This window comes from Phenylobacterium sp. (assembly GCF_004799515.1).
In the GTDB taxonomy this organism is placed as follows: Bacteria; Pseudomonadota; Alphaproteobacteria; order Caulobacterales; family Caulobacteraceae; genus Phenylobacterium.
Map to the genome: position 1 here is coordinate 54628 of NZ_SSMX01000027.1, position 54370 is coordinate 108997.

A 54370-nucleotide genomic window follows, 5' to 3' on the forward strand; every position below is an offset into this window, starting at 1 on the left:
CTTGGAAGACGCCGGCCTCGACGCCGAGGTCTCGATCTGGAAGGGCCTGAAGCACGGCTGGGTGCCCACCGACATGCCGGTGCACGACGCCGCCGGCGCCGAGCGGCACTGGCAGGCGCTGGTCGCGCTGTTCGACCGGACGTTGAAGGCCTAGCCGCCGCTTCCCCTCACAGGGGTATAGTTAAAAAACCGTCATAAGCCCCGCCTAGCCTCGCTCGATTTCCGTTGGGTTATCGTCATCTAGGGGCTTGAGACACATGAAGCGTATCACGTCGGTATTGTTGCTATTGGCTGGAACGGCGCTGGCCGGAGCGGCCCAGGCCCAGGTTTTCGTTCCTGGGAACCTGGTGGTGAGCGTGGAAGGTAACGGCGTCGAGGGCGCCACGAGCGGCCCCTACACCGACAACCAGGCCGCCCCGCTCACGCTCTTCCAGTTCAGCCACAACGGCACCGCGAGCGCGACCTACCAAAGCGCCCTGGTGCTGCCGCAGACCGCCTCCGGCGCGAACCACGCCATCTCCGGCGAGTATGGCTCGTCCTCCGAGGGCGGCCTGCAGCTCACCGGAAACGGCCGGGACCTGGTGATCGCCGGCTATGGCGTCAACGCGGCCACCTTCAACGCGGATCCGGGCAGCTTCGGCGGCGTGGCCGGCAACAAGGCGCTGGCGCAGTCCGCCGCCGCCGACGTGCCGCGGGTCATCGCCGTGATCGGCGCCAACGGCAGCGTCAACATGACCACGGCCCTGACCAACGTCTTCGACCAGAACAACCCGCGCAGCGTGGCGTCGTACGACGGGACGTCGTTCTACATCTCCGGCCAGGGCACGGGCACCGACCAGACGGGCGGGGTGTTCTTCGCCACCCTGGGCGCCAACTCGGCCACGCCGATCACCGGCGACGACACCATGGCCAAGAGCAGCTCGAAGACCGACGACGCCACCCAGGACACCCGCGCGGTGCGGATCGTCGACGGCCAGCTGGTCGTCGCCACCGACAGCAAGGGCGGCAAGAACAACGCCCGCTCCTATGTCGGCACGGTCGGGACCGGTCTGCCCACCACCGACCTCAACGCCGGCCCCACCATGCTGCCGGGCTTCGGCAACACCGGCGGGACGGGCAAGGAGACCATCAGCTTCGCCACCGGCAACGGGGTCAACGTGCCGACCGCGAGCTCGGCCAACGTCACGGTCAACCTGAGCCCGAACGACTTCTTCTACGCCGACGCCAACACCCTCTACGTGACCGACAGCGGCAATCCGAAGAACGACTCCACCGTCAGCAGCGGCACATCGATCGGCGACGGCGGCCTGCAGAAGTGGGTGCGCAATCCGACGACCGGGGTCTGGTCGCTCGAGTACACCCTGGCGGCGGGCCTGGACCTGGTGCCGAACACGGACACCTCCGGCACCACGGGCCTGCTCAGCCTGACGGGCGAAGTGTACAACGGCCAGGTCGAACTGTTCGCCACCAGCTACACCATCGGCGACACCGACCCGTCCTTCCTCTTCGGGATCACCGACAGCCTGTCCGCCACGAGCGGCGCGGGCGAGAAGTTCACCGAACTCGCCGAGGCCCCGGCCGACTCGACCTTCAAGGGCGTGGCCTTCGCCCCGATCCCGGAGCCCGCGACCTGGGCGCTGATGCTGGCGGGCTTTGGCCTGGCCGGCGCGACGCTGCGCCGTCGCCGCTCCGCCCTGGCCTAGACGCGCCGAGGCGACAAAGAGAAAGGGCCGCTGTCACCAGCGGCCCTTTTTCATGTCTTGCGATCCGCTCGGAAGCGATCAGGCCGCCTGGGCCTGCTCGGCGAGCTTGGCCTTCAGCTGGCGCTTGATCTTCAGCGCGCGGGCCGAGAGGTCCTCGTCGCTGGCCTTCAGCAGGAACGGGTCGAGGCCGCCCTTGAAGTCGAGCGTGCGCAGGGCCGCATTGGTCACGCGCAGCTTGAAGGTCTGGCCCAGCGCCTCGGACTGCAGGCTGGCGGGCGACAGCGCCGGCAGGAAGCGGCGCTTGGTCTTGATGTTCGAGTGGCTCACGTTGTGGCCGACCATCGGGCCGACACCGGTGAGTTCGCAACGACGCGACATGGGAAGAATACCTTCGCGAAAACAGGATCGCCGCGGGCCGGGCCCGCGCGAGAGCGGGCGATATAGAGGAAGGCCGGCCTCCGCGTCAAGGCGAGGCGGCGCGGGGCGCGTCAGAACCTGCGCTTTCCGGGGCGGAAAGCTTGGCCGTCTTGTGCCGCAAGAGCTTTGCTATACAATATGTTGCGGTGAACAAAGGCTGAATCGAGCGAGGTCGCTGATTCGGTCCTGATTCGTTGCGGCCGTGTTCCCGCGGCCGATTTGCCGCTAGACCAGCCCCTCATCGCGTCACCGGTTCAAACGGCGAAGAGGCCAACCGTGTACGGCATCCTGTGCGCCACGATCGAGGAACTGACCGCGTTGAAGGCGCGCCTCGACGTCGAGGCCGAGCCCGAGCGCCACGGGCCGACGCGCGTCTGGCGCGGCCGCTTCGAGGGCCGGCCCCTGGTGCTGGCGCAGGCTGGTATCGGCAAGGTCAACGCCGCGGCCGCCGCCACCCTGCTGCTCAGCCTGTTCGAGGCCAAGACCCTGATCTTCTCCGGCGTGGCCGGCGGGCTCGATCCCGACCTGCCAGTGGGCGCCCTGCTACTCGCGGACCGCCTGGCGATCCACGATTACGGCGTGGTGGCGCAAGGCCGCCTGACCTCCACCGCCTCGGGCCAGATCCCGCTGGGCGCGCCAGAGCTGGAGAGCCTGGCGCCGGTCCCGCCGCCGGTCGCCGAGACCCTGGCGCGGCTGGCCGAGGCGCTGGGCCCTGAGGCCGACGGGCCGGTGCGCCTGGGCGGCGTCATCACCGCCGACTACTTCCTGAACTGCGCCGAGACCCGCGACAGCCTGCACGCCCGCTTCGCCGCCCAGGCCATCGACATGGAGTCGGGCGCGGTGAACCAAGTGGCCGAGGCCTGGGGCGCGCCGCTCTACGTCATCCGCACCCTCTCCGACTTGGCCGGCGAGGAGAGCCACGTCTCCTATCCGCAGATGGCCCAGATGGCGGCGCACAACTCGGCGCTCGCGGTCATGGCGCTCCTGCCCCTGCTGGCGGCGATGGACGGCGATGAGGCGCGCCCCTAGACCTATCGTCCGATGACCGACGCCGCCCAGATCACTGGCAAGATCGCCGACAAGCTGCGCGCCCTCCTGCCCCGGGCGCACGCGCCCTACTCCGGCGTTCAGGTCGCCTGCGCCGTGCAGGGCGCGGACGGGACCACCCACCTGGGCGTCAACGTCGAGAACGCCGCCTATCCGCAAGGCCTCTGCGCCGAGGCCAGCGCCATCGCGGCGGCGGTGACGGGCGGGACCGCCGCGCTCACCCGCGTCTACCTGGCCTCGTCCCTGCCCGGCCCGATCTGGCCTTGCGGCGGCTGCCGCCAGAAGATCTTCGAGTTCGCCGCCGAAGGCTGCGAGGTGGTCAGCCTGGGGGCGGACGGCGCGGTCGAACGCCAAACGATCGAGCAGCTGCTGCCCCTGGGCTTCCGCCTGGACCCCGCGCGCGTCCGCCGCGCCTAGCGACGCTTGCCCGACTCCCGTCGCGCCCCCAAATTCACTCCATGAGCGACCGGCCCGCTGGCAAGGCGCCGTCCCGATTGGTGGCGGTGCTGGGACCTACCAACACCGGCAAGACGCACCTGGCGGTCGAGCGCATGCTGGGCCACGCCTCGGGCATGATCGGGCTGCCGCTGCGCCTGCTGGCCCGGGAGATCTACGACCGCATCGTCAAGCTGCGCGGCCCCCGCGCCGTGGCCCTGATCACCGGCGAGGAGAAGATCGTCCCGCCCCGGCCGCACTATTTCGTCTGCACCGTCGAGGCCATGCCGCTGTCGCGCGAGGTCGAGTTCCTGGCGGTGGACGAGATCCAGCTCTGCGCCGACCCGGAGCGCGGCCACGTCTTCACCCACCGCCTGCTGCACGCCCGCGGGACGGCGGAGACCATGCTGCTGGGCGCCGGGACCATGGCGCCCCTGGTCCGCCGCCTGCTGCCGCACGCCGAGATCGTCACCCGCGAGCGGTTCTCCAGCCTGACCTATGCGGGGCCGAAGAAGCTGACCCGCCTGCCGCGCCGCTCGGCGGTCGTGGCGTTCAGCGCCGACCAGGTCTACGCCATCGCCGAGCTGATCCGCCGCCAGCGCGGCGGGGCGGCCGTGGTGATGGGCTCGCTCAGCCCCCGCACCCGCAACGCCCAGGTCGCCCTCTACCAGTCCGGCGAGGTGGACTTCCTGGTGGCCACCGACGCCATCGGCATGGGCCTGAACATGGACGTCGACCATGTGGCCTTCGCCGGCCTGCGCAAGTTCGACGGCAAGCGCACGCGTTTCCTCTATCCGCAGGAGGTGGGCCAGATCGCCGGCCGCGCCGGCCGCTACCAGCGCGACGGGACCTTCGGCGTCACCGGCGAGGCGGAGGACATGGACGAGGACCTGGTCCAGGCGGTCCAGGAGCACCGCTTCGAGCCGGTCACCGGCGCGGAGTGGCGCAACCCCAAGCTCGACTTCGCCGCCTTGCCTAACCTGATGGCGTCCCTGGCCAAGCTGCCCGAGCGCGAGGGGCTGAAGCTGTCCGCCGAGGCGCTGGACGAGACCATCCTGCGCCGCCTCGCCCAGGACCCGGAGGTGGCCGAGCGGGCGCGCGGTCGCGCCGCCCTGGAGATCCTCTGGGAGTGCTGCCAGACGCCCGACTTCCGCAAGGTGGCGATGGAGGAGCACGCCAGCCTGGCCAAGGCCTTCTTCCTCGACCTGACGTCGCGGACCGGCCGCGTGCCGGAGGACTGGATCGCCCAGCAGTACAAGCACCTCGACCGCGTCGACGGCGAGATCGACACCCTGGCCGCGCGGCTCTCCAGCGTGCGCACCCTGGCCTATGTCGCCAACCGCCCCGACTGGCTGGTCGATCCCGCCGGCTGGCAGGGCCGGATGCGCCAGCTGGAGGACCGGCTCTCCGACACCCTGCACGAGAAGCTGATGGCCCGCTTCGTCGACCGGCGGACCAGCGCGCTGATGCGCGGCCTGCGGGTGCGCCAGGACATGCTGGCCGGCGTCGCCGACGACGGGGCGGTGACCGTCGAGGGCTATGTCGTGGGCAAGCTGACCGGCGTGCGCTTCGAGGCCGCGCAGGGGTCCTCGGTGCTGGAGGAAAAGGCGCTCAGGGCCGCGGCGACCCATGCGGTGGGCCCGGAAATCGCCCGGCGACTTGGCAAGTTGGCCGCCGAGCCGGACGAGGCCTTCGCGCTCACCCCCGACGGGGCGGTGCTGTGGCGTGGCGAGACGGCGGGCGTGCTGATGGGCGGCGAGCCGTTCAAGCCCCGCGTGGGCCTGCTGGGCGAGCTGGGCCACGAGGCCGCCCGCCAGCGCGCCGCGCACCGGCTGGAGGCCTTCGTCGCCGGCGAGGCGGGGCGCAGGCTGGCCGGGCTGAAGAAACTCGAAGCCGCGGTGGCCGACGGCCGGATCAAGGGCCTGGCCCGCGGCCTCGCCTTCCGGCTGATCGAGGGCGGCGGCGTCCTCGACCGCGCCGTGGTGCGCGCCGAGGTCCGCGCGCTCAGCCAGGTGGAGCGCCGCATGCTGCGCGGCCTGGGCGTCCGGCTGGGCGCGTTCTCGATCTACATGCCCGCCCTGCTGCAGCCGGAGGCCCGCGCGCTGACCCAGGCCCTGGCGGCGCGCGAGGTCCCCGGCTGGCGGCCGCGGAGCGACGCGGTGAGCCGCCTGCCCGCCCCGCCGCCCTCGCCCCGCGCGCTCGCCGCCTTCGGCCTGCGCGCCGTCCGCGGCCTGGCCGCGCCGGTGGAGCAGCTGGAGCGGCTGGACGAGCTGTTGCGCGCCGGTCCCCGGCAGAACGGCGGGGCGGACCTCTCCGACCAGGCCCGCGAGGACCTGGGCTGGAGCCCGGACGAGGCCCGCGCCATCCTGAAGGGCCTGGGTTTCGCCGAGGTGAAGCGCGCCGGCGAGCCCTCGACCTGGCGGCGCCGCTTCGAGCGCGAGTTCGCGGTGGAGAAGAAGCCGCCGGCCGCGCCGCATTCGCCCTTCGCCGCCCTGGCCGCCCTGCGCGGCGAGGCCGCACCCGCGCCCCGCCCGCGCCGGCGCAAGCGCCGCGCGCAGGGCCGCCCGTGAGGGGCGGCGCGTGAGCGAGGAAGCCTGCCGCTGCGATGTCTGGCTCTGGCGCGCGCGCTTCTTCAAGACCCGCTCGCTGGCGGCGAAGTTCATCGACGAGGGCCGCGTGCGCCTGACCCGCGCCGACCAGGAAAGCCGCCTCGACAAGCCGGCCCGGCCGGTGAAGGTCGGCGACAGCCTGGTCTTCGCCCTGGGCGGCCGGCTGACCGCGATCAGGGTCGAGGCGCTCGGCGAACGGCGCGGTCCGCCGGCCGAGGCCAGGGGTCTCTATTCGCCTTTGGAGGCCTCTTCGTGAGGCCGAACGGCCACGCGGCATTGACAAGCGCCCGGCGTGCCTTGAAAAACCCGCGCCTTCCTCTCAGGTAAGCTCGACCCCAAGGACATCGGAGTACCGACCGCGCCATGACCTACATCGTGATGGACCCCTGCATCAAATGTAAGTTCATGGACTGCGTGGAGGTGTGCCCGGTCGACTGCTTCTACGAGGGCGAGAATTTCCTGGCGATCAATCCGGACGAATGCATCGACTGCGGGGTCTGCGAACCGGAGTGCCCGGTGGACGCCATCAAGCCCGACACCGAGGACGACGCCGACGGCAAGTGGCTGCGGATCAATTCCGAATATTCGAAAGTGTGGCCCAACATTACGGTAAAGGGCGAAGCCCCCGCCGACGCCGAAGCCTTCGAGCGCGAGACCGGCAAGCTTGAGAAATACTTCTCCGAAAAGCCCGGCCGCGGCTCCTGACGCTAGGGAAGTCCGCACGGCCCAGCCTTAGCTCGCGCCGGGCAAGCCTTTCATTCGGCTTAATTTTATGATACCGTTATTGCTGACGTGGCGACAAGGGCCCCCGGCCTGCCCGTCGTCTTAAAGAAACGCCGATCCGGCGCAGATCCGAAAGGAACGGCTCCGGCGAAAGGCGAAGGGTGTCTTAAGAGGTCGACTTCCGTCCGAAACGAAGGTCCAGCCGCGCCGATCTCGCGGAGCGGGTCGCTTTGTCGTTGGACGGAACATGTCATGGGTCCGCGCTTTGTCCGGCCCCGGAACTTATGAGAGGGTTTTCCATGAGCAAGAACGGTCACGATTTCTCGGTTGGCGATCACGTCGTCTACCCGGCCCATGGCGTGGGCAGCGTACAGGGGATCGAAACTCAAGAAGTCGCCGGTCTGAAGCTCGAGGTCTATGTGATCACTTTCGATCACGAGAAGATGACGCTGCGCGTGCCGACCGCCAAGGCGCGCACCGCGGGCCTACGCCCGCTGGCCGAGACCAATGTGGTCTCCCAGGCGCTGACCACGCTGAAGGGCCGCGCGCGGGTGAAGCGCACCATGTGGTCGCGCCGCGCCCAGGAATACGAAGCCAAGATCAACTCCGGCGACCTGATCTCCATCGCCGAGGTGGTGCGCGACCTGCACCGCGCCGAGAATCAGCCGGAGCAGTCCTACTCTGAGCGCCAGCTCTATGAGAGCGCGCTGGACCGCATGGCCCGCGAAGTCGCCGCCATCGAGCGCATCGACCGCGACGCGGCCATCGGCATCCTCAACAAGTCGCTGGTGAAGGCCGTCGCCGCCTAAGGCGCGCGCCGGACGACCAACCTTACGAGACGCCCAGGTCCGCCTGGGCGTTTTCGTTTGCCCTCCGTTTTCCTTGCCCGTGCAGGGTGACAGGCCCGGCCGGCGCCCGTAACACATCGCCGGCCATGGAAGAGACGTTCCAGCAAGGGATCGCCCTGCACCGCGAGGGCCGCCTCGAGGAGGCCGAGGCGATCTACCGCCAGCTCGTCGATTGGCGGCCGGCCGTGCTGCACAATCTGGGCGTGATCCTGCGCATCACCGGGCGCCTGGACGAGGCCGAGACCGTCCTGCGCCGCGCCATCGCGGCCAATCCCACCGGCCTGCAGAGCCGCTACACCCTGGGCATGACCCTGCTGCAGGCGGGCAAGTACGCCGAGGGCTGGGTCCACTACGAGACCCGCTTCCAGCTCCTGCCCAAGCCGCCGTCGCCGCCACTGCCGGACTGGCGCGGCGAAAGCCTGGCCGGCAAGCGGCTGGTTGTGGTGGGCGAGCAGGGATTGGGCGACCAGATTCTCTTGTCGCGCTTCGTGGGCATGACCGGCGCCGACGAAGTCGCCTTCGCCTGCGCCCGGCCGCTGGTGCGCCTGCTGTCGGCCCTGCCGGTCGAGGCGTTCAATCCCCGCCAGAGCTGGGACGAAGGCGGCGGCGGCGACTGCTGGACCTATCTGGGCCAGATCCCGCGCTGGCTGGAGCTGGGGCCGCGGGACGCGCCCGCGCCCTACCTGCCCTGCCCGCAGCGGCCCGTGTCCGGCGCCGGCCTGATGCTGGAGGGTGCGCCCGGGAACGGCAACAACGCCCGCCGCCTGCCCAGCCTCGCGGTGGCCGCCGCCATCCGCGATCTGGCCCCCTTCGTCGACCTCAATCCCGAGGCGAGCGGGGCGCGCGACTTCGCCGACACCGCCGAGACCGTGGCCGGCCTGGAGCGGGTGGTCAGTGTCGACACCTCCGTGGCGCACCTGGCCGGCGCCATGGGCAAGCCCTGCTGGGTGATGGCGCCCGCCGTGGCCATCGACTGGTGGACGAGTTGGAAGGACGACCGTTCGGCCTGGTACCCCTCGGTGCGGGTGGTCCGCCAGCGCCAGCCGGGCGACTGGGCCGGCGTCGTCGCCGACCTGACCGGGGTGCTCGCCCAGCCTGCCGCCCAGGCCGCCGGCTAGTCCGCCAACCTAGTCCGCGGGGGCGCCCGCCAGCACGGCCTCAGGCTCCGGCAGAGGCCCGCGGTCCAGCTCCGCCCGCAGCCGGTCGCGGTCGAGGTCGCCCTCCCAGCCGGCGATCACCAGGGCGCCCACGCCGTTGCCCACGAAGTTGGTCAGCGCCCGGCAGGCGCTCATGAACCGGTCGACCCCCACCAGCAAGGCCAAGGAGGCGATCGGCAGGTCCGGGATCACCGCCAGGGTGGCGGCGAGCGTGATGAAGCCCGCCCCCGAGACGCCGCTTGCGCCCTTCGACGTCAGCATGGCCACGCCCAGCAGGCTCAGCTCCTGCTGCCAGGTCAGGTGGATGTTGGTCGCTTGCGCCAGGAACAGGGTCGCCAGCGTCATGTAGATGTTGGTGCCGTCCAGGTTGAACGAATAGCCGGTGGGCACCACCAGGCCGACGGTGGTCTTGCCCGCGCCCAGCCGCTGCAGCTTGGCGATGATCAGCGGCAGGGCGGCTTCCGACGACGACGCGCCCAGCACGATCAAGAGCTCGTCGCGGATGTAGGCCAGGAACTTCAGGATCGAGAAGCCGGAGAACCGCGCGATCGCCCCCAGCACGATCAGCACGAACAGAACGCTGGTCAGGTAGAAGGTTCCCACCAGGGCCCCCAGGTTGACCAGCGAGGCCACTCCGAACTTGCCGATGGTGAAGGCCATGGCTCCAAAGGCCGCCACCGGCGCCAGGCGCACGATCACCCCGATGATGCCGAAGAACAGCTGGGCGATGTCCTCCAGCACATCGGCGGTCCGCTCGCCGAACGCGCCCAGGCGCGTGCAGGCGAAGCCGGTCAGGATGGCGATCAGCAGCACCTGCAGGAGGTCGCCGCCGGCGAAGGCCCCGACGAAGGTGTCGGGGATCAGGTTCATCAGGTAGTCGACCAGCCCCTGGGCGTGCGCCGCCTTGGCCGCATAGGCCGCGCCGACCTTCGGATCGAGGCTGGCCGGGTCGATGTTGAAGCCCGCGCCCGGATGGACCAGCTCCCCCACCAGGAGGCCGATGCCCAGCGCGAAGGTCGAGACCACCTCGAAATAGATCAGGGTGCGCGCGCCGAGCCGGCCGAAGGCCTTCAGGTCGCCCATGCGCGCGATGCCGCCGGCCACCGTGCAGAAGATCACCGGCGCCACGGCCATCTTGATCAGCTTGACGAACGCATCGCCCAGCGGCTTCAGCGCGGCGCCGAACGCCGGCCACAGCGCGCCGACCAGGAGACCCAGCGCCACGCCGACCAGCACCTGAACCCAGAGCTGGCGAAGATGTCTCAGGAAACCCATGCGCCCGACTCGTCCACCTGGGCGTCCGCCCCCGGAGGTTCAGGCTTAAGGCGCAAGGCCCCTGCGGGCAATCGCGCGCGGGCGTCGGGACCTCAGGCGGCGGCGAACGCCCTGCGGCGGCGCAGGATCGCGCCCAGGCCTGCGAAGCCCGTGAGCATCAGCGCCCAGGCCGACGGCTCGGGCACGCTCGCACCGATGTCGATCCCGGCGAAGGTTCCCAGGTGCACCTCACCGCCTTGGGTGAAGTCCTTGGCCACCAGCGTGCCTTCGATGGGGCTGTGGTTGGTGACGTCGGAGGTCGGGGCCAGGACGGAGCCGTCCATCTGGGTGTTGAAGTCGAGGGTGCTGGCGCCCTCGAAGTTCCAGATCACATAGGGGTTTTCGGCGGAGTTGTTGTCGTTGAAGTTGAAGGTGAAATTGCCTGCGCCGGTGACGTTGATGATCGTGGTCAGATAGCCGCTGCCCACTGTCGGCAGGTTGAAGATCAGGTTCTTGAAGCTCTCGAGCTCGGTGGCGCTGACGTCGATCACCGCATAGCCCGCGCCGCCGTTGGTCGCCTTGAGGACGGTGTTGTTCGGGTCGGCGGTGTTGAAGCCGCTGCCAGCCGTGGGGCCGAGCGCGGCGAGGGTCTTGGCGAGGGCCTTCACGTCGGCGGTGATGGTCGCCGTCTCGCCCGGCAGGGCGTTGAGGTCCGCGGAGAAGCCGCCGCCCTGCCCGCCATGGACGTCCGAGCCCGTGGGATGGCTGTTGCCGCCCAACGAGCCGCCGGCCAGGATGGTCGCGCCGCCCGCGCCATTCGTCAGGCCGATGCTGCCGCCGACGATCAGCTCGCTGTTGCTGGCGTTCAGGTTCACCGTGCCCGCGTTGCCGCCGATCAGCGCGCCCGAGGGCGTGATCTCATTGGCGACGCCGCCATTCGGGCCGTTGTTGATGTTGATGTTCCCGGTGGCGTTGCCGCCGACGGTGAGCGTCGGATGGCTCGACGCCTTGAAGCCGCGGCCCGCGGTCGAGCGGCCGTTGCCGAACGTGCCGCCATTGCTCAGGTTGCCGCCGATATAGGCCTTGCCCTCGACGTCCTGGCCGCCGCTCATATTGCCCAACACGATCAGGTTGAGCTCGCGCAGGTCCTCCAGCCCGGCGGCGGCGCTGCCCCCAGCGGCGGCCGGCGTCGCCGCGAAGGCGGCGGCCGACAGGGCGGCAACAGAGGCGAACGCCGCGAAGCGCGGCGAGGACGCGATGGTCATGAAGAGATCCCCGGACGAGATAACAAGCTATGCCTTAACCATACCGCAGCGGCAATCGCGCTCCCCTGTAGCGGGAATTGTTGCAGCCTCGGCGGCCGGAACGCGAAACCCTTGGCGCCGCGAAGCGCCCATGGCATCCGTCGCGCCGCGTGGCCCGGTAGCTCAGCCGGATAGAGCAGGGCTTTCCTAAAGCCAAGGTCGGGGGTTCGAGTCCCTCCCGGGCCGCCATGCGAGAGCCTCGAACGGGAGCCGCGAAGCCGATGACGACCAGCGCAACGTCCCCGGAAGAATCCCCGTCTCAACTGATCGACGCCCGGATCGCGGCGCTGGGCGACTGGCGGGGCGAGACCCTGGCCCGGGTTCGCGCGCTGATCCACGAGGCGGTCCCCGAGGTGGTCGAGGAGTGGAAGTGGCGGGGCGTCCCGGTGTGGTCGCACGACGGGATCATCTGCACCGGCGAGACCTACAAGGCCGTCGTCAAGCTGACCTTCGCCAAGGGCGCGGCGCTGGACGATCCATCCGGCCTGTTCAATTCCAGCCTGGAAGGCAATGTCCGGCGCGCCATCGACATCCCCGAGGGCGCGCCCCTCGACGCCGAGGCGCTGAAGGCGCTGGTCCGGGCCGCCGCGGCCCTGAACACCGCCTCGCGCCACCGCAAGAAGGCCTAGGCCCGCCGCGGAACGGCGGCCGGCGCCCGGTAGCCCCTCCAGGCGTAGTAGAGGATGTAGAGGTAGCAGGGCGCCATCAGGCCCGCGAACACCGCCTGGAAGTCCAGGTGCTGTTTCAGGACGGCGAAGGCTTGCGGGATGATCGCGCCGCCGACGATGCCCATCACCAGGAGCGCCGATCCGGTCTCGGTGGCCTTGCCGAGACCGCGGATCGCCAGCGGGAAGATCGCCGGCCACATCATCGCGTTGGCGAAGCCCAAGGCGGCGACGAAGCCCACCGACACATAGCCCTTGGTCAGAAAGGCCCCGCCCACCAGCACCAGGCCCATCACCGCCGAGGCCCGCAGATAGGCCGCCTGCGAGACGATCCTCGGCGTGAACACCAGCCCCGCCAGATAGCCCGCGAGCATGGCCGCCAGCGTGAAGGCGGTGAAGAACTTGGTCTGGTCCAGGGGCAGGCCGAAGGCGCGGCCATAGGCGCCGATGGCGTCGCCGGCCATCACCTCGACGCCCACATAGACGAACAGGCAGATCACGCCCAACCACAGGTGCGGGAAGCTGAAGACGCTGCGCCCCTCGGTCTCGCCGGCCAGGGCGGCGGCGTTGGCGTCCGAGGCCCGCAGGTCCGGCAAGGGCGACCTCAGGATGCCGGCCGCGGCCGCCAGCAGGACGACCGCCATGGCCAGGTACGGCAGATGGATCTTCGCGGCGAAACCGTTCAGCAGCGCCTCGCGCTCGGCGCCGGTCGCGTGTTCCAGCGAGGCCGAAAGATCGCCGATCCCGTGCATCACCAAGGCCCCGATCACCAGGGGCGCGAGGATGCCGGCGGCCTTGTTGCAGATGCCCATCAGGGCGATGCGCCGCGCCGCGCCGTCGATGGGGCCCAGGATCGAGACGTAGGGATTGATCGCCGTCTGCAAGAGGGCCAGGCCGCCGCCGATGACGAAGAGCCCGGTGAGCGCGCCGGGATACCAGCGCCGCGTCGCGAACTCCCCGAACATCGCCGCCCCCACGGCCATCACCGCCAGGCTGAGCGACAGACCCCGCTTCAGGCCGGTCCTGCGCAGGATCCACGACGCCGGCAGGGCCAGGACGAAGTAGGAGACGTAGAAGACCATCAGCACCAGGAACGAGTTCACCTCGTTCAGGTCGAAGGCCAGCCGCACGAAGGTGATCAGCGGCCCGTTCAGCCAGGTGAAGAAGCCGATGATGAAGTAGAGGCCGCCGGCGATGGCGATCGAGCGGACCGGGCTGTCGGCCCGGCCCGCCGGCGCGGCGGCCGCCACCGTCACTTGCCGGTCTTCCCGGCGGCGGGGCCATACTCCAGGGCGTTGAACACGAACTTGAAGGAGCCGTAGGACTGGCCGCGCATCGCCACCTCCGGGCCCAACAGGAAGACCTTGCCGGCGCCGTAGCTGGCGTCGACGATGCCGGTCGTGCCGTCCAGCGCCTTCTGGCCCCAGGCCCAGCCGCTGCGCAAGGGATCGGCGCCCTCGAACCAGCTCACCGACTTGGCCTGCGCCGGGTCGGTGATCTTGAACACCGGGCTGGAGTCGAAGAACAGGTCGACCCGGTCGGCGAAGCCGTAGCCCAGCGGATCCTTGTTATCGACCTTGGCCGTCAGGATCGAACCGGGGATGTAGAACTTGGTCGAGGGCAGCGGCGCGGGCCTGCCGTCCTTGCCCGGCGCCGTCAGCCCGTTCTCGGTCAGGTGCAGATACTCGCCGAGCCGCGTGGAGCTGCCAACGGCCACCGCCGAGCCGCCCTTTTCCACGAAGGCCTGGATCTGCGGCAGGGTCTTCTCGGCCGTCACGTGGCCCAGCATCTTGCGGTACTTCTCCGGCACCTCCTCCGGCTTGGGCAGGCCGCGGCCGAAGCCGCCGCCGCCGCCGCCGTAGCGGCTGTCGCCGCCGGGGATCGCGCCGTCGACGAACATCAGGACGTCGTACTTGGCGTTGAGGTTGCCCGCGTCGAGCTCCGGCGCATAGACCAGCGTGTAGGGGAACTCGAACTGCTCGACGACCCACTGCATCCAGCCCGAGGTGATCAGGCCGCCATAGGTGTCGACGATGCCGATGCGCGGGACCTTCAGGGCGATCTTCTCGCCCCGTGGCGCGGAGCCCATGGCGTAGGCGTCGATGCCGAGCTCGCCGACGCTCTTGCCGACGATGGCCTTGGCCGCGCCGGAGGCCGGCACCCAGACCGCGCCCGGGCCGAAGGTCTGGCCGCCGGCGGTGACCCCGTCCTTCAGCCAGAACACCGGGACCTTGGCCTTCTGCAGGCGGTTGGTCAGGGTGAAGCTGTTGTTGGTCCGGTGGTCCAGGATCCAGCCCGCGCCGCCGGTCCCCACCACCTTGCCGGGCGGCGGCGCCATGACCTCGGTGACCGGCTGGAAGGGCCCGGAGAAGCCCTCCAGGACGCGGTCGTACTTCACCCCCATCTGGTAGCTGAGGTTATAGCCGGTGATGTCATAGGGCTTGATCGGCGGGCCGCCCGGATATTCGAAGTCCTGCGGGTGGTCCTGCGGCTCGAACATGTCGAGGATATGCGGGCGGAACGCCTGGTCGCAGAGCACGACGTAGGATCCGGCCGGGTAGCTCTTGCCGTTCACCGTGAAGGGCGCGGTCGCCTTGTCGATCACGATGCCCGACTTGATCAGGGCGTTCAGGAACTTGATCGTGGTCGGCATGTCCGGCTGGTCCGGCGGCAGGATGTAGCCGCGCGGGTCGCGCTGGTCCGGGGCGTGGAAGACGGTGTCGTACAGCTTGGGATCGACCACCGCGTCCTGGTCGCCGTTGCCAGCCAGGCCGTCGCCGCCGCGGGTGCGCGGCGCCGGGCCCTGCGCCCTGGCGGCCTCCTGCACCGCGGCCACCCGCTTGGGTGTGATCGTCCAGTTGTCCTGCGTGCCGCGCTTGATGGAGTTCTTGCCCATCAGATAGCGGTTGTAGAGCAGGTCTTCCTTGTTCTTGGACGCGTAGTCGATCGTCGCCCGGTTCATGGTCTTGATGTATTCGATGGTCTGGCGGAAGTGCCAGATCTGCGGCGGCACCGGATAGAGTTCGTCCTGGTTGGAGAGCTGGCGGGCCGGCACCAGCGGCAGCTGCATCGGGGTCGGGCTGCCGATGATCTCGGTCAGGATGCCCACCACATTATGGAAGTAGCCGGTGGTCCGAAGGCCGCCGTTGAACCAGGTGGAATAGGGCGCCGCCGAGCGCTCCGCCGAACCCGGCTTGTCCTCGGCGATCAGCCGGCCGTGGATGGAGGCCGAGACCCCGTCCAGTTCGCTGAGCACCAGCGGATCGAAATGATAGTTCGACGGGTTGCGGAACGGCGGCACGAAGACCACCGCGCCCAGCGGCCCGGTCTGGTGCTCGTTATAGACGATCTGCGGGTACCATTCCTTGAACATCGCCCGGTTGATCGCCGTCGTCTCGGGCTGGTTCGACATGTAGTATTCACGGTTGTTGTCGTGGCCGACGTAGCGCTGGTAGATCACCGGCAGGTCGGCCAGGCTGCGCGCCTTCACGTCGGGCTTGCGCATGTACCAGTCGGCGACCAGTTGCTGGCCGTCGGGGTTCGGCAGCACGAACAGCATCACCGTATCGTTCAGGAAGCGCAGGGTCTCCGGGTCGTTCTTGGAGACCATCTCGTAGACGATCTGGATCTGGGTCTGGGCGTTGGAGACCTCGCTGGCGTGCAGGCCGCCGTCGATCCAGACGAAGGCCTTGCCTTCCTTGGCCAGCGCGTGGGCCTGCTCGTCGGTGAGGCCCTTGGCGAGCGCCAGCTTCTCGGCGATCTGGCGGTGGTGTTCGAGGTTCTTGATGTTCTCCGGCGAGGAGACGACAGCCATCCAGATGTCGCGGCCCTCGACGCTCTTGCCCAGGCTGACCAGCTTCATCCGGTCGCTCTGGCTGGCCAGGGTCTTCCAGTAGGCGGTGGTCTGGTCGTAGTTGGCCAGGAAGTAGTCGTCGCCCGGCTCCGAGCCGTTCAGCGCCTCCTTGGGCGTGGTGATGCGGGCGGTGGTGGTCTGGGCCACGCCAGCGCCTTGCCAGACCAGGGCCAACGCCACGCCGGCGAGCAGTGCAGATCTCATGCGAATTCCCCGTCCCTCGAGCGGCGCACAAAGGCCGCCCCCGACTACGCGATGGCCGACACTAGCGCCGCGCCAACGCACGTCGAGCCCTTAGCAGACTCGATCATGGCCGGATGTTTCAAGCTCGAAGGATGGGCCGCGGCGAGACGCGCCGCTCAAATGCAAGACAGGCGCGACGGACCGATGGCCTGTCGCGCCTGTTCCCGCGGCTTGCGGCGCCTAGCTGGACCTAGGCGGCGACGGGGATCGACCGCCGCCGGGTGCGCAGCATCGCGCCCATGCCGCCGAGACCCACGATCATCAGGGCCCAGCTCGCCGGTTCCGGAACCCCGGCCACCAGGGCGCTGCTCCCCGTGCCGATGATCTGGCCGTCCGAGAAGGCGATCGCGGTGAAGCTGTCGCCGACGTTGAAGGTCATGGAGCCGTTGGGGCTGGTCCCCTGCGCCTCGTAGCTGTTGAAAAAGGTGTTGAGATCGCCGGTGTTGTCGGTGGCGAGGTCGTTGATCAGCGTCTCCTCGTCCGTCGTCGGGAAGATGGTGTCGAAGTCGATGCCCGTGGCGTTCGCGGCGAAGGTGTCGTTGCTGAACACCACGACATGCTGCTGGCCCGGCGCGTCGCCCGGCAGGTCCGAGGTGACCCCGAGCATGTAGATCGGGCCCGGCGTGTAGACGAAGCCGGGAATGCCGACCTCCGCCGCGGTCAGGAAGGTTTCCTTCAGCGTCGAGACGCCTTGCGGGGCGGCCAGCTGGCTGGCCCCGCCCTGGATCTCCACCTCGAAGGGCGACCCGTTGTCGAAGATGTGGATGTCGGTGACCGCGTAGTTCGGCAGGTTGATCGTGTAGGTGGCCGAGGTCGCCGGCGCCGCCAGCGCCGGCAAGGCTGTGGCGGCGGCGAAGCCCGCGACAATGGCCGCGCCGGCCAGGCGTTTTGCAAAATTCACGAGTACGCTCCTGATGTCCGAGACTGAAGGCTCAGCGCCAGACTAGGGGGAGCCGCCGGGGCGGGCATGATGCAGATGCACTAGACGCGACGCTTAGGCGCCGCGGGCGGACCCGCGGATATCGCGTTCGAGGGGTCCTAACGCACGACGGCGTAGGTGGTCTCGCCGACGACGCTTTCGGAGCGGTCGTAGATCACCACGCAGGCGCCGCCGGCGCTTTCGGCCAGCCGTTGGGCCAGCGCATGGGCCGCGGCCTCGGCCCGGGCGCCGGAGAGGAAGAGCTGCGGCCCATCGGTCTGCGGCGCATCGAGCCGCCATCCGGGCGTCATCGGGCGGATGCTGATCAGGGCCTGGTCCATGGCGTTTTCCTCTGACGCTCTCACCGCCGCAGCACGACGGTCCCGCCCCAGCCGTATGTGGGGGTTCGTCGGGCTGTCGACACCGGGGTTGCAAGGAATTCGCGCTTCACGGGTGCGTGAGGCGTTACGCCCCGAATACGACAACGCCGGCCGCAGCGGATGCCACGGCCGGCGCCTCGAAGTCCGCGGGCGGAGCCGGGGAGCGCCGCGTGGGCGCTCCCGCGGTCCGCGCCTAGAACGGGTAGTAGCGGAAGCTGGTGAAGACCATGTCTTCCGAGGTCGTCGGCGCGAAACCGTTCGGACCCGCGAAGCCGGTCAGCCAGGTGTGCGAGTACTGCAGGCCGAGGCGGATCTGACCGTAGGGCCCGGTGATCGCCTTGTCCCAGAGGCCGGCGGTGATCTGATCGACCTGACGGACGGTGGCCGAGCAGGCCCCGCCGATGGTCTTGCAGCCCGCGTCGGTGAAGTTGGTCCCGGCCAGGTCGCCGAAGCCGAAGTTGGTCGTGCCGACCGCGGAGATCTGCGAGTTTTCCTTTTCCTCGCCGCCATAGATGTAGAGGTCGAGCTTCGGGGTGGCGTGGAAGGTCGCGCCGCCCAGGAACATGGTCTCGTGGATCGGGGCGATTTCGCCGTTGGCGTTCAGGGTGGCGTCCGACAGCTGGGCGCTGCCGTAGCGGCCGATGCCCTTGCCGGTCAGGAACGAACCCTGCAGGTCCAGGCGCTTCGGCCAAACGGTGAGGGTGATGCTGCCGCCCACGCCGCCGCCGTCAACCGCGGCTTCACGCACGCCCGGCTTCAGGCCGATGGTGTTGGCCGAGGTGACGGTGATCTGGTCGTAGAAGTCGCGGTACAGGCCGAAGACTTCGGCGTGCAGCGGACGCGAACCCATGATCTCCGGCTCGATGGCCAGCTTGGCCACGAAGTCAGGCAGCTTGTTCAGCGACATGGTGTTGACGGTGTTGAAGCCCGAGGAGGCCACCGAGCCGGCCGGAGCGCCGTTGATCGTGGTGTTGCCGGTGACCAGGTCGGTGACGCTGATGCCGGTCGGCAGGGCGTTGCCGGCGGTGCCGGTGAAGGTCGACTGCGGGTTTTCGGCCGAGACCGCGATCCAGGCCTGCTTGTCGGCGAAATCCTTCACCAGGCGGATCTGCGGCTGACGGGCCCAGGCGAAGCCCGGGACGTACTGCGCGTCGATCGCGGTCGGCGTGACTTCGTTGCGCGGGGTGATGCCCTTGCTGTTCAGGGTGATCAGCGACCAGTTCTGGCCGCCCAGCACGTGCAGGCCGAGGCTGTCCCAGTCGACGGTGCCGTAAACGTTGCGGATCCGCGGGTTGTAGGAGTTGCTCTCGTTGGAGTTCGCCGTCTGGGCCGCGCCCAGGAAGTCGAACTCGCCGTAGAAGGCCGCCTTCATGTCCTGGTTGATATTGCCCTCGGCCAGGAAGGAGACCCGGCTCTGACGGCCGGAGACCCGGAATTCCTGGGCGTGCGACAGGGCGGCGTTGCCGAACGGGACCTTGGCGAAGCTGGACGCCATGTCCGAGCCGAGGTTGCTCGAGCGCCAGATCGTCGCGGCTTCCAGGAAGCCGCCGGGGGTGATGGTGATGCCCTTGTAGTAGAACTTGTCGGTCGGGGGCTTCGGCTGGGCGGCCACGGCGGTCTGCACCGCGCCCGGGATCTGCTCGATCTGCATGTCGAGCTTGGCTTGAGCGGCTCTGGCGGTGGCGGTGGCCTGGGCGGCTTGCGCCTGGCTGTCGGCGATGGCCTGGGCCGTCTGGGCCTGCGACTGCTGCTGAGCCTGCGTCTGGGCGGCCATCGTCTGTTGCAGCGCCTCGACCTGGGCCTGCAGGTCCTTCACCTGCTGGGCGAGATCGGGACCCGCGGGCGCATGCGCATGCTTGTGTTTCGCGGTGGTGGTCGTGGTGGCCGCTTGGGCCAGATCGCCGGCCGAAAGCGCGCAAATCATGCCGAGCGCAGCGCTCGTCAACAGCGACGACTTCGATATCATGGATATAACCCCTCTTTCCGGCGTCGCGGGGGCCGCGGCCGGTCTGCGGTCTCGCTAGTCGGGGGCGATGACAGATCGCCTGCAATTTGATGACGGTTTTACGAAGTACAGGGATTCGGAGGAGGCGCCTTGGGGGGTGCGCTCTCCGGGACACACAGAGGGGAATGGTGACGGAAATGGCGCGCGCCGCGGCGGAATCCGGGCCGCGACAGGTGCGCCGCAGACGTCATATTTCCCTGGGGTCAGCCCCGAGACGCCGCGCCGCCGTCAGCCGCTTCCGGCGATCCGCAGAGCTGACTGCGATCGCCGCTTCCAGGCGAAATAGGCGATCGTGAGCAGGATCAGCCAGGGCACGCCGACGATCCAGGAGATGTCCCAGAATTCGGTGTCGAGGCCCATGGTCACCAGGATCGCCGCCAGCAGGACAAGGCCCACGATCTGCGGGACCGGGAAGAAAGGCATGCGCACCGGGAGCTCTTCCGGGCGATGGCGGCGGCGGAAGGCGAAGTGGCTGACCAGGATCATCATCCAGACGAAGATCGCTCCGAACAGCGAGATCCCGAACAGGTAGTTGTAGGCGGCCGGCGTCAGCTTCGAGAGCATCGCCGCGGCCACGATCGCCAAGCCGGAAAAGACGATCGCCGGCGCCGGCGCGCCCAGCCGGTTGAGCACGCCGAACTGCCGGGGCGCATAGTTCCCGCGCGAGAGCGAGAACAGCATCCGCCCGGTCAGGTAGGTGTTGGCGTTCATGCTGGAGAGCGCCGCGGTCAGCACCACGAAGTTCATGATCCCCGCCGCATAGGGCACGCCCGTATGGGCGAAGACCCGCACGAACGGGCTCTGGGCCACCACCTTCGCGCCCACGTCGGTCCAGGGGATGAAGCTGACCAGGATGGTCAGGGCCAGGATGTAGAAAAGGAACAGGCGCACCGCCATCGAGCGCAGGGCTGCCGGGATGGCGCTCTTCGGATCCGGCGTCTCGGCCGCGGTGACGGCGATCAGCTCCACGCCGATGAAGGAGAAGATCCCGATGATCACCCCCATCCAGATTCCCTTCAGCCCATGCGGCGCGAAGCCGCCCGGCAGGCCGGTCAGGTTGTGGACGCCCACCGCCGGCTGGGCCACGCCCAGGATCGCCGCGCCGCCCAGGATGATGAACAGCACGATGGCCGTGACCTTGATGAGCGCGAACCAGTACTCGAAGGTCCCGAAGTTCTTCACCGAGCGGGTGTTCAGGAAGATGATCGCGCCGGCGAACCCCAGCGACCAGATCCACACCGGGACCCCGGGAAACCAGAAGCTCATGTAGGTGCCGGCCGCCACCGCGTCGCCGCCCACCGCCACCACCTGGCAGAACCAGTAGGTCCAGCGGACCAGATAGCCGGCCCAGGGATTGAGATAGGTCTCGGCATAGACCCCGAAGGAGCCCGCCGCCGGGTGCATCACCGCCATCTCCGAGAGCGACAGCACCATCACCACGGCGATGAAGGCGGCGATGGCGTAGCTGATCATCACCGCGGGACCGGCGTAGCCGATGGCGATGCCCGAGCCCATGAAGAGGCCGGTGCCGATCGCCCCGCCCAGCCCCATCATGGTGATCTGGCCGCGTGTCAGGGCCTTGTGCAGGCCCGCCTCGCGCTCGACAATCGCGTCTTCGTCGGTCACTCAAGCCCCCGAAACCCACCGGACTCCCCACCTCATGAACGCAGGTTCGCTCTTCGCCACAAGTGGCCAATTTTGACCGGCGGACCCGACTGGGCGGCGTTCCGCGCCCTCTTCCCGACCTTGGAACGCAAGGCCTATCTGGCCAGCGGCTCCTATGGCCTCCTCGGCCGGCCGGTCGAGGCGGCCATGCGGCTCTACCTGGAGGACCGACTGGAGAAGGGCGTCGACTGGGGCGGCTGGGGCGAGCGGCACGAGGCGGTGCGCGGCGGCGTGGCTGCGCTCCTGAACGCCCATCCCGACGAGATCGCCGTGACCACCTCGGCCTCGGCGGGCATCAACGCCCTGGCAAGCGCCCTCGAGTTCTCCGGGCCGCGCAACAAGGTGGCGGTCTCCAATCTCGAATTCCCCACCGGCGCCCAGATCTGGCACGCCCAGGAACCGCGCGGCGCGGTGGTCGAACACATCCCGGAGGACGGCGACGGCTTCATCCCCCTGGAGCACTTCGAACGCGCCATCGACGAACACACCAGGCTCGTGGCCCTGACCCACGTCGGCTACCGCAATGGCGCGCGGGTCGATGTGGAGGGCGTCGTACGGATCGCCCATGAACGCGGCGCGCTGGTCCTGCTGGACATCTTCCAGTCGGTGGGCGCGCTGGAGATCGACCTTACCGCGCTCGGCGTCGATTTCGCGGTCGGCGGGATGCTGAAGTATCTGCTGGGAACCGCCGGCGTCGGCTTCCTCTACGTGGCGCGCCCGCACATCGCGGCGCTGACGCCCACGGCCAGCGGCTGGTTCGCCCAGGCCGACATCGGCGCCATGGACATCTTCGCCAACCGCCCCTCGCCCACCGCGCGGCGGTTCGAGGCCGGCACGCCGCCGGTGTCCAACTGCTACGCCGCCGAGGCGGGGATCGATCTGATCCGGCAGATCGGCATCGGACCCATCGCCCAGCGGGTGCGGGAGACCACCGGCGAGGCCATGGACCGGCTGGCGGACGCCGGCTGCACGCTCGCCACCCCGCGCGACGACCGCTGGCGCGGACCGCAGGTGGCGATCCGCTCCACCGACGCGGCGGCGCTGGCCGAGCGGCTGGCGGCCCGCGGCGTGGTGGTCTCCTGGCGCGAGGACAAGGTGCGGGCGATGTTCCACGCCTACAATACGGGCGCCGACACCGACGCCCTCATCGAAGGCCTCCTGGCGCATCGCGATCTGCTGGCGTGATGCTCCGTTCCCGGCCAAGCTGGGCCGGGGTTGGCGGCGCGTGGCCGCTCACGATCGGGGATTTGAGGACATGAAGAGACTGGCGCTCCTGGCGGCGGCGGCCGCGAGCCTGGCGTTTGGCGCGAACGGCGCCCGCGCCGAGACCTGGGCCATCGAGCACGTCACCCTGATCGACGGCCTGGGCCACGCCCCGCAGAGCGACATGACTGTGACCGTCGAGGGCGACAAGATCACCGCGGTCGGCCCCAGCGTGCTGATGAAGGCGCCCAAGGGCCACGTCATCGACGGGCGCGGCAAATACCTGATGCCCGGCCTGATGGACGTACATATCCACCTGCACGGCGGCGTGGACAACGCGACCGACACCAACGAGACGCGCACCCAGGCGCTGGCCAGCTACCTCTATTCCGGCGTCACCACGATCTACGACGCGGGCAACCAGCCGGAGAACATCCTGCCGCTGCGCGCCGCCGAGCGGGCCGGCAAGATCGCATCGCCGCGGATCTTCTGCACCGGCAACCTGATCACCTATCCGGGCAGCCACGGCACGGGCATGGCGGTCAACGTCCAGGACTTCGAGAAGGACAAGGACAAGCTCGACAAGCAGATCGCCGAGCAGCAGCCCGACATGATCAAGCTGACCCTGGAAGAGGAAGGCTGGGGCGCGCGGCCGATGATCCCCCTGATGCCCGACCAGTTGCTGCGCGACGTGATCCGTTACTACAACCTGCACGGCATCCGCACGACGATCCACGTCTCGTCGGAACTGCGCGCCGAGGAGGCGATCTTCGCCGGCACCGACAGCCTCGCCCACCCGGTGATCCAGGGCCCGGTCAGCGACAGCTTCGTCAAGCTGATGGCCGCCAAGAAGACGCCCTTCATGAGCACGCTCACCATCGGCGAGAACTACAGCCGCCTGGTGGAGCACCCGGAATTCCTCGACCAGCCGCTCTATGCGGCGAGCTTCAGCCCCGCCGACCGCCAGACGCTCAAGACCAAGGTCCGCGCCGAGTACCAGACCCGCCTGTGGACCAGCTGGATGAAGCTGATGACCCCGGTGGCCATGGAGAACATCCGCAAGGTCTGGGCCGCCGGCGGCGTGGTGGCGGCCGGCACCGACCAGTCCAGCGGCCCGGCCCTGCAGCGCGAGCTGGAGCTCCTGGCCCAGGCGGGCATCAAGCCCTTCGACATCCTGACCATCGCCACCCACAACGGCGCGGTCCTGTTGGGCAAGGCTGACACCCTGGGCTCCGTCGAGCCCGGCAAGTTCGCCGACCTCCTGCTGCTCAACGCCGACCCGACCGCCGATATCGAGAACGTCAAGAAGATCGCCTGGGTGATGAAGGCCGGCGAGATCGTCGACGAGTCCAAACTCCCCATGGCCGGCGGCCAGCAGAAGCGGCGCTTCACGCCGCAATAGCCCTTTCCCCGTTTTCCTCGCGAAGGCGAGGAACGCGGTTCAGGGCGCGGCCGCCGGCAGCACGACCTGCAGCAGTTGCAGGTCCTCCGAGGCTTCGCGGAGCCCCCACGGCTCGCCGGCCGGGATGCAAAACGAGTCCGTGGGTCCCAGCGCATGCGGGCCCTCAAAGTCGAGGGTCGCCGCGCCCGCCAGGACGAACCCGAACAGCAGCTCCCCGCCATGCGCCGGCGCCGCGAACCCCGGTGCGCCGGCCGGGCGCAGCGTCCGTGCGTCCGCCAGGCCGCCGGTCGCGGCCGCCATGCCGGTCTCCCGCGCCTCGAACCCCGCGAACGCCGAGGGCGTCCACGGCGTCTGCGCCGCCACCGCGTGCAGGAAGCGCTGGCCGGAGAAGTCGCGGTCCGGCCGCAGCTCCGGCGTCGGCAGCTCCAGGGCGTGGTCGGCCAGGGTCTCGTGCAGGGCCGGGCAGCCGATCTCCACCACCTCGAAGCCGTCGGAGGCCTTCAGCACCCGGTGGCGGATGCGCGGCGGCTGCAGCACGCAGTCGCCGGCCCGCATCAGGAACGGCGGTCCCTGGTCCTCGTAGACCAACCTGGCCCAGCCGGTCCGGCAGAAGATCATCTGGAAGCGGACCTTGTGGAAATGCACCCAATCGGCCACCGGCCCGCCTTGCGGGATCGCAATATGCGAGGCGATGAACCGCCCGCCCAGGCGCCCCGGGATCAGGTCTCGGTACAGCATCCCCGCGCGGCCCTCGCCCACGCTGGGCCGTCGGCGGCGCGGGTCAGCACGAACCGGTCCTTCAGCGGCGGGAGCTCGACCGGCGGATCGGGGTCGATGAACTCGATCCGCGTGCCGTTCGGCGCGATCAGGCTGCGCGCGGACCCCACAGGCGCGGCCAGCCGCAGCGTCCCGGGATCGCCCGCGCCCGGCGCCAGGCGCAGGCGCAGGCCGTGGCCGGAGAGGCTCGCCACCTGCGGATCGTCCGCCGGGAAGATCGTCTCGATGCGGAAGCCGAGCTCCTCAGTGAAGAAGGCCAAGGCCGGCGTCAGGTCGTCGCAACGCAATTGGACCTCGGCGGGTCCTAGAATCCTGGAGGGAGTCATCTCGGTGGCGGCCATCGGCGGCGATGCTAGCGGCGCCTCCGGCCAGGGCAAGGGCGGCCGCCACCGCAAATCTATCGACATTCATAATGCCACTATATAGCCTGGGCCAAAGCCTGTGGGAGGGCGCGCGATGAAGTGGTGGACCTGGGTCCTGGCGTTCCTGCTGGCGCTGGGCGTGGCCTACCTGAACCGCGCGACGGTGCTGGGCATGATCGCCCATGCGCGCCTGCCGCACATCGCGCCGAACCAGCCGGTGACCTGGGCGCAAGGGCCGACCGAGCCGCCGCCGCCCGGCCAGCGCCGGCCCCCCAACGTCGTCTTCATCCTGGCCGACGACATGGGCTACAACGACATCACGTTCAACGGCGGCGGCGTGGCCCGCGGCGCCGTGCCGACCCCCAACATCGACTCCATCGGCCACGCCGGCGTGGACTTCGTGAACGGCTATGCCGGCAACGCCACCTGCGCCCCTTCGCGCGCGGCGATCATGACCGGGCGCTATCCCACCCGCTTCGGCTTCGAGTTCACGCCGGCGCCGGTGGCCTTCGAGAAGATGGTCGGCACCGAGGCCGAGCCCAACGCCATCGTGCAGCCGAAATTCTTCAAGGACCGGCTGAAGGACATGCCGCCCGGTTCGACCGCCAGCACGCCGACGGCGGTCAACACCCTGTCGGTGCCGTCGACCGAGATCACCATCGCCAAGCTGCTGCAGGGCCAGGGCTACCACACCCTGCATCTCGGCAAATGGCACCTGGGCGGGGTCAAGGGTTCGCGGCCGGAGGACATGGGCTTCGACGAGAGCCTGGGCTTCATCGCCGGCGCCTCGATGTACCTGCCCGAGCACGACCCGGGCGTGGAGAACTCCAAGCAGCCCTGGGACCCGATCGACAAGTTCCTGTGGCCCAACCTGCCCTACCAGGTGCAGTTCAACGGCGGGACCATGTTCGCCCCCAAAGGCTACATGACCGACTACCTGACCGACCAGGCGGTGACGGCGATCCACGCCAACCGGAACCGCCCGTTCTTCATGTACTACGCGCCCAACGCCATCCACACGCCGCTGCAGGCGACCAAGGCCGACTTCGACGCCCTGCCGCAGATCAAGGACCATCGCCTGCGGGTCTATGCGGCGATGATCCGCAACCTCGACCGCAACGTCGGGCGCATCCTGGCCGAGCTGAAGGCCGACGGCCTGGACGACAACACCCTCGTCATCTTCACCAGCGACAACGGCGGCGCGGGCTACATCGGCCTGCCGGAGATCAACAAGCCCTACCGCGGCTGGAAGTCGACCTTCTTCGAGGGCGGGGTGCACGCGCCCTTCTTCATGCGCTGGCCGGGCCAGATCCAGCCGGGCAGCCGCTATCAATACCCGGTCGGCCACATCGACATCTTCGCCACCGCCGCGGCCGCCGCGGGCGCGCCCCTGCCCAAGGACCGGACGATCGACGGCGTCGACCTGCTGCCCTACCTGCAGGGCAAGCAGGCCGGGCGTCCGCACCAGACGCTGTTCTGGCGCTCGGGCCAGTACAAGGTGGTGCTGGACGGCGACTGGAAGCTGCAGTCCAGCGAGGCGCAGCACAAGGTCTGGCTCTACAACCTCGCCGCCGACCCCACCGAGCGCCACGAGCTGTCGGGCGCGGAGCCCGCGCGCACCAAGGCCATGCTGGCCCTGATCGCCGCCCAGGACGCCCAGAGCGTCAAGCCGCTGTGGCCGTCCCTGCTGCAAGGTCCGGTGTTCATCGACCACCCGAGCGGCGTCCCGCAGCGCAAGGGCGAGGAATATATCGAGTGGGACAACTGACGGGACGGCGCGCGCCATGAGCTTCCTGCCGCCTTCGACCAACGCGGACTATCGCGGCGCGCGGAGCTCGGCCTGGTTCCTGGGCCTCGCCGCCGTCCTGACGCTCGCGCCGGGCCTGATCCACAGCTTCGCGCCCAGCGGCGGCGCGGAGGGCATCGCCGGACTCGACCTCGGCGCCCAGCGCGGCCTGGTGGTCGGCGTCTTCGCCTGGGAAGGCGCGACTCAGCTGGCCCTCGGCCTGGCGATGCTGGCCGTGGCGCTCCGTTACCGCCCGCTCGTCCCGCTGTTCCTGGCGCTGACGATCGTCGAGCGCGGCCTGATGAGCCTGCAGGGCTGGGTGCTGAAGCCGCCAGCGAACGGCCACCATCCGCCGGAGCACTATGCGAGCCCAGTGGCTGTCATCCTGGCGGCGGTGTTCCTGGTCCTGGCGCTCAGGCCGCGGGGCGAGACCTAGGACCCCGCGCCCGGCCGGGTGCGGATGTTGAGCTGGCCCGCCAGACCCGCCTTGCGGTGGTGCTCGATGGCGTGCATCGCCGGCGACATGGCCATCTCGCGGAACGCCGCCAGCGATGGATATTCCGCCAGCGCCACGGCGTCCCACAACTCCTCGACCTCGCCCAGCAGGAGGCCCGTCACCGCGCCGGAATAGCGGATCTGGCCGCCCAGCCCCTCGACCAGCTTGCGCACCTCTTCGCCATAGCGGGCATAGGCCTGGGCGCCGGTCAGGTGGCTGTCGGCGCCGTCGGCGTATTCGGCGCGCGGCTTGAACTTCAGGAGGTTGACCATCACGAACGGTCCGTCCTCGGGATCGCCGAAGAAGGCCATGGCGCGGGCCATGTCCGGCATCACCTCGTTTTCGACCCGCATCAGGCGAACCCCTTCGCGCGGCGCGCCAGAACGCCCTCGATCACCGCGACGATCTCGTCCGGGCTGTCCTCCTGCAGGAAGTGGCCGCCGGAAAGGGTGACATGCGGCTGACCCTTGGCGCCCGGCACGCGCTCCTGGAACGCCTTCTCGCCGCCGCGGGTGACCTGATCGCCGTCGCTGAAGGCGGTGAGGAAGGCCTTGTCGAAAGCCTCCAGCACCGTCCAGGCCGCCTGGTTCTCGGCCACCGAGGCATGCTCCGGCGTCACCGGCACCAGGGTCGGGAACTGCCGCGCGCCGGCCTTGTAGCTCTCGTCCGGGAACGGCGCCTCATAGGCGGCGATCTCGCCGGGCGTCAGGTCCCGCTGCGAGCCGCCGTTCAGGATGAAGCCGATGGGCAGCTCCGGCACGCTCTGGCTGAACGCGCACCAGGCCTTGAAGCCCTCGGTCATGCCGCTGCCGGTCGGCAGGCCGGTGTTGGCCACCACGACGCCGGCGAACCGCTCCGGATAGGCCGCCACCAGGCGCAGCCCGATCAGCCCGCCCCAGTCCTGGCAGAACAGGGTGACGTCCGAGAGCTCCATCTGCTCGAACCACTGGCGCATCCAGGCGACGTGGCGCTCATAGGTGTAGTCCTGCCGCTCTGCCGGCTTGTCGGAGCGGCCGAAGCCGATCAGGTCCGGCGCGATCGCCCGCCGGCCGCCGCCCGCCAGGCCGCCGACGATCTTGCGGTAGAGATAGGCCCAGGACGGCTCGCCGTGCATCAGCAGCACCGGCGCTCCGTCGCCCGGCCCCTCGTCCACATAGTGCAGTTGCAGGGACGTCCCGTCGGGGTCCGCCAGCGTCGCGTAGCGCGGCGCGTAGGGCCAGCCCTCCAGCCCCTCGAACCGCACGTCCGGAGTCCTCAGGACCTGCATGCCGTTTGCTCCCCGATTGACTTGCCGGCGCAGGGGCCGAATATAGTGACAATATGCGTGCCACTATATGGCGCGTCAAGCCGGGGAGGCGTCGATGAAGCGTTGGCGGATGGCGACGCTGGTCGTTGCGGCGGTGATCCTGGCCTTGGCGGCGGGCGCCTACGCCCTGCGCGGGCGGATCGCCATGGCGGTGATGGCCCGGCTCTACGCCCACGCCATGGGCGACGATCCCTACGCCGGGTTGGGCGACGGGCTGCACGTCGGCCTCTGCGGCTCCGGCTCGCCGATGCCGGACCCGACGCGGGCGGGGCCCTGCACGGCGATCCTCGCAGGGCAGCGGCTCTTCGTGGTCGACGTCGGCGCCGGGGCGCAGAAGAACCTGGCGCTGATGAACCTGCCGCCGGGCCGGGTCGAGGCGGTGTTCCTCACCCACTTCCACTCCGACCATATCGACGGCCTGGGCGAGCTGATGCTGCAGCGCTGGGGAACCGGCGCGAACACCTCGCCCCTGCCCGTCTACGGCCCCACCGGCGTCGACCAGGTGGTCCACGGGTTCGAGATGGCCTACGGCCTCGACCAGGGCTACCGCACCGCCCACCACGGCCCGGCGGTCATGCCGCCCTCAGGCTTCGGCGGGACGCCGCATCCCTTCGCCGCCGACCGCAACGGACCCGATGTCGTGCTGATCGACGACGGCGGCCTGAAGGTCACCGCCTTCCCGGTGAACCACCGCCCGGTCGAACCGGCGGTCGGATACCGCTTCGACTACAAGGGCCGCTCGGTGGTGGTCAGCGGCGACACCGCGCCCTCGCCGCGCCTGGAGGCCGCCGCGGCCCACGCCGACGTCCTGGTCCACGAGGGCCTCGCCCCGAACCTGGTGGCCGTGCAGCACGACGCCGCGGTCAAGGGCGGCAAGGACAACCTGGCGCACATCACCCACGACATCCTGTCCTATCACACCACCCCGGAGCAGGCCGCCGCCATCGCCCAGCGGGCGCAGGTCCGCTACCTGCTCTTCACCCACATCATCCCGCCCTTGCCGCTCAGGGCGCTGGAGGGTCCGTGGCTCGGCAGTGCGCGCGACATCTTCCACGGGACCGTCCGTGTAGGCCATGATGGCGACTTCCTGAGCCTGCCGGCGGGATCGACGGAGATCCGCCGCACCGACCGGCTCGCCCAGTTCCGCTAGCGGGGAGCGCAGATGACGACCGATCCCATCGCGCTTTCTGGCGCGCCCGGTTCGCCCTACACCCGCAAGATGCTGGCGGTGCTGCGCTATCGGCGCATCCCCTACCGCTTCCTGCTGCCCAACAATCCGCGTCTGCGCGGCCTGCCGCGGCCCAAGGTGCAGTTGCTTCCGACCTTCTACCTGTCGGATGCGGCGGGCGAGCTGCAGGCGGTGACGGACTCCACGCCACTGATCCGCCGTTTCGAGCGGGAGTATGAAGGCCGCAGCCTGATCCCGCCCGATCCGGCGCTCGGCTTCCTCAACGAGCTGATCGAGGACTACGCCGATGAGTGGCTGACCAAGGCCATGTTCCACTACCGCTGGGCCTACGACGCCGACATCGCCAAGGCCGCGAAGATCCTGCCCTGCTGGCGCGGCTTCAGCGTCCCGGACGACCAGCTCGCCCAGGCCGGCGCCATGTTCGCCGAGCGGCAGATCGGGCGGCTGCGCTACGTGGGCTCCAACCCGGTCACCGGCCCGGTCATCGAGGCCAGCTACCGCCGCTTCCTGGAAGCCTTCGAGGCCCACCTGCGGCTCTATCCCTATCTGATGGGCCAAAGGCCGGGCTCCTGTGACTTCGCCGTCTACGGCCAGCTCACCCAGCTCGTGGACTTCGACCCGACGCCGGCGGCCCTGGCCATCGAAGTCGCGCCGCGGGTCTCGGCCTGGGTCGGGATGATGGAGGACCTCTCGGGTCTGGAGGTCGCCGACGCCGACTGGCTGGAAGCCGGCGACCCGCCCGACACCCTGCGCGCGATCCTGGCCGAGATCGGCCGGACCTACCCGCCGGTCATGCTGGCCAACGCCCGGGCCGTGGTCGCCGGCGCGGCGGAGGTGACCGCGGAGGTCGATGGCCAGGCCTGGACCCAGCAGCCGTTCCCATACCAGGCCAAGTGCCTGGGCTGGCTGCGCGAGGCGCACCGGGGCCTGCCCACTCAGGTCCGTCCGCAGGTGGACGCGGTCCTGGCGGAGGCTGGCCTCTCCACCCTTTTCGCCCAGACTTCCGAAAACAAGATCCCCGCATGAGCCGCGCCCCGGCCGCCCTCGGGTCGGAGATCGACGTCTCCGCCGACGGCCGCCGACGCCGCGGCCAGGACAACCGCGCCCGCATCGTGGCGGCCATGCTGGAGATCATCCAGGCCGGCGACCTGACCCCCAGCGCCGAGCAGGTCGCCCAGCGCGCCGACGTCGGCCTGCGCACCGTCTTCCGCCACTTCCAGGACATGGACAGCCTGTTCCGCGAGATGTCCGTGGTGATCATGGGCGAGCTGCAGCGCGCCGCCGAAACGCCGTTCCGCTCCGCCGATTGGCGCGAGCGGGTGGTCGAGCTGGTGGAGCGGCGCGGTTGGGCGTTCGAGCGGGTGGGCCCGTTCCTCAGCGCGGCCACCCTGATCCGCCGCCGCTCGAAATATATGGACGTCGACCATGCCCGCCTGGTCGCCGCCCTGCGCGAGATCCTCGAGCAGCAGCTGCCGGCCGACGTGGCCCGCGACAAAACGAAGCTGGAGGCCCTTGACCTGCTGCTCAGCTTTGAGGCTTGGTCACGCCTGCGCCGCGAGCAACGCCTCTCGGCCGCGCAGGCGCAGGCGACCCTGGAAGCCACGGTCCGCCGGCTGCTGGACTAGGGCGCGCGCGCCGCACAGCAGGCGCCGGCGCCTATGGCTGTCCCGTATAAGCAAACTTCTGTCCCCCAAAAACAAGCTCGGCCGCCGTTAACCATCTAGGGGAGACGCGCCGAATCACCCCCGCGGGGATTGAGCGCAAGGGCGTCGCCGTCCTGCTCTTTCACTGGGTGCTTCGCTTTCGAAAACCCTAGTGAAACCGACGCCTGTAATGCGCCCAGAATTTCTTCGCGACCATATTTCATCCGTAAGTTCAGCGACTTCCGCTGAAGCCGGCGCCGACCAGGCGGCGCGCGACCTCTATGAGCTGCTCGCCGTCATCATGGGCGTCTGCGAGTCCCTGGCCGACGGACTGGCCGAGGCGCCGCAGCACGCCGAGCTGGCCCGCGTCGGCCGCCTGGCCGCCGACCGCGCCGCCGGCCTGGTGGCGAACCTCAAGGTCCCGGAGCCCGCCGGCCCGCCCGCGGCCGCCGAGGCCGACCTCGCCGCGCCCTCCGCCGCACCCGTCCGCAAGGTGCTGCTGGTCGAGGACGACCCCGACCTCCTGATGCTGCTCACCGCCGCCTTCGCCCGCGAGGGCTTCCAGACCTACAGCGCCAAGAACGGCCGCATCGGCATCGAGATGCTGCGCACCCTCAAACCCGACCTGATGGTCACCGACATCGTCATGCCGGAGATGGAGGGCATCGCCGCCATCCTCGAGGCCCGCCGCTCGTCGCCCGCCACCAAGGTCATCGCCATCTCCGGCGGTGGCCACTACGGGCGCAGCCAGAACTTCCTGGTCTGGGCCCACGAGCTGGGCGCCGACGAGGTGCTGGCCAAGCCGTTCCGCATGTCCTCGCTGATCACCGCCGCCCGCGTGGTGCTCGACCGCCGCCCGCCCGACCCGGGAAAGCCCGTCCGGCAACCCGCCGCGCCCCAAACCGCCGCCAACGACGAAACCGCCCTTCCGGCGGAAGTCGTCGCCCGCCGCTGATCCCCGCCCATACCTGTCCGGAGAAGTCCAAGATGCGTGTCCTGCTGATCGAAGACGACCGCGCCGCCGCCCGCAGCGTCGAGCTGATGCTGACGGCGGAGAAGTTCAACGTCGAGGTGACCTCGCTCGGCGAAGACGGCGTCGACCTGGCCCAGACCTATGACTACGACCTGATCCTGCTCGACCTCGGCCTGCAGGACATCAGCGGCATGGACGTGCTGCGCACCCTGCGCCGCGCCGGCTGCAAGACCCCGGTGATCATCCTGACCGGCTCGGCCGACGTGGCGGTGAAGGTGCGCGCCTTCGCCGGCGGCGCCGACGACTATGTGGTCAAGCCGTTCCACAAGGACGAGCTGGCCGCCCGGCTGCGCGCGGTGATCCGCCGCTCCACCGGCCACGCCGATTCCACCATCACCATCGGCGACATCACGCTGAACCTCGACGCGCGCACCGTCTGGGTGAAGGGCGTGCGCGTCCACCTGACCCGCAAGGAGTACCAGACCCTGGAGCTCCTGGCGCTCCGCAGCGGCAAGGTCCTGCACAAGGAGGTCTTCCTCACCAGCCTCTACGGCGGCATGGACGAACCCGGCGGCAAGATCATCGACGTCTTCATCTGCAAGCTGCGCCAGAAGCTGGCGTCGGCCACGGACCGCCCGCACATCGAGACGGTCTGGGGCGGCGGCTATGTGATGCGCGATCCGGACGAGGCGCCGGTCCAGCAGGCGGCGGCCTAAGTCCCCGCCATGACGCCCCGGCGATCCTCCGCCGCCCCGCGGTCAGTTGGCCAGCGCCGGCGTCCGGGACGCCTGGGGCCGCGCCATCTGGCCGCCCAGGGCGCGGTACTGGCTGGCCGTGGTGTTGAACCGCCGCCGGAACCAATGGCCAAAGGCGCTGAGGCTGGAAAAGCCCAGCATCTCGGCCACGTTCTGCAGTGGCCGTTCGCTGCTGGCCAGCAGCGAGGTCGCCAGTTCCCCGCGGGCGTTCTCCAGGATCTGCGAGAAGGACGTGCCCTCCGCGGCCAGCCGGCGGTGCAGGGTGCGCCGCTCGATCCGCATCGACTCCGCCACCCGCTCGACGGTCGCCGTCCCGCTGGGCAGCAGCAACAGCACCTGGTCCATGACCCGGCTGCGCAGGCTCTGGCTACGGCCATCGGCGAGGTGCTCCAGATAGCGGGTCAGGTGCGGGGCCATGCCGGGGTCGCCGACCACGTTCGGCTTGTCGAGGTCGGCCCGCTCGAACACCAGGCCGAAGATGTCCTGCTCATAGAGCGGGGTGACGCCGAACAGCTTCCGCTGCGCCTCGATGTTGCGCGGCGCGGCGTGCAGGAAGCGGATCTCCAGGGGCTTCCAGCCCGGCCCGCGCAGGGTCCGCAGCAGGCGGAAGGCGATGGCCATCAGGAGCTCGCTCGCCTGGCGCCCGCGCCAGCCGATCAGGCCGAAGATCACCATCGCCTCCTCGCCCTGCTCCTCCAGCCGGATGCTGAGCGCCTCGTTCTGCAGCCAGGCGTATTCGCTGAGCATCTCCAGCGCCTTGCGCGTGGTGGGCTGGTTGCGCAGCGCCAGGCCGATGACGCCCATGGTCGACAGGCTGCGCTCCGTGGCCATGCGCAGCCCGAAGTCCTCGGCGCCGGACCGCTCGGCGGCCATTTCGATCAGCTGCGACATGGCCGCCGACGCCACCAGCATGTCGGGATCGCTCAGCGCCGCGCGCGGCACGCCGGCCTCGGCGGCCAGGCGATAGGGATCGAGGCCCAGCGACCGGGCGACGTCCACGAAGCCGGTCAGGCCGGCGCTGCGTCCAAGTTGCGACATGCGGCCCCCGCCGATGTTCCGCGTTCAGTGAACCGCCGAATGTCCCGGGAAATCAAGCCCACCCCGGAGCCCATCCAGCCATGATCCCGCCCGCGCCCCAGGACGACGCCCCCGCCGCTGCGTCGGTACGCCGCAACACCGCGCGCCTCGCCGAAGAGGCGCGCCAGATGCACGAGCTGTTCGACCAGGCGCCGGGCTGCATGATCGTCTTCACCGGCCCCGACCACGTGATCGAGATGGCCAACCCGGCCCACCTCGCCTTCACTGGCCTCTCCCGGGACATCATCGGCAAGCCGGCGCGCGAGGCGATGCGGCGGGGCTATTCGCGCGGTTTCGGCAAGCTCCTGGACCAGGTCTACCGCGACGGCCGCTCGCTGGTGATCCGCAACACCCGCCTCCTGGTCACCCGCGTCCCGGGCGGCCCCGACGAGGAGGCCTTCGCCGACTTCGTGCTGCAGCCCATGAAGGACGCCTCGGGCGCGACCTACGGGATCTTCTGCCAGGGCCACGAAGTGACGGTGGAGAAGCTGGCCGCCGACGAGCTGCGCGCCAGCCGCGAGCAGCTGCGCATCGCCCTGCAGGCGGCCCAAGCGATCTTCGACAACTCCCACGACGTGATCTGCGTGGTCGGCGCCGACGGCCTTTTCCGGCAGGTCAACAAGCACGCCGAGCGGCTTTGGGGCTATCGGCCCGAGGAGATGATCGGGCGCTGCTACCTGGACTTTGTCCACCCCGAGGACCGCGAGACGGGCTCGGCGCTCGGCAAGCGGCTTATGGCCGGCGAAGCGGTGAAGCCCTTCACCAACCGCCATCTGCACAAGGACGGCACGGCCATCCCGGTGATGTGGTCGGCGGTGCGCTCGAAAACGGGCGACGCGGTGATCAGCATCGGCCGCGACATGCGCGAGCACCTGGCCGCCGAGGAGAAACTGCGCCAGGCCCAGAAGATGGAGGCCATCGGCCGGCTGACCGGCGGCATCGCGCACGACTTCAACAACCTCCTGGCCGTGGTGATCGGCAGCGCCGAGAGCCTGGCCGACAGCCTGGAGGACCGGCCGGAGCTGCGCTCGGTCGCCTGCCTGGCGCTGGACGCCGCCGAGCGCGGCGCGGAGCTGGTAAGCCGCCTCCTGGCCTTCGCCCGCAGCCAGCCGCTCGCCGCCCAGGCTCTCGACTGCGGGGCGTTCCTCGCCAACCTCTCGCCGATCCTGGAACGGACTCTGGGCGCGGGCATCGCGGTGGAGCTGGAGGTCGCCGAGCCCGGTCTCTTCTGCCGGGCCGACCGCACCCAGTTGACCGCCGCCCTCCTGAACCTCTGCATCAACGCCCGCGACGCCATGCCGGCCGGCGGACGGCTGACCATCGGCGCGGCGCGGCAGGCGGCGGCGGAGCCCGGCGGGGCGGAGATGGCGGTGCTGTCGGTGCGGGACACCGGCGAAGGCATGACGCCCCAGGTCCACGCCCGGGCGCTGGAGCCCTTCTTCACCACCAAGCCGGAGGGCCTGGGTTCGGGCCTCGGCCTCAGCATGGCCCACGGCTTCGCCACCCAGTCCGGTGGACGCCTCGAGATCGACTCCGAGCCCGGCCGCGGGACTGAGGCGCGGCTTTGCCTGCCGCTGACCGCGGCGCCGACGGCGGCCGCCGAGCCGGCCCTGTCCGCCGGGATCCCGCCGCAGCGCCGCGCCCGCCACGTGTTGCTGGTCGAGGACGACGACCTCCTGTGCGAGCAGGTCCGGCGCCAGCTCACCGGCCTGGGCCTGCGGGTCACCGCCCATCGCGACGGCCGTGACGCCCTGCGGCGGCTGAGGGCCGGCGCGGACATCGACCTCCTGATGACCGACGTCGTTATGCCGGGCGGCCTGAACGGGCGCCAGCTCGCCGAAGAAGCACGCCGGCTGAACCCGGCTTTGCGGATCCTGTTCACCTCCGGACACACCGACGAGCCGGCGACGGGCGCGCTGCCCCTGGACGCCCGCGCGGCCTTCCTGCCCAAGCCCTACCGGCGCGCGGAGCTGGCCCGCAAGCTCGCCGAGGCGTTCGGCGATCAGCCCGTGGCCGCCATCGGCGGCTGAAGCTCGGGCAGGGTCACCGCCGTCAGGATGGCGGCGAACAGCGCCTCGACGTTGATCGGCTTGGAGACCACCTCGTTCATGCCGGCGGCGCGATAGCTGGCCACCTGGTGGATCATGGCGTTGGCGGTGATCGCGATGATCGGGGTCGGCGCGCGGCCCAGCTCCGCCTCCCGGGCGCGGATGCGCCGCGTCGCGGTCTGGCCGTCCATCTGCGGCATCTGCACGTCCATCAGGATCACGTCCCACTCGCCGTCTTCCCAGGCGTCGAGCGCTTCCTGGCCATTCTCGACGACGGTGGGCTCGATCCCGATCTGCGCCAGGAGGGCCTTCAGCACCATCTGGTTGACCGGATTGTCCTCGGCGGCCAGCACGCGCAGCGGGGCGCTGGCGGCGGCTTCCAGCCCGCCCTGCGCTGTGGCCAGGTCCGACGCGCCGGGCGCCAGCGGCAGCTCGACGCTGAAGCTGCTGCCGCGGCCCGGCGTGCTGCACACCGTCACCTCGCCCCCCATGGCCCGGGCCAGTTGGCGGCAGAGCGCCAGGCCAAGCCCCGCGCCGCCATAGCGCCGGGTCATCGAGGAATCGCCCTTGGCGAAGGTCTCGAACAGGTCCGCCACGCGGTCCGGGGCGATGCCGATGCCGGTGTCGCGCACTTCCAGCCGCACGCCGCCCGCCATGCGCGAGACCCTGACCAGGACCTCGCCCTCGTGGGTGAACTTCAGCGCGTTGGAGACCAGGTTGCCGAGGATCTGCCGCACCCGTCCGGCATCGGCGCTGTAGCGGCCGCAGATGGCGGGATCGACGTCGAGCAGGAAGGTGAGCCCCTTGGCCGCGGCCTCGGCGACATGGGCCGTGTAGACGCCCTCCACCAGCGCCCGCAGGTCGCAGTCCTCGCGCACGATCTGCAGGCCGCCGGCCTCGATGCGCGACAGGTCGAGCAGGTCGTCGACGATGGTCAGGAGCGCCGCGCCGCTTTCGCTGATCACCCGCAGCCTCTGCCGCTGCAGCTTGGACAGCGGGTTCAGCGCCATGGCCTGCGCCATGCCCAGCACCCCGTTCAGCGGCGTACGGATCTCGTGGCTGATCACCGCCAGGAAGTCGCTCTTGGCGCGGTTGGCGATCTCGGCGGCTTCCAGGGCCTCGCGCTGAGCGCGGGCGGCGCGTCGGGCTTCGGTGACGTCCACATAGGTCGCCAGGCACAGGCTCCAGGGCGCGGCCTGGTCGGGGGCGATGCGGTAGTGGACCTCGACCTCGAGGATCGTCCCGTCGGCGCAGACCAGCTCGGCCGGAAAGATCGGCAGGACGCCGTCCTCGTCGATCGCGTCCAGCGCCCGGCAGAAGGCGTCAAGGGAGGCCTCGGTGAAATGCGGGCCCGCCAGCCGCTCGCCGCAGAGGTCGACGGCCACCTGGTTGGCCTCGAGCAGGCGGATGTGGCCGAAGACCTCGTCCATTGAGCCGACCCGCTGACGCAGCCGCGCACCGAGGCCCGCGCCCGCCAGCTTGCCGTGGGCCTCCAGCGCCTCGTAGAGCGGCTGGGCGTCGAAACAGACCCGCGCCATCGGGCTGTGATGGAAGATCATCCGCCAGCGCTGCCGGCCGGCCTGCGCCTCATGGCCGGCGGAGACCGCCAGCGCCCCGCTGCGCGCGACGTTGTCGAGGGCGGCCTTCAGCGCCAGGCCGCGGGCGTAGAAGGTCCCGGCCATGCGCACGATGAAGACGATGAAGGCGACACCCGCGAAGGCCATCAGCGGGATGTCGGTGGCCGCGATACGGTAGCCGGCGAACCCCGCCAGGAAGGGCCCCACGATCAGCATCACCGCGCCCGGGCTCACCAGGGTCGCGGTGGCGAGCCGCGAACCGCAGCACATCATCGCGTTGTTCAGGCAGACCGCGCACAGCACCAGCACCGCCTCGGCCAGGTGGATCGGCGAGGCCGGCTGGACCAACAGCAGGGCCACGGCCGCGAAGCTGGCCGCGGTCGCCAGATGACCGGCGGACACCAGGGCCACGGCCCGCCAGGTCCGGGGCCGGCGCAGCAGCCAGCCGCTCAACCGGCTGTCCGCCACGCTCATCGCCAGGGTGACGGCCAGCCAGGCCAGCACCAGGTGGTGGGCGGCGCCCAGCCACGACAGGCCCGCGACCATCGTGGCCTGGGCGTTGCGGGTCCAGACGCTGCGCGCCCGCCAGGCCAACGCCCGCTCGAACGGGTCGCAGGCGGCCGCAGTCGGGACCGGAACGGCGCTCACGCGTGCGACCCGTCGGCGAAAGGGGCCAGGCAGGGACGCAGCTTGCGGAACACGACGGATCTCCGGGAGGATTCCCGGCGAATCTCGTTCCTTCCCGATAATTCATCGTTAAAAGTGGGAATTAATGGGAATCACCCAAGCTTCGCCGGCTCAGGGCGGCGTGGTGCGGCCGAAGGTCAGCAGGTCCATGGCCAGGGAGTCCGTGCCGGTGAGCCGGTGAAGGACAACCTGCAACAGGCGGGCGAGGTCGCGCAGGCGATCGGGATCGACGTCCGCAAGCAGGGCCGCGTTCAGATCCTTGAGGACCGCGACCGCCTTGCGATAGATCGCCTCACCCTCCGTGGTGAGCGACAGGTTCACCTGCCGCCGGTCGTGCTCAGGCGTCCAACGGCGGACGACGCCGCGCCGCACCAGCTGGTCGACAGCGCGCGTCAGGGTGGTCCGCTCGACGGTCGAATAGCGCGCCAGCGAGCTCATGGTGCAGACCTCCAGCCGCCGGATGATCGCCATGGACCGCCATTGCGCGATGTTCAGGCCGCTGGGCTCCAGGATCCGGTCGAAGTGCAGGTCCCGCTGCCGGGCCGTCTGGAACAGCAGATAGAAGAAGTATTCCGGCGCCCCGAGCGGAAACTCCCCCTCGGGATCGACCGAGTTGTCGGGCAGGCGGGGCGGCTTCGATCTGGGTGCGGACGGCATCCGGTCACTGAGGCGGATTCCAGCAAGCGGCACAATGTGCAATTCGGATAGTTCGTTATGCAATATGTGCAAATGCACATTTTTAGCTTCAATTAACCGCGGCCACCTATGCCCACGCCCAGGGCGCGCCCGAGCCCGCCTGCTACCCCAGCGAGAGACCCCCGTCGTGCGTGAGACCCTGGCCGTGGCCGATGACGAACCTCAGCACGCGTTGTGCGCCTTGACCGCCGACGTAGAGGCGTCGCTGGCGCTGAGCCGTGCGGTGCTGCTCGCGCTGGCCGCGTTGTCGCCCGCCGCCGGCGAGGCCGCCGAGGCCGCTCTGGAAACCGAGGCCGAACGCGCCCAGGGCCGCGCCGCGCCGCAACGGACCCTGGACGTCGTCGAGGACGCCCGCGCCCGCCTGCAACGCGCGCCCGTCGAGGCGCGGATGGGCCGCGCCCTGCAACAGGCCCTGGTCACCGCCGCCGAAGCCCTGCCGGAACGCTCCGCCGACCGCCGCGTCGCCTGAACGCACTGACGCGATCTAGAGATCGGCGGGCGTGAAGCGCGCCCGCACCTTGCGCAGGCCGTCCAGGATGACCGTCGCGCCTTCGGTCCGGCCGCCGGCCAGCAGGCGGATGCCGTCCACGTGCACCTCCACCGCCGACCAGTTCACGGGCTCCCCGTCGCGGAAGCCCTGCAGCAGGTCGCAGAGGCTGCAGGCCGCCTCGGCCAGGGCGTCCAGGTCGTAGACGCCGGCCACGCCGAAGATGGCGTTGCCGAGGTTGTAGAGCCCCTCCAGGATGTCCGGCGCGCCGCGGTCGCCGCCGGCAAGCGCGCTGAGCTGCTCGGCCTTCAGCGGCAGGGCCGCCACGCAGCGTTCACGCACCGACTCGATACGCTGCTCGGCGCCCTTCACGGCCTCCTCGACGGTCTTGCCGCCGGGCTCGCGGGCGATCCGCGCGAGCTTGTTCTCCACACTGAAAACCCTTGCGAGCGTCATCGCGCCACCGCCTTCGGTTGGAACAGGGCGTCGATCTCGTCCTGTTCGAGATTTGGGGTCTTGGCCGCGCCGATCTCCACCGACAGGTCGTCGTGGCGGCGGCCCTTCATGCCGACCGGCGGACCCAAGGACCGGACCCGGCGGTCGGGGCCGCAATAGCCCGGCGAAGTCACGAAGGCGCGCGGATCGCTGAGCAGCCAGACGATCCGCTGCATCATGATCATCGGCGGCACGGGCTTGCGCACCACGAAGCTCGCGCCCGCGTCGCGGCCGCGGAAGATCTGCGAGGGCGTGGTGTGGCCGGTGACCAGTATGGTCGGCGCCCAGGCGTTGGGCGAGCCGCAGCGGCGCAGCCAGTTGATGAAGTCGTAGCCGTCCGTGTCGGCGAGCTGGCTGTCGACCACCGCCAGGTTCAGCTCCCGCTCGCCCACCACCGTCATGGCCTCCGCGCCTGAGGCGCAGCGCCGCGGGGTGTGCACGCCGAAGCCGGCGAACATCTGCACCAGGATCTCCAGCCCGTCGGCGTCGCCGCCGACGATCAGCACCTCGGCGGTGGACAGGTTGACCCGCTCCTGGCGGCGGAACGGCAGGGCCGACACCTCAGGCCTCGAAGAGCTGCAGCTCGCCGCCGGCGTCGGAGTCGGCGGGCGCGGGCGTATGCGGGCCGGTCAGGCGGCGCGCTTGCTCGGCCAGGGTCAGCTCCATCACCGCGGCGTAGACGTCGGTCATCACCTCCTCCGGCGCGGCGTCGGCCAGCGCGCGCAGGAAGGCGGCCATGCCCTCCAGGCGCTGGCTCAAGAGGTCGGCGGCCTGGGCCTCGACGAGGAATTCCACGTCGGGAACACCCCGAGTCTCGGTCAGCCGGCCGATGGCCCGCTGCAACTGGTCGCCCAGGCGCGCCAGGTCGGCCAGCTCGATGGCGGCCAGGCGCAGGGGCTCGGCCAGGGGACGCAGCGCCAGGCCGTCTCGGACGATGGACATCAGAACAGCTCCAAGGCGCCGGCGTCCTCGGGGACGGCGACCGGCGGCGGACGCTCGGCGGCGAACACCTGCGAGCCGGCCGCCTCCAGCAGCGCCTGGCGCGCGCGGCCGCTCACCGGCCAGTACTGGATGCGCCGGGCGCGCTGCCCGCGCAGCGAGCCGCCGGCCGAAGTCAGGCCCTCGTCGCGCAGGAAGCGCTCGGCGAAGGCGGCGTTCTGCGAGCCCACGTCGGTCAGCCCGTCGATCAGCCGCGCACCGCCGAACAGCTTGACCTCCAGCCGGTCGCGCCGGGCGCCGCGCCGCAGGAGCGCGTTGACCAGCAGCTCCATGGACTGGACGCCATAGCGCAGGCCCTCGCCGCCACTCTCGCCGGGCAGCAGGAAGTGGTTCATCCCGCCGACGCCCGCCACCGGATCGCGCACGCAGGCGGCCACGCACGAGCCCAGGATCGTGGTCAGCACCAGGTCCGGGTCGTCGGACACATAGAACTGGCCCTGGATCACATGGACCTTGCGCGGCTCCGACCCGTGGGCGGGCCGTTCCGGCTCCCAGGCGGGCGCGGCCAGGTTCATTGCAGGATGCCGAAGACCGCTTCGATCTTCTCCTTCAGCGTCGCCACCGTGAACGGCTTGACGAGGTAGTTGTTGACCCCGAACTGCACGGCGCGCTGCACCAGGTCCTTGTCGGCCCGGCCGGTCAGCATGATGAAGGCGGTCTTCTGGATCGGCGGGTGGGCGCGCACGGCGCGCAGCAGACCCAGGCCGTCCAGCTTGGGCATGTTGAAATCGGAGATCACCAGGCTGATGGGCCGCGACAGCATCTGGCGCAGGCCCTCCTCGCCGTCCACGGCCTCGTGGATGGCCTTGAAGCCCAGCTCCTGCAGGCCGCTGCGGACGAGCGAGCGGATGGTCTGCTGGTCGTCGACGACAAGGCAAGTGATGGTCGCAGCGGCTGGCATCAGCGCGGCCCTTCCCGGTTGGTGAGTTGACGGATGGCGGGCGAGATCTTCTCCAGCGGCAGCTGGCGCTCGACCGCGCCGAGTTCGAAGGCGGCCCGGGGCATGCCGTAGACCACGCAGGTGGCCTCGTTCTGGCCCAGGGTGCGGCCGCCTGCCTCGCGGATCGACAGCAGGCCGCGGGCGCCGTCGCGGCCCATGCCGGTGAGGATCACCCCCAGCGCGCGGGCCTTGGCGGTGCGCGCCACCGACTCGAACAGTCTGTCCACGGACGGACAGTGCCCGCTCATCGGCGGACCGGGGACGACGCGGCAGCGCAGGTGCGTCATGCCGTCGACCTCCAGATGGCTGTCGCCGCCGGGGGCCAGGAACACCTTGCCCGGCGCCAGCGGATCGCCGTCGCGGGCTTCGCGCACCTCGGCGGCGCAGGCGCGGTTCAGCCGCTCGGCGAAGCTCTTGGTGAAGGTCGCCGGCATGTGCTGGGTGATCACCGTCGGCGCGCAGTTGGCCGGAAACCGCTCGACCAGGGCCAGCAGGGCCTCGACCCCGCCGGTGGACGAGCCGATCGCCACGAGGCTGTCGCCGGGCGCGAAGGCGGAGTCGGGCTCGGCGGCGTGGGCTGTAGGCCGCTTGGCGCAGCGCGGGCGTACTTTGGCCTGGGCCGCGGCGCGGACCTTTTCCGGCAGGACCTCGAGGGCGTGCGGCGTGCCGGCCGCGGGCTTGGCCACGCAGTCGACGGCGCCCAGCTCAAGCGCCGCGAGCGTCGCCTCCGCCCCGCGGGTGGTGAGCGTCGAGACCATCACCACCGGCATCGGCCGCAGCCGCATGACCCGCTCCAGGAAGTCGAGGCCGTTCATGTTCGGCATCTCGACGTCCAGGGTGATGACGTCGGGGTTCAGCGCCTTGATCGCCTCGCGCGCCTGCAGCGGATCGGCGGCTTCGCCGATCACCTCGATCTGCGGATCGGCGCTCAGCGCCTGGGCGATCAGCCGGCGCATGGTGGCGGAATCGTCGACGATCAGGGTACGGATCATCGCGCCATCTCCCGCGTCAGGCGGTAGGTGGTGACGCCGTCGGGCTGGAAGCAGGCCGCCGCGGGCCCCGCGACCCGCTCGGAGTGGCCGATGTAGAGCGCGCCGCCCAGCGGCAGCAGGGGCGCGAACCGGCTCCACAGCCGCGCCTGGGTGTCGTCGTCGAAGTAGATCGCCACGTTGCGGCAGAAGATGGCGTCGAAGCGGCCCTTCATCGGCCAGCCGCCGATCAGGTTGAGCTCGTTGAAGCTGATCAGGGCGCGGGCCTCGTCGGCGATGCGCACATCGCCCGGCCGGCCGGCCGCGGGCGCGGTCCAGCGGCGGCGCAGGTCGTCCGGCATCCCGGCCAGCAGCGAGGGGCCGTAGACGCCGGCGCGGGCCTCCGCGACCATGTTGGGGTCGATGTCGGTGGCCAGGATCTTCACGTCCAGGTTCGCCGCGTCGGGCGCCAGCGACAGGACGGTCATGGCCATGGAATAGGGCTCTTGGCCGCTGGAGCAGGCCGAGGACCACAGCCGCACCCGCCCGCCGGCCCGCGCCGCGGCCAGCAACGGCGGCAGCACCTTGTCGCGCAGATGCTCGAAGTGGTGCGGCTCTCGGAAGAAACGGGTGACATTGGTGGTCAGCGCCGCCAGCATCTTCTGGCGTTCGTCCACGCCGTCTTGTCCCGCCACCAGGGCGCAATAGTCCTGGAAGCTGGTGAGGCCGAGCGCGCGCAGGCGCTTGGCCAGGCGCGAATAGACCAGCGTCGCCTTGGTCTCGTGAAGGGCGATGCCGGCGTCGCCGTGCGCCATGGCGGCGATCTTGCGGAAGTCGTCCTCGGTGAAGACGAACTCGCCGTCCACCATCGGCTGGGCGGCGCGGGACTTCAGGGCGGGCAGCGCGCTCATGCGGCCTCGAGCTCCAGATCCGGCAGCACGCGTTCCAGGCCGATCAGGCTGATCATCCGTCCGTCCACGGCCAACAGGCCGCGCACGAACATCTTGGCGGTGTCGGAGGCGACATCCGGGGTCGGCTGGATGACGTCGTCGGTGACCGTCAGGATGTCGGACACCGCGTCGACCAAGAGGCCCACGATCTGCTCGCCGATCTGGGCCACGATGATCACATGGCGGTCGGAGGTCTCGGAGCCCTCGAAGCCCAGCCGCGCGGCCAGGTCGACGATCGGCAGCACAGCGCCGCGCAGGTTGATCACGCCACGGACGAAGGCCGGCGACTGCGGCAAGGCCGTGGCCGCCGTCCAGCCGCGGATCTCGCGCACCGCCATGATGTCCACGCAGAACTCCTGGGCGCCGATGCGGAAGGAGATCAGCTCGCGCAGGCCGCCGCCAAGAGCATTGGGGGCGGCCGCATTCGGGGTCGTCTGGGTCATGGAGGTCAGCCTGTTGCCGCCAGGCGCTTCTCAGCGCGGAGGGAATCGGCGCCGCGGGAGACCGCGACGATAGTGTCGATGTCGAGGATCAGCGCCACGCGCCCGTCGCCCAGGATGGTCGCCGCCGCCACGCCCGGCACCTGCCGGTAGTTGGCCTCCAGCGACTTGATCACCACCTGGCGCTGGCCCTGGATGGCGTCGACCAGCAGGGCGGCGCGCGCGCCGCCCTCGCCCTCGATCAACAGGGCCACGCCTTGCGTCGCATCGAGCGGCGTCGTGCGGTAGCCCAGGGCCATGCCCACGTCGATCAGCGGCGTGTAGCTGTCGCGGATGGCGATCACCCGGGCGTGGCCGCCCAGGCTGTGCACGTCCCCGGCCTTGGGGAGCAGGGTCTCGACGATGGCGGTGATCGGGGCGACCAGGGTCTGGCCCTGCACCGAGACCACCATGCCGTCCAGCACCGCCAGCGTCAGCGGCAGGCTCATGGTGAAGGTCGAGCCCTTGCCGGGCCGCGAGGCGATGGCGATGCGCCCGCCCAGCGCCTGGATCGAGCGCTTGACCACGTCCATGCCGACGCCGCGGCCGGAGATGTCGCTGACCGTGCTGGCCGTCGAGAACCCCGGCATGAAGATCAGGTTGTCGATCTCCTCGTCGGAGAGCGCCGCGTCGGCCGCGATCAGCCCACGCTCGGCGGCGATCGACTTCACCCGCTCGCGGTTGATGCCGCCGCCATCGTCGGCGACCTCGATGACGATGCGGCCCGAACGGTGCGCGGCGGTGAGGCGCACGACGCCCTCCGCCGGCTTGCCCGCCGCCTCGCGCTTCTCCGGGCTTTCCAGCCCGTGGTCGATGGCGTTGCGGATCATGTGGGTCAGCGGGTCGGCCAGGCGCTCGATGACCGTCTTATCGACCTCGGTGCCCTCGCCTTCGGTCACCAGGCGCACCGGCTTGCCGGTCATGGCCGCGACCTCGCGGACCAGGCGCGGCATGCGCTGGAACACCGACTTCACCGGCTGGGCGCGGATCGCCATGACGCTGTCCTGGATCTCGCGGGTGAGCTGCTCCAGCTCGTCGAGGCCCATGGCCACGCCGGAGGCCCGCGCGAAGCCGGCCTCCATGACCCGTTGCGACAGCATCGCCTGGTTGATCACCAGCTCGCCGACCAGGTCGATGAGCCGGTCGACGCGTTCCAGGTCGACGCGGATGGTGGCGCCGGCCTCCGGCTTGCGCGACGGACCCTGACCATCTTGGGGGGACGGTTCGGCCAGGGTCGCCGCGGCGGCCGGGGCCGGCGCGCCGGACGGGACCTCGGGCGGCGCTTGGGGGGCCGCCGCCGCTTGCACCCGCGCCAGGAGGACGCCGATGTCGAGGTTTCCGTCGGGTTCTGTGGTGGGGATCTCAGGTTCGCCAAGGTCCGCCGGGGCGCCCGCGGAGCCGCCGTCGGCCACGATCGGCTCGACCTCCAGCTCGCAGTCGCCGTCGACGAATTCGAAGACCTCGCGCACCGCCGTCTCGTCGGCGTCGCCGGTCAGGGTCACGGTCCAGGCGAGGTAGGCCGCCTCGGGGTCGAGGTCGGCCAGGTCCGGCAGGCCGCTGTCGTCCAGCGCCACCTCCGTCTCGCCCAGGCGGCCGAGTTCGCGCAGCAGGAGCGCCGCCTCGTTGGCCTTGGCGTAGAGGTCGGCGCGCGGCTTGAAGCGCACCCGCCAGCCGGCGGTGGCCGGCGCCGCCGGCGCGGCGGCCGAGAGCGGCTGGAAGCTGAAGTCGCCCCAATCCTCCTCGGACTCCGACGTATCCCCGCCTTCCGGACCCAGGGCCTTCAGTTCCTCGGCCAGTTCGGCGGTGTGGGCCTCGTCGATGCTGGAGCCGTCGTGGGCCGCCCGCACATGGTCGGCCAGCACGTCGGCGGCGCGCAGCAGGGTCTTCACCACCCCGTCGCTGGAGGCCAGGCGGCCGGAGCGCATCTCGTCAAGCGAGGTCTCGAAGACGTGGGCGAAGCGCACCAGGGCCTCGAGGCTGAAAGCCCCGGCGCCGCCCTTGATCGAGTGCACCGCGCGGAAGACGGCGTTGATCGTCTCGGAGTCGGCGTCGCCGGCCTCCATGGCCAGGAGGCCGCTCTCCAGCTCGGCGAGCTGTTCCTCGCACTCCTGGAAGAAGGTCTCGCGGATTGCCGCTAGGGGATCCATGGTCGGGTCCAGGCTCAGGCGGCGACGCGGCGGATCGCGTCCACCAGCTTCACGGGGTTGAAGGGCTTGACGATCCAGCCGGTGGCGCCGGCCATCCGTGCACGGTTCTTCTTCTCCGCGTCGCTCTCGGTGGTCAGCACCAGGATCGGGATGCCGCGATGCTCCGGATCGCTGCGGACCTCCTCGATGAAGCCGAAGCCGTCCATGCGCGGCATGTTGATGTCGGTGACGATGACGTCGGGGGTCTCCGCCCCCAGCACCTCCAGGCCGTGGACCCCGTCTTCGGCCTGCAGCACGCGGTAGCCGGCGTCGCTGAGCGCCAGGCGCAGCATCTCGCGCATGGTCCGGGAGTCGTCGACGGTGAGAACGGTCTTGCTCATGGGGTCAGTCCTGCAGGGGCGCGAAATCGGAGGGCGTGAGCGCGTCGGCGACGAGGTCGGGACAGCCCATCAGCCGGACGGCGTCGGCGAATTCCTCGGAGGCCGTGGCGATCCGCCAGTCGCCGCCGTCGGCGGTCCAGGCGGCGCGGGCCGCCAGCAGCACCTGCAGGCACTGCCCGCCCAGCCGGCGCACGGCGGAGGCGTCGAGGCTCAGGGCGCTTCCGCGGGCGGCGAGCAGTTGGGCCTTCAGAGGGCTCGCCGCCGTCATGTCCAGGCTCTCCGCCAGGATCAGGCTCGTCGCGCCGGGGGTTTGGGACAGGTCCGTCATCGGAGGCCTCAGAACTCGTCCCAGCTGTCAGGCTGGGCCTGGTGAGTGGTCTTCAGGGCGGTCACCGGACGGTGGACGGGCTGCGGCGCAGGCGCGCTCGCCGGTGCGTTGGCGGCCTTGGGCTGAGCGCCGAGTTCGAAGCGGGCGATGAGGCGGGCGAGGGTGTCGGCCTCGCTGGTCAGCGCATGGGAGGCGGCGGTGGCCTCCTCGACCATGGCGGCGTTCTGCTGGGTCACCTGGTCCATCTGGTTGACCGCGGTGTTCACCTGCTGGAGGCCGGTGGACTGCTCCTCGGCGCTGGCGGCGATCTCGGTGACCACCCCGTTGATCTGGGTCACCTGGGCCACGATCCGCTCCAGGACCTTGCCGGTCTCGCCCACCAGGTTGACGCCGCGGTCCACCTGTTGCGACGAGGCCGAGATCAACGCCTTGATCTCCTTCGCAGCGTCAGCGGAACGCTGGGCCAGGGCCCGCACCTCGGAAGCCACCACGGCGAAGCCGCGGCCGGCGTCGCCCGCCCGGGCGGCTTCGACGCCGGCGTTCAGCGCCAGGAGGTTGGTCTGGAAGGCGATCTCGTCGATCACCCCGATGATCTGGCTGATCTGCTGGGCGGAGGCCTCGATCTCGCTCATGGCGGCCACCGCATCGCGCACCACCACGCCGGAGCGCTCCGCATCGGCCCGCGCCGAGCCCACCGCGTCGCGCGCCTGGCCGGCGCCCTCGGCGGTCTTGCGCACCGTGGCGGTGATCTCGTCCAGCGCCGCGGCGGTCTCTTCGAGCGAGGCCGCCTGCTGCTCGGTGCGGCGCGACAGGTTGTCGGAGGCCTGGCTGATCTCGGTGGAGGCGGTGCGCACCCCGGCCGAGTTGGCCGCCACCTCGGCGATGGTGGCCTGCATCTGCTGCATGGCCGCGTTGAAGTCGGCGCGCAGCTTCTCGTAGGCCGCGGCGAAGGGCTCGGAGAGGCGGAAGGTCAGCACCCCGCCGGCCAGCCGCTCCAGGCCCTGGGCGAGGCCCTCGACGACCTGCGACTGCTCCGCCGCCGTGGCCGCGCGCTCGGCTTCCTGCACCTTGCGCGCCTCTTCCGCCGCGCGGCGCTGCTCGGCGGCTTCCGCTTCCAGGCGGACCTTCTCGATGGCCGCGTCCTTGAAGGTCTGCACCGCGCCGGCCATCCGGCCGACCTCGTCCTTGCGGCCCACCGCCGGCACGTCCACCGCGTGATCCCCCGAGGCCAGCTTGCCCATCGCCTCGGTCATCGCGCTGATCGGAGACGCGATCGCCCGGCTCAGCAGCCAACCCATCAGCATCGACAGCAGAATGGCCAAGGCTCCACCGATCGCCAGCGTCGCCACGGCCACGGTCTGGGTGTGCGCCTGCTGGGCGGCGCGGGCCTTCAGCGTCTTGCCCTCCTCGTCCTCGTAGGTCTTGAGCAGGGCGCGGATCTTGTTCAGCCGGCCCTTCTTGCCGAGGTCGACAAGGGCGGCCTGGTGGGTAGCCGGGTCGGCCGCCATGCGGATCTGGCCGTCCTGGTCGATGAAGATGCTGTCGACCTCCGCCTTGATCGGCTGGGTCCGGGCGGAATCCTCCGGCGCGGCCTTCATCCAGCCGGCCATGCTGGCGCGGTACTTGGTCTGCGCGCCGTCCACGGCCTTCAGGAACGACGTGTCGCCGGTGATGGCGAAGCCGCGTACGCCGTTCTGCCGCTCGATGATCTGCAGCTCCACATCGTGGGCGGCTTCGAGCTCGGCCACCTCGGCGTCGTTCTGGGCGACGGCGGTGCGGATGCTCTGCAGGTTCAGGAACAGGCCGGCGCCCATCACGGTGACGATGGTCACCACGCCGGCGAAGCCGAGGGCGAGTTTCTTGCCGATGTTCAGGTCGTTCAGGGACATGGGAGGTCTCGAAAGGCGGTCCGTCCGCTCGACGGAGGTCGCCCCATTCATTCCCAAATCTGTCTGAAATATTGGTAAATGATGGGAAACTGAGAATATTTCCCATCGCTCGGCCGAGGCCCCTCAGCCGGCTTGCGGGCCCTCGCCGGCGGCGACCAGCAGCGCCTTGGCCGGCCCCTTGGGCGCCAGCAGGAGATAGCCGGAGGCGGCGTCGAAATAGACCCCGTCGCCCGCAGCCAGGGTGAGCGGCGCATAGAGATGGCTGTGGAACTCCACCGCGCCCTCCAGCACCAGCAGATAGGCCTCGCCCTCGTGGACCACGGGCGGGCCATGCGCCTCGCGCGTCCCGGCGGTGACGGCGAGCACCAGGGGCGAGAAGCTCTTGGACAGCAGGTCCGCCGCGGCGCGCCGCCCCGACGCGGCGCCCAGGCTGACGCCCTCGCCTTCGCCCGCCCGGGTCACCGAGCGGCGGCCGGAAGGCGCCGCGGCGCTCTCGGCCTCGCGGGCCATCAGCCCTTCGAGATCGACCTCCAGGGCCCGGCACAGCCGCACCAGCTTGTCGTAGTTCAGCGCGTTCTGGCCCAGCTCCACCCGCGACAAAGTCGAGATCGGCACGCCGCTCTGTTCACTGAGGGTCGCCAGGCTCCAGCCGCGCGCCAGCCGCAGCTTGCGGATCGCCATCCCGGTCTTGTCCGATAGTCGCGAACGCATTCCCGCCAATTTCCCAAGCCCGTGAGTCGGCGGCGGAAGCCTAGGGTGATTTCCCGGCGCGCGCGACCGGTTGCGGACCCCAGGCGCGGGGTCAGGGTTCAGGCGGTGACGTTCAGCCGTTGTCCGAGGCCGGAGGATGTCTGGACCGCGGCCGGCGAGGCCGCGCTCGCCGACACGTTGGCGAACGCGCCGCCAAAGGTCACCGCCGGGGTCTGGTCGTTGGAGGAAACCGGTTTCGTCTGGCCGGGCTTGGGCGGCTCGTCCTTGGCGTCGACGCCGTAGGGGCCGGCTTTGGGGTCGGACGGGTCGATGTGCTTTTTGGCTTCGTCGACCTGCTGGCAGTTCTTGCAGGAAAAGCCATTGACGATCACCGGCGTCGGATAGTTCACGGTGCTGACGGTTGTCATCGCGCGTCCTTCTGACCGCCCTTCGGCCTCGCACCCTATTCGCGAAGCTGAACAATTCGGTTACTGGGCGCGCACAGCAGATGCGGAACGAGGCGTCATGATCATCCGGGATATCGACACCGACGCCCACGCCGCCCACGAGATGTTCCAGTCCTTCGAGGGCATGGAAGGCCTGCCGGTCGCGGCCCCGGCGCGCAAGCAGCTCAGCATCGAAGGCTTCGCGCGCTCCGTCTATCCGGGCCTCCTGGTGGCGATCACCATCGCGCTCGCCGCCGACTGGCTGGCCGGCCACTACAAGGCGCCGGTGATGCTGTTCTCGCTGCTGTTCGGCATGACCTTCCACTTCCTGCACGAGGAAGGCCGCTGCGTGGCCGGGATCGAGTTCGCCTCCAAGGCGGTGTTGCGGACCGGCGTGGCCCTGCTGGGCGCGCGGATCACCGCCCAGCAGATCGCAGCCCTTGGCCCCGTGCCCATCGCCATGGTGGTGGCCGGCGTCACCACCACGGTGCTGATCGGCCTGTTGCTGGCCCGCGTGCTGGGCCTCAGCCGCTCTTTCGGGACGCTGTCGGGCGGCGCGGTCGGCATCTGCGGCGCCTCGGCGGCGCTCGCCATCGCCTCGGTCCTGCCCAAGACCAAGGAGAGCGAGCGCGACGTGATCCTGGCCGTGGTGGTGGTCACCGGCCTCTCGACCATCGCCATGATCCTCTATCCGATGCTGGTCACCGCCATCGGCCTGGACAACCAGCGCGCCGGCTTCTTCCTGGGCGGCACCATCCACGACGTGGCCCAGGTGGTGGGCGCGGGCTACACCATCTCCCAGAAGACCGGCGACATCGCCACCTATGTGAAGCTCCTGCGGGTGGCCATGCTGCTGCCGGTGGTAGGGACCATCGCGCTCGTCCTGTCGCGCGGCGCGGGCGGGCTGAAGAGCGCCAAGGTGCCGCTGCCCTGGTTCCTGTTCGGCTTCGCCGCCCTGGTGGCGATGAACAGCCTGGGCTTCCTGCCCAAGGCCGCCGTCGACGGCGCCACCGACATCTCCCGCTGGTGCCTGGTGGTGGCGATCGCCGCGCTCGGCATGAAGACCTCGTTCAAGGCCCTGATCGCCGCCGGCTGGCGGCCGATCGCAGTCATGGTGCTGGAGACCGCCTGGATCGCGGGCCTGGTGCTGGCGGTGGTCGAGTTCGCGACCTGATCCGAGCCGCGGAATGCTTATCCGCCCCACTCGGCGACCTGGGCCTGGGCGTGCAGGGTCTTGCAGGCGCCCTTCAGCCGCAGCTGGTGATAGTCCAGACAGCGAAAAGCGGCGTCGCCGGTCTTGCCGGCGCAATAGGTCTTCAGTTCTTCCGAACAGACGTTGAGCACCACATGGCGCAGGGTCTGGGCCTCGGTCTGTTCCCTTTGCTGGAAGGGCTCGCCTAGTCCGCCGGCCGCCGATCCATGGCTGGTTGGGGGCATGCCGCCGGTCCCACCGACACCCGGCGGACCGCCCACCTGCGCCAAGGCGCCGGCGCCGAAGGCGAGGAGGGCGATGGCGAAGGGCAGGACAAGCTTCATCCCTGCAAGCCTGTCCCCGGTGTTTTTCGCAATTGTTGCAGCCCGACGCCGCCCCGCCTTACTCCGCGCCGCCCTTGGGCCGCGGCTCCGCATGCACCAGCACGGTCTTGATGTTCACGAACTCGTGGATGCCGAAGTCGGCGCATTCGCGGCCGTAGCCGGAGTGCTTCACCCCGCCGAACGGCAGGCGCGAGTCGGACCGGACGTTCTGGTTCACGAAGCTCATGCCGGCCTCCAGCTCCTCGGTGGCGATGCGCTCGCCGCGGGCCAGGTCGCCGGTCAGGACGCCGGAGCCCAGGCCGAAGGGGCTGTCGTTGGCGATGCGGATGGCGTCGGCCTCGTCCTTGGCCTCGATCACCGCGGCGACCGGGCCAAACACCTCGTCGTCGTGCGCCGGCATCCCGGCCTTGACCCCGCCCAGCACCGTGGCCGGATACCAGGCGCCGGGCTTGTCGGGGACCTCGCCGCCCAGCAGGACGCGGGCGCCCTTGGCGACGCTGTCCGTGACCTGCTTGTGGATGCCGTCGCGGGCCGCGACGCTCTCCATCGGACCGAGCCTGGTCGCCTCCTCGCGGGGGTCGCCCATCTGGAAGGCTCCCATGGCCTTGACCAGTTCCTGCTCGAAGGCCTCGCGCACCTCGGCCACCACGATGAACCGCTTGCCGGCGATGCAGCTCTGGCCGCCGTTGACCATCCGCGCGGCGGCGGCGATCTCGGCGGCGGCGGGGATGTCGGCGTCCTCCAGCACCAGATAGGCGTCGCTGCCCCCCAGCTCGAGCACGCATTTCTTCAGGACGCCGCCCGCCTGGCTCGCCACCTGCTGGCCCGCGCCGACGCTGCCGGTCAGGCTGACGGCGGAGATGGCGTCGTCTTCGATCACCGCGCGCACCTCGCGGCTGGGGATCATCAGGGTGCGGAAGACGTCCTTCGGGAAGCCCGCCTCGCGGAACACGTCCTCGATGGCCAGAGCGCAGCCCGGCACGTTGCTGGCGTGCTTCAGCACCGCGGTGTTGCCGGCCATCAGCGTCGGCGCGGCGAAGCGGAACACCTGCCAGAAGGGGAAATTCCACGGCATCACCGCCAGGATGGTCCCCATGGGCCGGAACGCGACCTTGGCCTTTGGGCCGCCCATGTCGATCGGCCGCTCGGCCAGGAAGGCCATGGCGTGCTCGGCGTAGTAGTCGCAATGGGCGGCGCACTTCTCGACCTCGGCGCGGCCCTCGGTCAGGGTCTTGCCCATCTCCTCGGTCATCAGCCGGCAGAACTCCGCCTGGCGGGCGCGCAACACCGCGCCGGCCCGGCGCATCATCCGCGCCCGTTCGGCCAGGTCGGCGGTCCGCCAGCCCGCGAAGGCCTCGCGGACGCGCCGGGCGATGGCCAGCGCCTCCTCCGTCGTGTGGCCGGGATAGCTACGGCCCGGCGTGGCGGTGGCCGGATCCGTGGCCTGGAAGGTGGGTTGCCGCATGTCCATGGTCTGGCTCCTGGCGCGCCTATAGCCTGCCCCCGTTCCGCTGAACCGCTCAAGCGGCGGGCGGTTGCACCGGCCGGCTCAGGCCGCGGCTTCCGCCCGCGACGTCAGCTCCAGGATCGCGACAATCAGATGATAGAAGGAGGTCGCCGGCGCCGGCTCCTCCACGAAGGTCCCGTCGGGCTTCAGCTTGTCGCGCCAGGCGCCGCGGGCGGGCGTGTCGAGGTATTGCGCCAGGCCCTCCGCCGCGCGCAGGCCCTGCTGGGCGTCGCCCAGCGCCATCGCCGCCTTCAGATGTTCGGTCTGCGGCCACAGGCGCGCGCTGCCGTCGCGGACGGAGAAGTCCTCCCAGAGCGCGTTCACGGCCACGCCGCGCTGGGGATCCACGCCCTTCAGCCCGTTCTCGAACAGCCGCCGGGCCGCGGCCAGCGCGTCGCCGCGGCCGCGCGCGCGGCCCCAGCGGTCCAGCAGCCAGGCCCATTCGAACTGATGGCCCGGCTCGACCAGGCCGCCTTCGCCCTTCAGCGCCCGCCATTCGCCGTCGAAGAACTCTCGCAGGAGACCCGTCTCGGGATCGATGAAGCGGGTCAGCGCCAGTGTCGCGATATCGTCGGAGAAGGTCCGCCAGGAAGCGTCGCCGACCGCCTCCCAGGCCATGGCGCTCTCGAACAGATGCATGTGGCAGTTGGCCTGGAAGGGATGCGGGCCGTTCTCCTTGAAGCCGCCGCCGGGCGTGCGCCGCGGCTGCAGGGCCGCCAGCACCTGCTTGGCGCCGCGCTCCAGGCCGCCGGCCGCCGGGTCCAACGCCATCAGCGCCGCCATGGCCAGGAGCACGAAAGCCTGCTCGTAGTTGTCCGCCTCGCCGTCCAGCACCGTCCCGTCGGCGGCGCAGCGGTTGCGGAAGAGGCCGTCGGGCCGCCGGTAAGCCGCCACGAAGCGCGCCCAGCCCTTGCGCGCCGTCGCC

General features: G+C 70.2%; 55 protein-coding genes and 1 tRNA gene (2 of these 56 running past the window's edge). 23 read left to right on the forward strand and 33 right to left on the reverse strand.

The window, feature by feature from the left end; all coding sequences use genetic code 11:
• Window positions 1–154: the 3' portion of a dienelactone hydrolase family protein gene (locus E8A49_RS12135; protein ID WP_293381203.1), read on the forward strand. It extends 593 nt beyond the left edge of the window; only the last 154 of its 747 coding nucleotides appear in the window; its start codon lies beyond the left edge, outside the window; its stop codon occupies window positions 152–154.
• A gap of 103 nt (window positions 155–257) precedes the next feature.
• Entirely contained in the window at window positions 258–1703 is a 1446-nt protein-coding gene (locus E8A49_RS12140; protein ID WP_293381206.1) for a PEPxxWA-CTERM sorting domain-containing protein, read from the forward strand.
• Between the two features lie 78 nt (window positions 1704–1781).
• On the opposite strand, the gene rpmB is transcribed toward E8A49_RS12140, so the two are convergent.
• Window positions 1782–2081, reverse strand: a complete 300-nt coding sequence (rpmB, locus tag E8A49_RS12145) for a 50S ribosomal protein L28 (protein ID WP_293381209.1) — start codon at window positions 2079–2081, stop codon at window positions 1782–1784.
• A 315-nt stretch (window positions 2082–2396) separates the two neighbouring features.
• Here rpmB and mtnN point away from each other — a divergent pair, with 315 nt between their 5' ends.
• The 7 genes from mtnN to E8A49_RS12180 all read left to right on the forward strand — a co-directional run bounded on the left by mtnN (window position 2397) and on the right by E8A49_RS12180 (window position 8900).
• Window positions 2397–3149, forward strand: coding sequence for a 5'-methylthioadenosine/S-adenosylhomocysteine nucleosidase (gene mtnN / locus E8A49_RS12150; protein ID WP_293381212.1), 753 nt, complete (start codon window positions 2397–2399; stop codon window positions 3147–3149).
• A gap of 12 nt (window positions 3150–3161) precedes the next feature.
• On the forward strand, window positions 3162–3584 hold the full coding sequence (gene cdd / locus E8A49_RS12155) for a cytidine deaminase (protein ID WP_293381215.1): 423 nt from the start codon (window positions 3162–3164) through the stop codon (window positions 3582–3584).
• A 41-nt stretch (window positions 3585–3625) separates the two neighbouring features.
• The gene (locus E8A49_RS12160; protein WP_293381218.1) at window positions 3626–6172 is read left to right on the forward strand and encodes a helicase-related protein; all 2547 of its coding nucleotides are present in this window, start codon (window positions 3626–3628) and stop codon (window positions 6170–6172) included.
• 10 nt (window positions 6173–6182) lie between these two features.
• Window positions 6183–6467: an RNA-binding S4 domain-containing protein gene (locus tag E8A49_RS12165; RefSeq protein WP_293381221.1), complete on the forward strand. Its 285-nt coding sequence runs from the start codon at window positions 6183–6185 to the stop codon at window positions 6465–6467.
• Window positions 6468–6574: 107 nt separating this feature from the next.
• The gene (gene fdxA / locus E8A49_RS12170; RefSeq protein WP_293381224.1) at window positions 6575–6916 is read left to right on the forward strand and encodes a ferredoxin FdxA; all 342 of its coding nucleotides are present in this window, start codon (window positions 6575–6577) and stop codon (window positions 6914–6916) included.
• A 317-nt stretch (window positions 6917–7233) separates the two neighbouring features.
• Complete coding sequence (locus E8A49_RS12175) at window positions 7234–7743, forward strand: CarD family transcriptional regulator (RefSeq protein WP_293381227.1); 510 nt, start codon at window positions 7234–7236, stop codon at window positions 7741–7743.
• Between the two features lie 125 nt (window positions 7744–7868).
• Window positions 7869–8900 (forward strand): tetratricopeptide repeat-containing glycosyltransferase family protein, encoded by a 1032-nt coding sequence (locus tag E8A49_RS12180; RefSeq protein ID WP_293381230.1) that lies wholly within the window; start codon window positions 7869–7871, stop codon window positions 8898–8900.
• A gap of 9 nt (window positions 8901–8909) precedes the next feature.
• Here E8A49_RS12180 and dctA read toward each other — a convergent pair whose 3' ends face one another.
• Together dctA and E8A49_RS12190 are read right to left on the reverse strand one after the other, a co-directional pair.
• On the reverse strand, window positions 8910–10205 hold the full coding sequence (gene dctA / locus E8A49_RS12185; protein WP_293381495.1) for a C4-dicarboxylate transporter DctA: 1296 nt from the start codon (window positions 10203–10205) through the stop codon (window positions 8910–8912).
• A 101-nt stretch (window positions 10206–10306) separates the two neighbouring features.
• The gene (locus tag E8A49_RS12190) at window positions 10307–11458 is read right to left on the reverse strand and encodes a collagen-binding domain-containing protein (protein WP_293381233.1); all 1152 of its coding nucleotides are present in this window, start codon (window positions 11456–11458) and stop codon (window positions 10307–10309) included.
• Between the two features lie 151 nt (window positions 11459–11609).
• Here E8A49_RS12190 and E8A49_RS12195 point away from each other — a divergent pair.
• A tRNA-Arg gene (locus E8A49_RS12195) sits at window positions 11610–11686 on the forward strand.
• Between the two features lie 32 nt (window positions 11687–11718).
• Entirely contained in the window at window positions 11719–12126 is a 408-nt protein-coding gene (locus tag E8A49_RS12200; protein WP_293381236.1) for a DUF1801 domain-containing protein, read from the forward strand.
• Here E8A49_RS12200 and E8A49_RS12205 read toward each other — a convergent pair.
• The 6 genes from E8A49_RS12205 to E8A49_RS12230 all read right to left on the reverse strand — a co-directional run bounded on the left by E8A49_RS12205 (window position 12123) and on the right by E8A49_RS12230 (window position 21188).
• The gene (locus E8A49_RS12205; RefSeq protein ID WP_293381239.1) at window positions 12123–13418 is read right to left on the reverse strand and encodes a sugar MFS transporter; all 1296 of its coding nucleotides are present in this window, start codon (window positions 13416–13418) and stop codon (window positions 12123–12125) included. The genes E8A49_RS12200 and E8A49_RS12205 overlap by 4 nt on opposite strands.
• Window positions 13415–16219: a M14 metallopeptidase family protein gene (locus tag E8A49_RS12210; protein WP_293381242.1), complete on the reverse strand. Its 2805-nt coding sequence runs from the start codon at window positions 16217–16219 to the stop codon at window positions 13415–13417. Before E8A49_RS12210 ends, E8A49_RS12205 begins: the two co-directional genes overlap by 4 nt.
• A gap of 229 nt (window positions 16220–16448) precedes the next feature.
• Window positions 16449–17159, reverse strand: coding sequence for a PEPxxWA-CTERM sorting domain-containing protein (locus E8A49_RS12215; RefSeq protein WP_293381245.1), 711 nt, complete (start codon window positions 17157–17159; stop codon window positions 16449–16451).
• 137 nt (window positions 17160–17296) lie between these two features.
• On the reverse strand, window positions 17297–17518 hold the full coding sequence (locus E8A49_RS12220; RefSeq protein ID WP_293381248.1) for a hypothetical protein: 222 nt from the start codon (window positions 17516–17518) through the stop codon (window positions 17297–17299).
• Between the two features lie 232 nt (window positions 17519–17750).
• A complete protein-coding gene (locus tag E8A49_RS12225) occupies window positions 17751–19502 on the reverse strand; it encodes a hypothetical protein (RefSeq protein WP_293381251.1) in 1752 nt (583 codons plus the stop codon).
• Between the two features lie 288 nt (window positions 19503–19790).
• Complete coding sequence (locus E8A49_RS12230; protein ID WP_293381254.1) at window positions 19791–21188, reverse strand: amino acid permease; 1398 nt, start codon at window positions 21186–21188, stop codon at window positions 19791–19793.
• A gap of 72 nt (window positions 21189–21260) precedes the next feature.
• On the opposite strand from E8A49_RS12230, the gene E8A49_RS12235 reads away from it, so the two are divergent.
• Window positions 21261–22412 carry an aminotransferase class V-fold PLP-dependent enzyme gene (locus tag E8A49_RS12235; RefSeq protein ID WP_293381257.1) on the forward strand — a complete coding sequence of 384 codons (1152 nt, stop codon included), beginning with the start codon at window positions 21261–21263 and terminating at the stop codon, window positions 22410–22412.
• Between the two features lie 70 nt (window positions 22413–22482).
• Window positions 22483–23832, forward strand: coding sequence for an amidohydrolase family protein (locus E8A49_RS12240; protein ID WP_293381260.1), 1350 nt, complete (start codon window positions 22483–22485; stop codon window positions 23830–23832).
• A 39-nt stretch (window positions 23833–23871) separates the two neighbouring features.
• On the opposite strand, the gene E8A49_RS12245 is transcribed toward E8A49_RS12240, so the two are convergent.
• Window positions 23872–24570, reverse strand: a complete 699-nt coding sequence (locus tag E8A49_RS12245; RefSeq protein ID WP_293381263.1) for a hypothetical protein — start codon at window positions 24568–24570, stop codon at window positions 23872–23874.
• The gene (locus E8A49_RS12250; protein ID WP_293381266.1) at window positions 24552–24896 is read right to left on the reverse strand and encodes a hypothetical protein; all 345 of its coding nucleotides are present in this window, start codon (window positions 24894–24896) and stop codon (window positions 24552–24554) included. The genes E8A49_RS12245 and E8A49_RS12250 overlap by 19 nt, the downstream gene beginning before the upstream one ends.
• 169 nt (window positions 24897–25065) lie before the next feature.
• Here E8A49_RS12250 and E8A49_RS12255 point away from each other — a divergent pair, with 169 nt between their 5' ends.
• Window positions 25066–26739 (forward strand): sulfatase-like hydrolase/transferase, encoded by a 1674-nt coding sequence (locus E8A49_RS12255; protein WP_293381269.1) that lies wholly within the window; start codon window positions 25066–25068, stop codon window positions 26737–26739.
• A 16-nt stretch (window positions 26740–26755) separates the two neighbouring features.
• Window positions 26756–27193, forward strand: coding sequence for a hypothetical protein (locus E8A49_RS12260; protein ID WP_293381272.1), 438 nt, complete (start codon window positions 26756–26758; stop codon window positions 27191–27193).
• Here the strand turns inward: E8A49_RS12260 and E8A49_RS12265 are convergent.
• A complete protein-coding gene (locus tag E8A49_RS12265; RefSeq protein WP_293381275.1) occupies window positions 27190–27606 on the reverse strand; it encodes a DUF1330 domain-containing protein in 417 nt (138 codons plus the stop codon). The two genes, E8A49_RS12260 and E8A49_RS12265, sit on opposite strands and share 4 nt — an antisense overlap.
• On the reverse strand, window positions 27606–28520 hold the full coding sequence (locus tag E8A49_RS12270; RefSeq protein WP_293381278.1) for a haloalkane dehalogenase: 915 nt from the start codon (window positions 28518–28520) through the stop codon (window positions 27606–27608). Before E8A49_RS12270 ends, E8A49_RS12265 begins: the two co-directional genes overlap by 1 nt.
• 94 nt (window positions 28521–28614) lie before the next feature.
• Between E8A49_RS12270 and E8A49_RS12275 the strand changes: the two genes are divergently transcribed.
• The 5 genes from E8A49_RS12275 (at window position 28615) to E8A49_RS12295 (ending at window position 33080) form a co-directional block, all read left to right on the forward strand.
• A complete protein-coding gene (locus tag E8A49_RS12275) occupies window positions 28615–29709 on the forward strand; it encodes an MBL fold metallo-hydrolase (protein ID WP_293381281.1) in 1095 nt (364 codons plus the stop codon).
• Window positions 29710–29721: 12 nt separating this feature from the next.
• Complete coding sequence (locus E8A49_RS12280; RefSeq protein WP_293381284.1) at window positions 29722–30774, forward strand: glutathione S-transferase N-terminal domain-containing protein; 1053 nt, start codon at window positions 29722–29724, stop codon at window positions 30772–30774.
• A complete protein-coding gene (locus E8A49_RS12285) occupies window positions 30771–31373 on the forward strand; it encodes a TetR/AcrR family transcriptional regulator (protein ID WP_293381287.1) in 603 nt (200 codons plus the stop codon). Before E8A49_RS12280 ends, E8A49_RS12285 begins: the two co-directional genes overlap by 4 nt.
• Window positions 31374–31581: 208 nt before the next feature.
• Complete coding sequence (locus tag E8A49_RS12290) at window positions 31582–32346, forward strand: response regulator (RefSeq protein ID WP_293381290.1); 765 nt, start codon at window positions 31582–31584, stop codon at window positions 32344–32346.
• A gap of 32 nt (window positions 32347–32378) precedes the next feature.
• Complete coding sequence (locus E8A49_RS12295) at window positions 32379–33080, forward strand: response regulator transcription factor (protein WP_293381293.1); 702 nt, start codon at window positions 32379–32381, stop codon at window positions 33078–33080.
• A gap of 42 nt (window positions 33081–33122) precedes the next feature.
• Here E8A49_RS12295 and E8A49_RS12300 read toward each other — a convergent pair whose 3' ends face one another.
• The gene (locus E8A49_RS12300; protein WP_293381296.1) at window positions 33123–34157 is read right to left on the reverse strand and encodes an AraC family transcriptional regulator; all 1035 of its coding nucleotides are present in this window, start codon (window positions 34155–34157) and stop codon (window positions 33123–33125) included.
• A gap of 80 nt (window positions 34158–34237) precedes the next feature.
• On the opposite strand from E8A49_RS12300, the gene E8A49_RS12305 reads away from it, so the two are divergent.
• A complete protein-coding gene (locus tag E8A49_RS12305; protein ID WP_293381299.1) occupies window positions 34238–36226 on the forward strand; it encodes a PAS domain-containing sensor histidine kinase in 1989 nt (662 codons plus the stop codon).
• Here E8A49_RS12305 and E8A49_RS12310 read toward each other — a convergent pair.
• Both E8A49_RS12310 and E8A49_RS12315 read right to left on the reverse strand, forming a co-directional pair.
• Window positions 36199–38469 (reverse strand): ATP-binding protein, encoded by a 2271-nt coding sequence (locus E8A49_RS12310; RefSeq protein ID WP_293381302.1) that lies wholly within the window; start codon window positions 38467–38469, stop codon window positions 36199–36201. The two genes, E8A49_RS12305 and E8A49_RS12310, sit on opposite strands and share 28 nt — an antisense overlap.
• 150 nt (window positions 38470–38619) lie before the next feature.
• The gene (locus E8A49_RS12315; protein ID WP_293381305.1) at window positions 38620–39165 is read right to left on the reverse strand and encodes a MarR family transcriptional regulator; all 546 of its coding nucleotides are present in this window, start codon (window positions 39163–39165) and stop codon (window positions 38620–38622) included.
• Window positions 39166–39331: 166 nt separating this feature from the next.
• Here E8A49_RS12315 and E8A49_RS12320 point away from each other — a divergent pair, with 166 nt between their 5' ends.
• On the forward strand, window positions 39332–39673 hold the full coding sequence (locus E8A49_RS12320; protein ID WP_293381308.1) for a hypothetical protein: 342 nt from the start codon (window positions 39332–39334) through the stop codon (window positions 39671–39673).
• Between the two features lie 15 nt (window positions 39674–39688).
• Here E8A49_RS12320 and E8A49_RS12325 read toward each other — a convergent pair whose 3' ends face one another.
• The 14 genes from E8A49_RS12325 to E8A49_RS12390 form a co-directional block, all read right to left on the reverse strand.
• A complete protein-coding gene (locus E8A49_RS12325) occupies window positions 39689–40147 on the reverse strand; it encodes a hypothetical protein (protein ID WP_293381311.1) in 459 nt (152 codons plus the stop codon).
• Window positions 40144–40746 carry a response regulator gene (locus E8A49_RS12330; RefSeq protein ID WP_293381314.1) on the reverse strand — a complete coding sequence of 201 codons (603 nt, stop codon included), beginning with the start codon at window positions 40744–40746 and terminating at the stop codon, window positions 40144–40146. The genes E8A49_RS12325 and E8A49_RS12330 overlap by 4 nt, the downstream gene beginning before the upstream one ends.
• A gap of 1 nt (window position 40747) precedes the next feature.
• The gene (locus tag E8A49_RS12335; RefSeq protein ID WP_293381316.1) at window positions 40748–41128 is read right to left on the reverse strand and encodes a hypothetical protein; all 381 of its coding nucleotides are present in this window, start codon (window positions 41126–41128) and stop codon (window positions 40748–40750) included.
• Window positions 41128–41700, reverse strand: coding sequence for a chemotaxis protein CheD (locus E8A49_RS12340; RefSeq protein WP_293381319.1), 573 nt, complete (start codon window positions 41698–41700; stop codon window positions 41128–41130). Before E8A49_RS12340 ends, E8A49_RS12335 begins: the two co-directional genes overlap by 1 nt.
• Window positions 41697–42086 (reverse strand): response regulator, encoded by a 390-nt coding sequence (locus E8A49_RS12345; protein ID WP_293381322.1) that lies wholly within the window; start codon window positions 42084–42086, stop codon window positions 41697–41699. Before E8A49_RS12345 ends, E8A49_RS12340 begins: the two co-directional genes overlap by 4 nt.
• Window positions 42086–43117: a chemotaxis response regulator protein-glutamate methylesterase gene (locus tag E8A49_RS12350; protein ID WP_293381325.1), complete on the reverse strand. Its 1032-nt coding sequence runs from the start codon at window positions 43115–43117 to the stop codon at window positions 42086–42088. The genes E8A49_RS12345 and E8A49_RS12350 overlap by 1 nt, the downstream gene beginning before the upstream one ends.
• Window positions 43114–44004, reverse strand: coding sequence for a protein-glutamate O-methyltransferase CheR (locus E8A49_RS12355; RefSeq protein ID WP_293381328.1), 891 nt, complete (start codon window positions 44002–44004; stop codon window positions 43114–43116). Before E8A49_RS12355 ends, E8A49_RS12350 begins: the two co-directional genes overlap by 4 nt.
• Window positions 44001–44486: a chemotaxis protein CheW gene (locus E8A49_RS12360; RefSeq protein ID WP_293381331.1), complete on the reverse strand. Its 486-nt coding sequence runs from the start codon at window positions 44484–44486 to the stop codon at window positions 44001–44003. Before E8A49_RS12360 ends, E8A49_RS12355 begins: the two co-directional genes overlap by 4 nt.
• A 5-nt stretch (window positions 44487–44491) precedes the next feature.
• Entirely contained in the window at window positions 44492–46669 is a 2178-nt protein-coding gene (locus E8A49_RS12365; protein WP_293381334.1) for a chemotaxis protein CheA, read from the reverse strand.
• A 14-nt stretch (window positions 46670–46683) separates the two neighbouring features.
• Window positions 46684–47049 (reverse strand): response regulator, encoded by a 366-nt coding sequence (locus tag E8A49_RS12370; protein WP_293381337.1) that lies wholly within the window; start codon window positions 47047–47049, stop codon window positions 46684–46686.
• A 4-nt stretch (window positions 47050–47053) separates the two neighbouring features.
• Window positions 47054–47377 carry an STAS domain-containing protein gene (locus E8A49_RS12375; protein ID WP_293381340.1) on the reverse strand — a complete coding sequence of 108 codons (324 nt, stop codon included), beginning with the start codon at window positions 47375–47377 and terminating at the stop codon, window positions 47054–47056.
• An 8-nt stretch (window positions 47378–47385) separates the two neighbouring features.
• Complete coding sequence (locus E8A49_RS12380) at window positions 47386–49266, reverse strand: methyl-accepting chemotaxis protein (RefSeq protein ID WP_293381343.1); 1881 nt, start codon at window positions 49264–49266, stop codon at window positions 47386–47388.
• Between the two features lie 123 nt (window positions 49267–49389).
• Window positions 49390–49977, reverse strand: coding sequence for an XRE family transcriptional regulator (locus tag E8A49_RS12385; protein ID WP_293381346.1), 588 nt, complete (start codon window positions 49975–49977; stop codon window positions 49390–49392).
• A gap of 98 nt (window positions 49978–50075) precedes the next feature.
• Window positions 50076–50384, reverse strand: coding sequence for a hypothetical protein (locus tag E8A49_RS12390; RefSeq protein WP_293381349.1), 309 nt, complete (start codon window positions 50382–50384; stop codon window positions 50076–50078).
• A 97-nt stretch (window positions 50385–50481) separates the two neighbouring features.
• On the opposite strand from E8A49_RS12390, the gene E8A49_RS12395 reads away from it, so the two are divergent.
• On the forward strand, window positions 50482–51576 hold the full coding sequence (locus tag E8A49_RS12395; protein ID WP_293381352.1) for a putative sulfate exporter family transporter: 1095 nt from the start codon (window positions 50482–50484) through the stop codon (window positions 51574–51576).
• 17 nt (window positions 51577–51593) lie between these two features.
• Here the strand turns inward: E8A49_RS12395 and E8A49_RS12400 are convergent, their stop codons facing one another.
• The 3 genes from E8A49_RS12400 to E8A49_RS12410 form a co-directional block, all read right to left on the reverse strand.
• On the reverse strand, window positions 51594–51938 hold the full coding sequence (locus E8A49_RS12400; protein ID WP_293381355.1) for a hypothetical protein: 345 nt from the start codon (window positions 51936–51938) through the stop codon (window positions 51594–51596).
• Between the two features lie 58 nt (window positions 51939–51996).
• A complete protein-coding gene (locus E8A49_RS12405; protein ID WP_293381358.1) occupies window positions 51997–53409 on the reverse strand; it encodes an NAD-dependent succinate-semialdehyde dehydrogenase in 1413 nt (470 codons plus the stop codon).
• A gap of 78 nt (window positions 53410–53487) precedes the next feature.
• Window positions 53488–54370, reverse strand: the 3' portion of a protein-coding gene (locus E8A49_RS12410; RefSeq protein WP_293381361.1) for an AGE family epimerase/isomerase. The gene runs 236 nt beyond the window's last position; only the last 883 of its 1119 coding nucleotides appear in the window; its start codon lies beyond the right edge, outside the window — the gene reads right to left on this strand; its stop codon occupies window positions 53488–53490.

What these genes read in the sequence shown, in the direction of transcription:
- E8A49_RS12380 (WP_293381343.1), bottom strand. Translation starts at nt 49,266, where the DNA reads ATGTCCCTGAACGACCTGAACATCGGCAAGAAACTCGCCCTCGGCTTC.
- E8A49_RS12395 (WP_293381352.1), top strand. Translation starts at nt 50,482, where the DNA reads ATGATCATCCGGGATATCGACACCGACGCCCACGCCGCCCACGAGATG.
- E8A49_RS12175 (WP_293381227.1), top strand. Translation starts at nt 7,234, where the DNA reads ATGAGCAAGAACGGTCACGATTTCTCGGTTGGCGATCACGTCGTCTAC.
- E8A49_RS12190 (WP_293381233.1), bottom strand. Translation starts at nt 11,458, where the DNA reads ATGACCATCGCGTCCTCGCCGCGCTTCGCGGCGTTCGCCTCTGTTGCC.
- E8A49_RS12160 (WP_293381218.1), top strand. Translation starts at nt 3,626, where the DNA reads ATGAGCGACCGGCCCGCTGGCAAGGCGCCGTCCCGATTGGTGGCGGTG.
- E8A49_RS12255 (WP_293381269.1), top strand. Translation starts at nt 25,066, where the DNA reads ATGAAGTGGTGGACCTGGGTCCTGGCGTTCCTGCTGGCGCTGGGCGTG.
- E8A49_RS12400 (WP_293381355.1), bottom strand. Translation starts at nt 51,938, where the DNA reads ATGAAGCTTGTCCTGCCCTTCGCCATCGCCCTCCTCGCCTTCGGCGCC.
- E8A49_RS12260 (WP_293381272.1), top strand. Translation starts at nt 26,756, where the DNA reads ATGAGCTTCCTGCCGCCTTCGACCAACGCGGACTATCGCGGCGCGCGG.
- E8A49_RS12280 (WP_293381284.1), top strand. Translation starts at nt 29,722, where the DNA reads ATGACGACCGATCCCATCGCGCTTTCTGGCGCGCCCGGTTCGCCCTAC.
- fdxA (WP_293381224.1), top strand. Translation starts at nt 6,575, where the DNA reads ATGACCTACATCGTGATGGACCCCTGCATCAAATGTAAGTTCATGGAC.
- E8A49_RS12360 (WP_293381331.1), bottom strand. Translation starts at nt 44,486, where the DNA reads ATGACCCAGACGACCCCGAATGCGGCCGCCCCCAATGCTCTTGGCGGC.
- E8A49_RS12370 (WP_293381337.1), bottom strand. Translation starts at nt 47,049, where the DNA reads ATGAGCAAGACCGTTCTCACCGTCGACGACTCCCGGACCATGCGCGAG.
- E8A49_RS12210 (WP_293381242.1), bottom strand. Translation starts at nt 16,219, where the DNA reads ATGAGATCTGCACTGCTCGCCGGCGTGGCGTTGGCCCTGGTCTGGCAA.
- rpmB (WP_293381209.1), bottom strand. Translation starts at nt 2,081, where the DNA reads ATGTCGCGTCGTTGCGAACTCACCGGTGTCGGCCCGATGGTCGGCCAC.
- E8A49_RS12375 (WP_293381340.1), bottom strand. Translation starts at nt 47,377, where the DNA reads ATGACGGACCTGTCCCAAACCCCCGGCGCGACGAGCCTGATCCTGGCG.
- E8A49_RS12140 (WP_293381206.1), top strand. Translation starts at nt 258, where the DNA reads ATGAAGCGTATCACGTCGGTATTGTTGCTATTGGCTGGAACGGCGCTG.
- E8A49_RS12220 (WP_293381248.1), bottom strand. Translation starts at nt 17,518, where the DNA reads ATGGACCAGGCCCTGATCAGCATCCGCCCGATGACGCCCGGATGGCGG.
- E8A49_RS12240 (WP_293381260.1), top strand. Translation starts at nt 22,483, where the DNA reads ATGAAGAGACTGGCGCTCCTGGCGGCGGCGGCCGCGAGCCTGGCGTTT.
- E8A49_RS12390 (WP_293381349.1), bottom strand. Translation starts at nt 50,384, where the DNA reads ATGACAACCGTCAGCACCGTGAACTATCCGACGCCGGTGATCGTCAAT.
- cdd (WP_293381215.1), top strand. Translation starts at nt 3,162, where the DNA reads ATGACCGACGCCGCCCAGATCACTGGCAAGATCGCCGACAAGCTGCGC.
- E8A49_RS12245 (WP_293381263.1), bottom strand. Translation starts at nt 24,570, where the DNA reads ATGCTGTACCGAGACCTGATCCCGGGGCGCCTGGGCGGGCGGTTCATC.
- E8A49_RS12290 (WP_293381290.1), top strand. Translation starts at nt 31,582, where the DNA reads ATGCGCCCAGAATTTCTTCGCGACCATATTTCATCCGTAAGTTCAGCG.
- E8A49_RS12275 (WP_293381281.1), top strand. Translation starts at nt 28,615, where the DNA reads ATGAAGCGTTGGCGGATGGCGACGCTGGTCGTTGCGGCGGTGATCCTG.
- E8A49_RS12180 (WP_293381230.1), top strand. Translation starts at nt 7,869, where the DNA reads ATGGAAGAGACGTTCCAGCAAGGGATCGCCCTGCACCGCGAGGGCCGC.
- E8A49_RS12345 (WP_293381322.1), bottom strand. Translation starts at nt 42,086, where the DNA reads ATGCCAGCCGCTGCGACCATCACTTGCCTTGTCGTCGACGACCAGCAG.
- E8A49_RS12365 (WP_293381334.1), bottom strand. Translation starts at nt 46,669, where the DNA reads ATGGATCCCCTAGCGGCAATCCGCGAGACCTTCTTCCAGGAGTGCGAG.
- E8A49_RS12355 (WP_293381328.1), bottom strand. Translation starts at nt 44,004, where the DNA reads ATGAGCGCGCTGCCCGCCCTGAAGTCCCGCGCCGCCCAGCCGATGGTG.
- E8A49_RS12405 (WP_293381358.1), bottom strand. Translation starts at nt 53,409, where the DNA reads ATGGACATGCGGCAACCCACCTTCCAGGCCACGGATCCGGCCACCGCC.
- E8A49_RS12340 (WP_293381319.1), bottom strand. Translation starts at nt 41,700, where the DNA reads ATGAACCTGGCCGCGCCCGCCTGGGAGCCGGAACGGCCCGCCCACGGG.
- E8A49_RS12300 (WP_293381296.1), bottom strand. Translation starts at nt 34,157, where the DNA reads ATGTCGCAACTTGGACGCAGCGCCGGCCTGACCGGCTTCGTGGACGTC.
- E8A49_RS12265 (WP_293381275.1), bottom strand. Translation starts at nt 27,606, where the DNA reads ATGCGGGTCGAAAACGAGGTGATGCCGGACATGGCCCGCGCCATGGCC.
- E8A49_RS12325 (WP_293381311.1), bottom strand. Translation starts at nt 40,147, where the DNA reads ATGACGCTCGCAAGGGTTTTCAGTGTGGAGAACAAGCTCGCGCGGATC.
- E8A49_RS12200 (WP_293381236.1), top strand. Translation starts at nt 11,719, where the DNA reads ATGACGACCAGCGCAACGTCCCCGGAAGAATCCCCGTCTCAACTGATC.
- E8A49_RS12335 (WP_293381316.1), bottom strand. Translation starts at nt 41,128, where the DNA reads ATGTCCATCGTCCGAGACGGCCTGGCGCTGCGTCCCCTGGCCGAGCCC.
- E8A49_RS12385 (WP_293381346.1), bottom strand. Translation starts at nt 49,977, where the DNA reads ATGCGTTCGCGACTATCGGACAAGACCGGGATGGCGATCCGCAAGCTG.
- E8A49_RS12315 (WP_293381305.1), bottom strand. Translation starts at nt 39,165, where the DNA reads ATGCCGTCCGCACCCAGATCGAAGCCGCCCCGCCTGCCCGACAACTCG.
- E8A49_RS12270 (WP_293381278.1), bottom strand. Translation starts at nt 28,520, where the DNA reads ATGCAGGTCCTGAGGACTCCGGACGTGCGGTTCGAGGGGCTGGAGGGC.
- E8A49_RS12350 (WP_293381325.1), bottom strand. Translation starts at nt 43,117, where the DNA reads ATGATCCGTACCCTGATCGTCGACGATTCCGCCACCATGCGCCGGCTG.
- E8A49_RS12285 (WP_293381287.1), top strand. Translation starts at nt 30,771, where the DNA reads ATGAGCCGCGCCCCGGCCGCCCTCGGGTCGGAGATCGACGTCTCCGCC.
- E8A49_RS12295 (WP_293381293.1), top strand. Translation starts at nt 32,379, where the DNA reads ATGCGTGTCCTGCTGATCGAAGACGACCGCGCCGCCGCCCGCAGCGTC.
- E8A49_RS12305 (WP_293381299.1), top strand. Translation starts at nt 34,238, where the DNA reads ATGATCCCGCCCGCGCCCCAGGACGACGCCCCCGCCGCTGCGTCGGTA.